40 protein-coding genes, 1 tRNA gene and 1 pseudogene are annotated in these 43,749 nt (G+C 42.8%); 27 read left to right on the top strand and 15 right to left on the bottom strand.

Translation table 11 applies throughout. The features are described 5' to 3' along the window. Positions 1 to 285 (bottom strand): annotated as a pseudogene (locus tag O9323_RS00380) (flagellar assembly protein H); the annotation flags it as partial. A gap of 384 nt (positions 286 to 669) precedes the next feature. Between O9323_RS00380 and hoxE the strand changes: the two are divergent. The 8 genes from hoxE to O9323_RS00340 all read left to right on the top strand — a co-directional run bounded on the left by hoxE (position 670) and on the right by O9323_RS00340 (position 8,219). Further along, positions 670 to 1,179, top strand: coding sequence for a bidirectional hydrogenase complex protein HoxE (gene hoxE, locus O9323_RS00375; RefSeq protein WP_004158282.1), 510 nt, complete (start codon positions 670 to 672; stop codon positions 1,177 to 1,179). Between the two features lie 28 nt (positions 1,180 to 1,207). Then, positions 1,208 to 2,815: an NADH-quinone oxidoreductase subunit NuoF gene (gene nuoF, locus O9323_RS00370; RefSeq protein ID WP_004158281.1), complete on the top strand. Its 1,608-nt coding sequence runs from the start codon at positions 1,208 to 1,210 to the stop codon at positions 2,813 to 2,815. A 122-nt stretch (positions 2,816 to 2,937) separates the two neighbouring features. Further along, positions 2,938 to 3,420 carry a Tic20 family protein gene (locus O9323_RS00365; protein ID WP_288124518.1) on the top strand — a complete coding sequence of 161 codons (483 nt, stop codon included), beginning with the start codon at positions 2,938 to 2,940 and terminating at the stop codon, positions 3,418 to 3,420. A gap of 73 nt (positions 3,421 to 3,493) precedes the next feature. Next, entirely contained in the window at positions 3,494 to 4,867 is a 1,374-nt protein-coding gene (locus O9323_RS00360) for a gluconeogenesis factor YvcK family protein (protein WP_004158276.1), read from the top strand. A 173-nt stretch (positions 4,868 to 5,040) separates the two neighbouring features. Further along, positions 5,041 to 5,349: a photosystem II assembly protein Psb34 gene (gene psb34 / locus O9323_RS00355; protein ID WP_288124517.1), complete on the top strand. Its 309-nt coding sequence runs from the start codon at positions 5,041 to 5,043 to the stop codon at positions 5,347 to 5,349. A 252-nt stretch (positions 5,350 to 5,601) separates the two neighbouring features. After that, on the top strand, positions 5,602 to 5,826 hold the full coding sequence (locus O9323_RS00350; RefSeq protein ID WP_069475198.1) for a DUF3134 family protein: 225 nt from the start codon (positions 5,602 to 5,604) through the stop codon (positions 5,824 to 5,826). A 142-nt stretch (positions 5,827 to 5,968) separates the two neighbouring features. Next, a complete protein-coding gene (locus tag O9323_RS00345) occupies positions 5,969 to 7,129 on the top strand; it encodes an N-acetyltransferase DgcN family protein (protein WP_004158270.1) in 1,161 nt (386 codons plus the stop codon). 4 nt (positions 7,130 to 7,133) lie between these two features. Then, a complete protein-coding gene (locus O9323_RS00340; RefSeq protein ID WP_288124516.1) occupies positions 7,134 to 8,219 on the top strand; it encodes an alanine/ornithine racemase family PLP-dependent enzyme in 1,086 nt (361 codons plus the stop codon). A 144-nt stretch (positions 8,220 to 8,363) separates the two neighbouring features. Here the strand turns inward: O9323_RS00340 and O9323_RS00335 are convergent, their stop codons facing one another. The 3 genes from O9323_RS00335 to O9323_RS00325 form a co-directional block, all read right to left on the bottom strand. Continuing rightward, a complete protein-coding gene (locus tag O9323_RS00335) occupies positions 8,364 to 9,101 on the bottom strand; it encodes an ABC transporter ATP-binding protein (protein ID WP_069475200.1) in 738 nt (245 codons plus the stop codon). Between the two features lie 122 nt (positions 9,102 to 9,223). Continuing rightward, positions 9,224 to 9,448 carry a ferredoxin family protein gene (locus tag O9323_RS00330; RefSeq protein WP_016516721.1) on the bottom strand — a complete coding sequence of 75 codons (225 nt, stop codon included), beginning with the start codon at positions 9,446 to 9,448 and terminating at the stop codon, positions 9,224 to 9,226. Positions 9,449 to 9,543: 95 nt separating this feature from the next. Next, on the bottom strand, positions 9,544 to 11,229 hold the full coding sequence (locus O9323_RS00325) for a glycosyltransferase (protein ID WP_288124515.1): 1,686 nt from the start codon (positions 11,227 to 11,229) through the stop codon (positions 9,544 to 9,546). A 196-nt stretch (positions 11,230 to 11,425) separates the two neighbouring features. On the opposite strand from O9323_RS00325, the gene tyrS reads away from it, so the two are divergent. Beyond that, entirely contained in the window at positions 11,426 to 12,643 is a 1,218-nt protein-coding gene (tyrS, locus tag O9323_RS00320) for a tyrosine--tRNA ligase (protein ID WP_004158255.1), read from the top strand. 16 nt (positions 12,644 to 12,659) lie between these two features. Here the strand turns inward: tyrS and O9323_RS00315 are convergent, their stop codons facing one another. After that, a complete protein-coding gene (locus O9323_RS00315; RefSeq protein WP_002732972.1) occupies positions 12,660 to 12,896 on the bottom strand; it encodes a ferredoxin-thioredoxin reductase variable chain in 237 nt (78 codons plus the stop codon). A 315-nt stretch (positions 12,897 to 13,211) separates the two neighbouring features. On the opposite strand from O9323_RS00315, the gene O9323_RS00310 reads away from it, so the two are divergent. The 7 genes from O9323_RS00310 (at position 13,212) to O9323_RS00280 (ending at position 25,227) form a co-directional block, all read left to right on the top strand. After that, on the top strand, positions 13,212 to 14,465 hold the full coding sequence (locus O9323_RS00310; protein ID WP_288124514.1) for an alpha/beta hydrolase family protein: 1,254 nt from the start codon (positions 13,212 to 13,214) through the stop codon (positions 14,463 to 14,465). Next, on the top strand, positions 14,462 to 15,628 hold the full coding sequence (locus O9323_RS00305; protein WP_288124513.1) for an effector-associated domain 2-containing protein: 1,167 nt from the start codon (positions 14,462 to 14,464) through the stop codon (positions 15,626 to 15,628). The genes O9323_RS00310 and O9323_RS00305 overlap by 4 nt, the downstream gene beginning before the upstream one ends. Before the next feature lie 44 nt (positions 15,629 to 15,672). Next, entirely contained in the window at positions 15,673 to 16,488 is an 816-nt protein-coding gene (locus tag O9323_RS00300) for an effector-associated domain 2-containing protein (RefSeq protein ID WP_288124512.1), read from the top strand. Continuing rightward, positions 16,485 to 19,694, top strand: a complete 3,210-nt coding sequence (gene fxsT / locus O9323_RS00295) for an FxSxx-COOH system tetratricopeptide repeat protein (RefSeq protein ID WP_288124511.1) — start codon at positions 16,485 to 16,487, stop codon at positions 19,692 to 19,694. The genes O9323_RS00300 and fxsT overlap by 4 nt, the downstream gene beginning before the upstream one ends. A 350-nt stretch (positions 19,695 to 20,044) precedes the next feature. Further along, complete coding sequence (locus O9323_RS00290; protein ID WP_155119073.1) at positions 20,045 to 20,359, top strand: hypothetical protein; 315 nt, start codon at positions 20,045 to 20,047, stop codon at positions 20,357 to 20,359. A 68-nt stretch (positions 20,360 to 20,427) separates the two neighbouring features. Then, positions 20,428 to 23,673 (top strand): carbamoyl-phosphate synthase large subunit, encoded by a 3,246-nt coding sequence (gene carB / locus O9323_RS00285; RefSeq protein ID WP_004158244.1) that lies wholly within the window; start codon positions 20,428 to 20,430, stop codon positions 23,671 to 23,673. 153 nt (positions 23,674 to 23,826) lie between these two features. After that, positions 23,827 to 25,227: a TldD/PmbA family protein gene (locus O9323_RS00280; protein ID WP_130757871.1), complete on the top strand. Its 1,401-nt coding sequence runs from the start codon at positions 23,827 to 23,829 to the stop codon at positions 25,225 to 25,227. Between the two features lie 228 nt (positions 25,228 to 25,455). Here O9323_RS00280 and tatA read toward each other — a convergent pair whose 3' ends face one another. From tatA to O9323_RS00265, 3 genes are all read right to left on the bottom strand, one after another. Further along, positions 25,456 to 25,632 (bottom strand): twin-arginine translocase TatA/TatE family subunit, encoded by a 177-nt coding sequence (tatA, locus tag O9323_RS00275; protein ID WP_002791490.1) that lies wholly within the window; start codon positions 25,630 to 25,632, stop codon positions 25,456 to 25,458. A 98-nt stretch (positions 25,633 to 25,730) separates the two neighbouring features. Then, positions 25,731 to 27,161, bottom strand: a complete 1,431-nt coding sequence (lpdA, locus tag O9323_RS00270) for a dihydrolipoyl dehydrogenase (RefSeq protein WP_002744419.1) — start codon at positions 27,159 to 27,161, stop codon at positions 25,731 to 25,733. Positions 27,162 to 27,583: 422 nt separating this feature from the next. Then, entirely contained in the window at positions 27,584 to 28,249 is a 666-nt protein-coding gene (locus tag O9323_RS00265; RefSeq protein ID WP_012267483.1) for a DUF3782 domain-containing protein, read from the bottom strand. A 347-nt stretch (positions 28,250 to 28,596) separates the two neighbouring features. On the opposite strand from O9323_RS00265, the gene queG reads away from it, so the two are divergent. Further along, positions 28,597 to 29,544: a tRNA epoxyqueuosine(34) reductase QueG gene (gene queG, locus O9323_RS00260; protein ID WP_193977136.1), complete on the top strand. Its 948-nt coding sequence runs from the start codon at positions 28,597 to 28,599 to the stop codon at positions 29,542 to 29,544. Further along, positions 29,534 to 30,172: an HAD-IA family hydrolase gene (locus tag O9323_RS00255; RefSeq protein WP_288124510.1), complete on the top strand. Its 639-nt coding sequence runs from the start codon at positions 29,534 to 29,536 to the stop codon at positions 30,170 to 30,172. Before queG ends, O9323_RS00255 begins: the two co-directional genes overlap by 11 nt. A 74-nt stretch (positions 30,173 to 30,246) precedes the next feature. On the opposite strand, the gene O9323_RS00250 is transcribed toward O9323_RS00255, so the two are convergent. Next, a tRNA-Leu gene (locus tag O9323_RS00250) sits at positions 30,247 to 30,332 on the bottom strand. 172 nt (positions 30,333 to 30,504) lie between these two features. On the opposite strand from O9323_RS00250, the gene ndhL reads away from it, so the two are divergent. The 6 genes from ndhL to O9323_RS00220 all read left to right on the top strand — a co-directional run bounded on the left by ndhL (position 30,505) and on the right by O9323_RS00220 (position 34,438). Then, positions 30,505 to 30,744 carry an NAD(P)H-quinone oxidoreductase subunit L gene (ndhL, locus tag O9323_RS00245; protein WP_002732218.1) on the top strand — a complete coding sequence of 80 codons (240 nt, stop codon included), beginning with the start codon at positions 30,505 to 30,507 and terminating at the stop codon, positions 30,742 to 30,744. A 21-nt stretch (positions 30,745 to 30,765) separates the two neighbouring features. Next, positions 30,766 to 31,071 (top strand): DUF3007 family protein, encoded by a 306-nt coding sequence (locus O9323_RS00240; protein ID WP_002751981.1) that lies wholly within the window; start codon positions 30,766 to 30,768, stop codon positions 31,069 to 31,071. 4 nt (positions 31,072 to 31,075) lie between these two features. Next, complete coding sequence (locus O9323_RS00235) at positions 31,076 to 31,504, top strand: ATP-dependent zinc protease family protein (RefSeq protein WP_002751980.1); 429 nt, start codon at positions 31,076 to 31,078, stop codon at positions 31,502 to 31,504. Between the two features lie 251 nt (positions 31,505 to 31,755). Next, positions 31,756 to 32,679, top strand: a complete 924-nt coding sequence (locus O9323_RS00230; protein WP_288124509.1) for a restriction endonuclease — start codon at positions 31,756 to 31,758, stop codon at positions 32,677 to 32,679. Positions 32,680 to 32,894: 215 nt separating this feature from the next. Continuing rightward, complete coding sequence (locus O9323_RS00225) at positions 32,895 to 33,476, top strand: phycobiliprotein lyase (RefSeq protein ID WP_024969812.1); 582 nt, start codon at positions 32,895 to 32,897, stop codon at positions 33,474 to 33,476. 209 nt (positions 33,477 to 33,685) lie between these two features. Further along, positions 33,686 to 34,438 (top strand): phycobilisome rod-core linker polypeptide, encoded by a 753-nt coding sequence (locus O9323_RS00220; RefSeq protein WP_002744197.1) that lies wholly within the window; start codon positions 33,686 to 33,688, stop codon positions 34,436 to 34,438. 89 nt (positions 34,439 to 34,527) lie between these two features. Here the strand turns inward: O9323_RS00220 and mnmA are convergent, their stop codons facing one another. Next, positions 34,528 to 35,586, bottom strand: a complete 1,059-nt coding sequence (gene mnmA, locus O9323_RS00215; protein ID WP_002751977.1) for a tRNA 2-thiouridine(34) synthase MnmA — start codon at positions 35,584 to 35,586, stop codon at positions 34,528 to 34,530. Between the two features lie 102 nt (positions 35,587 to 35,688). On the opposite strand from mnmA, the gene O9323_RS00210 reads away from it, so the two are divergent. Continuing rightward, positions 35,689 to 36,327, top strand: coding sequence for a hypothetical protein (locus tag O9323_RS00210; RefSeq protein WP_288124508.1), 639 nt, complete (start codon positions 35,689 to 35,691; stop codon positions 36,325 to 36,327). A gap of 384 nt (positions 36,328 to 36,711) precedes the next feature. Here the strand turns inward: O9323_RS00210 and O9323_RS00205 are convergent, their stop codons facing one another. Beyond that, on the bottom strand, positions 36,712 to 37,689 hold the full coding sequence (locus tag O9323_RS00205) for an alpha/beta fold hydrolase (RefSeq protein WP_288124507.1): 978 nt from the start codon (positions 37,687 to 37,689) through the stop codon (positions 36,712 to 36,714). A gap of 326 nt (positions 37,690 to 38,015) precedes the next feature. Here O9323_RS00205 and O9323_RS00200 point away from each other — a divergent pair, with 326 nt between their 5' ends. After that, positions 38,016 to 38,870, top strand: coding sequence for a universal stress protein (locus O9323_RS00200; RefSeq protein WP_288124506.1), 855 nt, complete (start codon positions 38,016 to 38,018; stop codon positions 38,868 to 38,870). A gap of 3 nt (positions 38,871 to 38,873) precedes the next feature. Here O9323_RS00200 and O9323_RS00195 read toward each other — a convergent pair whose 3' ends face one another. Beyond that, on the bottom strand, positions 38,874 to 39,047 hold the full coding sequence (locus O9323_RS00195) for a hypothetical protein (protein WP_002760464.1): 174 nt from the start codon (positions 39,045 to 39,047) through the stop codon (positions 38,874 to 38,876). Between the two features lie 481 nt (positions 39,048 to 39,528). Beyond that, the gene (locus O9323_RS00190) at positions 39,529 to 40,497 is read right to left on the bottom strand and encodes an integron integrase (protein ID WP_288124505.1); all 969 of its coding nucleotides are present in this window, start codon (positions 40,495 to 40,497) and stop codon (positions 39,529 to 39,531) included. A 265-nt stretch (positions 40,498 to 40,762) separates the two neighbouring features. Between O9323_RS00190 and O9323_RS00185 the strand changes: the two genes are divergently transcribed. Beyond that, positions 40,763 to 42,325, top strand: a complete 1,563-nt coding sequence (locus O9323_RS00185; RefSeq protein WP_288124504.1) for a hypothetical protein — start codon at positions 40,763 to 40,765, stop codon at positions 42,323 to 42,325. A gap of 549 nt (positions 42,326 to 42,874) precedes the next feature. On the opposite strand, the gene O9323_RS00180 is transcribed toward O9323_RS00185, so the two are convergent. Both O9323_RS00180 and O9323_RS00175 read right to left on the bottom strand, forming a co-directional pair. Then, a complete protein-coding gene (locus tag O9323_RS00180; RefSeq protein WP_002753443.1) occupies positions 42,875 to 43,267 on the bottom strand; it encodes a pepsin/retropepsin-like aspartic protease family protein in 393 nt (130 codons plus the stop codon). Next, positions 43,260 to 43,478 carry a hypothetical protein gene (locus O9323_RS00175; RefSeq protein WP_002753442.1) on the bottom strand — a complete coding sequence of 73 codons (219 nt, stop codon included), beginning with the start codon at positions 43,476 to 43,478 and terminating at the stop codon, positions 43,260 to 43,262. The genes O9323_RS00180 and O9323_RS00175 overlap by 8 nt, the downstream gene beginning before the upstream one ends. Positions 43,479 to 43,749: the final 271 nt, after the last annotated feature.

Genomic DNA, 43,749 nt, shown 5'->3' with positions numbered 1-43,749 from the left:
AAAATAAGTAAACATTCGCCGATTAAACCACTTGCGGGAACTTTCCTGCGCCTCCAGATGAATCAGAAAAAAAGATTCTTTTCCTCTAAACTTAACTTGTGCGACTAAATCGCTTTCATACCTTTCTCCTTCCGTGACATCAGTAAATACTTCTTTGTCTAAAAAAGTAATCGAGTCCCTATCTAAATAATCCATTACTTGAGGAAAAAATAACTCGATAAATTCGAGAAAAAAGGTGGAGATTAACTCCTTAAATAAGCGATCATGGTCAATATTATTAGTCATGTAATGTCATCTTAACTAATCTGAGCGATGAATGACTACTCTTCTCTATTGTATTCTGAAAAGTCGCCTTTGGCAACATATTGTTATGACCTCATCCCCTTAACCTACGATGAGAGGGGGATGCTTCCCGCAAAAAAACCATTGCTTCAGGGTGTTATAGTGTTGAGACAAGTGCAGCTTTTTACCCCATCTCCTAATCCCTGACTGATAACTGATAACTGGTCACTGATAACTGAATATCCCCCAATAACTAAAGGAAAGATAAAGTTATCGATCGCCCTCCGGAGCCAGTGTCAGAATAAAAGCAGGGAGATGACCAAGGAAAACCGACAACTCTCCATCTTTTTCCCGTCATCGCCCCTAAAATTTATTTGGTTAAGATTTATGCAAACTGCCAATCCTCGTCAAACGGAGAAAAAAGAGCATCCCAGTGGCGATAAACGCTTCAAAGTCCTCGACATCACCATGAAGCGAGCAGGATATAATCAATCAGCCCTGATTGAAGTCCTGCACAAAGCCCAAGAGGCCTTCGGATTCCTAGAAGAAGATGTTCTCCTCTACGTTGCCCGGGCGCTAAAACTGCCCCTCAGTCGCGTCTATGGGGTAGCAACCTTCTATCATCTCTTTTCCCTGAAACCGGCGGGAAAACACACCTGTATCGTCTGTATGGGGACTGCTTGTTATGTCAAAGGCAGTGGCAAAATCCTCGAAGACATCGAAAACAGCTTTGATGTCAAAGTGGGAGAAACCACCGCCGATGGAGAAATTTCCCTAGTGTCGGCCCGTTGTATCGGGGCCTGTGGGATTGCACCGGCCGTGGTCTTCGATGGAGTCGTGGCCCCGAAACAAGATTCGGAAACTGTCTTGGCGAAACTACAGAGTTTCTCCCAGTAATTTTTCACTTTAGTGGATTGAGAAAAATATGGACTTACAAGAATTATTGGCAGTGGCCGCAAAAGAAAAAGCTAGACAAAAAAGCATCCGGGTGCATTGTTGCACTTCCACCGGTTGTCAAGCTGCTAACTCCCTCCAAATCGAAAAAAACCTCGCCACTGCCGTCAAAGAGGCACACCTAGAGGATACAGTCGAAGTGGTGGGGGTCGGTTGTATGGGTTTTTGTGGTCGCGGTCCGTTAGTGGAAGTGGATCCCCAGGATCTCCTATACGAAGAAGTCACCCCGGAAAGTGCGGCCAGCATTATTGCGGCCTTAAACGGCGGCAAAACCGAGGTGCAATTAGGGGACTCAAAACATCCCTTTTTCTCCCATCAGGTCAAAATTGTCCGGGAAAATAGCGGTAAAATCGATCCCGATCGCATTGAGGAATATATCGCCGTCGGGGGTTATCAATCTCTCTACAAGGCCCTCTACGAGATGACTCCGGCCCAGGTGGTGGAGGAAATCACCAAAAGCGGTTTGCGCGGCCGAGGCGGTGCCGGTTATCCCACCGGTTTAAAATGGGCGACGGTGGCTAAACAACCGGGTAAACAAAAATACGTTATCTGTAATGCTGATGAAGGCGACCCCGGGGCGTTTATGGACCGTAGTGTCTTGGAAAGTGACCCCCATTTAGTCCTAGAAGGAATGGCGATCGCTGCCTATGCCGTGGGGGCTGATCATGGTTATATCTATGTTAGAGCCGAATATCCCCTAGCGATCGATCGTCTGCAAAAAGCGATTAATCAGTCCAAAAAATTCGGTTTAATGGGTTCCCAAGTATTCGAGTCCACTTTCGATTTTAAGGTGGATATCCGCATCGGGGCGGGAGCTTTTGTCTGTGGAGAGGAAACCGCTCTCATCCATTCCATTGAAGGCGGCCGCGGCACTCCCCGCACCCGTCCCCCCTATCCGGCCCAATCGGGTCTCGATGGTTGTCCCACCCTGATTAATAACGTGGAGTCCTACGCTAATATCTCCGCTATTATCCGCGAGGGAGCCGCTTGGTATGCCAATATCGGTACTGCCAGCAGTAAAGGCACAAAAATCTTCGCTTTAACGGGAAAAATCCGCAATAATGGGCTGATTGAAGTGCCGATGGGTATTAGTCTCCGGGAAATTGTCGAGGAGATGGGGGGGGGTGTTCCCGATGGTCAGGTGAAAGCGGTACAAACCGGCGGCCCCTCTGGGGGTTGTATTCCCGCTAATTTACTCGATACTCCCGTGGATTACGAATCCTTAGCCAAACTCGGTTCGATGATGGGATCCGGGGGTATGGTGGTTATGGATGATAGCACCAGCATGGTGGAAGTGGCGAAATTCTATATGGAATTCTGTCGCGAGGAGTCCTGTGGTAAATGTATCCCCTGTCGCACGGGAACAGTACAAATGTTTGAATTATTGGCCAAAATTATCGCTCGAAAGGCCGATATTCACGACCTCGAAAACCTAGAACATCTCTGTCAGATGGTCAAAGAAACCAGTCTTTGTGGTCTTGGTCAAAGCGCCCCCAATCCGATTTTAAGTACCCTAAAGTATTTTAAGGAGGAATATCTGGCTCTGTTACAGGAAATCAAGCACCCCGTCTCTGTTTGAGAATAACTCGATCGAGGCCCAACAGTGTTCGGCCTCAATCAATTTCTTTGGTTATGGGAAGTCTGGTGGGCTGCCGGGTTATCTTGAAGAGAGTTAGCAGTAGTCTCAGGAGACAATAGATTATGACTTGGCGCGGCTCAACCGATACAAAAGATCGCATTTTTGCAGCTTTAGTATATCTTTTACCCTTATATTCCGCTTTTGCCTTCGGTATCTTTATCTTCCAGCAAATTCCTTTTTTAGGAGCGGCCTTAGCAATAGCCTTATATCCCCTAGCTTTTCTCTATAGTTCTCTGGGAAGCTTTGGCAGTTTAATTATCTTTTTCGTCCTCTTTTTCGCCGTGGTACGCAATCCCCGCATCAGTCATTTTATCCGGTTTAACACCATGCAGGCGATTTTAATCGATATTTTGGTGTCTTTATTGCGATTGGTCTTAGATTTCGTCGCTAGGGGTGGGGCGAATTTAGTGGTAGAAACTCTTTTTAACGTCGTCTTTTTGGGAGCATTTGCCGCCTGTGTTTACAGCATTATACAGTCGGTTATCGGCAAATACGCCGATATTCCCACAATTTCTGAGGCAGCCTATTCCCAAGTGGGAGGTTAGGTCAGCTTGAGTTTGTCCCCTTTTTCGGCTACAGTCTCTCCAGAATCAATGCGTTCGCTGCCAGGCCACATCTATGAGTCCATTTAAACAGACGCTACGGGAACTCAACGCTCAGAAGGGGAAAATAGCCGCTTCTGTGGGCAGAAAAACGCCTAAACGGGTTAATCGTTGGTTTAAATGGCTTTCTCCCGGTCTTTTTGTCAAACGCTGGCTTTTAATCAGTTTAGCCGGCGTTTTTCTCACCTCCTTCGGTTTGGCTATTTGGGTAAAATTAACCCCAGTTAATCGCTTTTTAGAGTTTGTTTCCCAAGCATTAGAAACGACCGCACGTTTAGTCCCCAATTCTGTTTCCGGGCCGCTGGCGGTTTTGCTGGGTGTCTTTTTGTTATTCTGGGGTCAGAGTCGCACCGTCGAAACGATTACAGAAGCACTACAACCAGACGCATCGGAGGAATTAGTCGATCGCCTACGGGCCCATCGTCGTCTCCATCGCGGCCCAAAAATTGTGGCGATCGGTGGCGGTACGGGTTTATCGACGCTTTTACGCGGTTTAAAACAGTATAGTTCCAATATCACCGCTATTGTCACCGTAGCTGATGATGGCGGTTCTTCGGGCCGATTACGTCGGGAAATGGGCATTTTACCCCCGGGGGATATTCGCAATTGTATCGCCGCTTTAGCCGATGAGGAAAAGTTATTAACGGAATTGTTTCAATATCGCTTTCATACCGGGGATGGTTTATCGGGCCACAGTTTTGGTAATTTATTTATCAGCGCTATGACCGAGATTACCGGCGATCTGGAACAGGCGATCGATGCTAGTGCCAAAGTTTTGGCCATTCGCGGTAAAGTGCTACCTGCTACCCTTACCGATGTTAGTCTTTGGGCTAAGTTAGCCGATGGGCGCACTATTGAGGGAGAATCAAAGATAACCGAAGCTATGGGGCAAATTCGTCAGATTGGCTGTCATCCTGCCGATCCAGTCGCTTTACCGGCTGCTTTAGCGGCAATTAAGGAAGCAGATTATATTATCATCGGGCCGGGTAGTCTTTATACCAGTATTATCCCTAATTTGTTGGTTCCCGCAATTCGTCAGGCCCTGGCACAGGTGACAGTCCCCCGCGTCTATGTTTGTAATATTATGACCCAGCCGGGGGAAACGGATAATTATTCGGTGGCAGATCATTTGCGAGCGATCGAAGGAGTCTGCGAAGAACGCGTCTTTGATGCGGTTTTAGCCCAAAGAACTGCACCATCGCCCCAATCTCTACAATTATACGCCCAAGAGCATAGTCATCCTGTCTTTTTAGATCGCGAGGAGGTGGGAAAAATGGGTTATCGCATTGTTTTAGCGAATGTAATGGCAGAAGATGAAGTTACTGCCAAAGTTCGTCACGATCCCCAACGTTTAGCCCGAGTTTTATGGCGCTGGTATGCTAAAAAGTGAATAGCGAGATGACTAAATGTTTTTATCTAGCTTTGTCAAGTTATAAAATCATATTTTTTGCTTTAATTTGCCGACATTAGCCAAATTTGCTGATTAAAGCCCTAGGAAAAAATTAGCCTAAAAACCATTTCGCCTTATTCTGTGTTATACTCAGATTTTGAAGAGAGATGATCATGCACTACTCTACTAAATCTAATCAAGAGACAGGTGCGACAGTCTATTCCCCAAGCGATGGAAGTGAATTAATTCCTGCTGAGGTTAAACTAGATATAAACGGGCAAAACTATCAATCACTTAATATACCTCTCCCAGAGGGCTATACAGTAGATGATGAAGGAATCATCAATAACTATGGTAGCGGACCCAAGATTTATCTATCAAAATCCCCATCTTTAGAACAGCAAAAATGGTATATTTTGCAAGGAGTAGGGGCGGTTTTGTTGGTTGCTTTGGTGTTATTAATCACCTTTTCCGTTAGCTAGATAAAAACCGTAGGATTGACATTTAAGTTGAGCGAGACAGGAAAACTTTAATTTACACCATAGAGTCTGCATCCCAAGTATCGGGAGCATATATTGGAACCGACTCTATCTATCTGTCCAAATAGTAAATCTGACAGCTGAACTTTTTTACTTTGCTAAACTTGACAATTTTTTTCAGTTTTTTGTGGGTTGCTTCGTGATCAACAATAGAACCACCAATAGAGATAACTTCTCAAAGGAAATTCAACAGGTATGAAATTTAATCCTTCTCTTAGTCAAGAACCTCGCTATCAGGCAATTCCTGTTATGCAGATAACTTCCAAAGAAACCCTTCTCTATTGGTTAGAACGGACAGGAAGATTAAAATTACGTCAATCTGATGCTCATCCCGATTCGCAAATGTTAGAAGAATTAGACGATATTATCGATCCAGATAATTATGCTATAGAAGAAGAAGAAGAAGAAGAAGAAGAATAAATAGTCTTAAGTAGGTGGGTGGAATTAAATATAAGATGAACGTAGGTTGGGTTGAAGCATGAAAACCAACGCCCGCTCATGTTACGCTACCGCTAAACCATCCTACAAATAATTGTGCCTCCCTACTTACTGGGAGTTAGGAGTGAAATTTCAATTATCTAATATTCAGGAGATTAAGAAAGTGGTATCAACGAAAAAAACGGCTTTAATTTACTGTGAAAATCAGTTTGGACGTGTGGATGGAAAAACGGCAGCTGGCTTGATCCGACAATCAGAAATATATACAATTGTTGGTGTGCTGGATAGTTCCTTAACAGGAAAAGATGCGGGAGAAGCATTAGGAGACAAAAAAAATCATATTCCCATTTTTGCCAATTTACAAACAGCCTTAGAAAAACTTAGAGATGTTCCCAATTGTTATATCTACGGCAAAGCACCCTTAGAAGCGTTTATTCCCCCCCTAGAAAGGCTGCTAATTTTAGAAGCAATGGCAGCAGGAATGGATATTATTAATGGTTTGCATCAATTCTTCTCCGAAGATTTAGAATTTAGGGAGCAAGCTAGTCAGTATGGTGTACAAATTACAGACATTCGTAAACCACCACAATTAGCTGATCTTCATGTATTTACTGGGCAAATTTCCCAAGTCAATATCCCCGTTATTGCCTTTTTAGGAACCGATTGTGCTTGCGGAAAAATGACCACTGCGGTGGCAGTTAATCAAACTCTCCAAGGCTTGGGTATTAAGTCTGTCTTAGTCGCTACTGGACAAACTAGCTTGATGCAGGGAGCAAGATATGGGGTTTCGATCGATGCTTTGGTTTCTCAATTTGTCATCGGTGAAATTGAAAATGCTGTGGTTCAAGCTTTTGAGCAAGAAAAACCCGATATTATTTTAGTGGAAGGACAAAGTTCTCTGAGTCATCCTGCTTTTATGAGTTCCGTGGGAATTTTGAAAGGAAGTAGGCCCGATGGGATTATTTTACAACATCCCCCAGCCCGAAAATTTCGCTGTGATTTTCCTCATTTAGCCATGCCAAAATTACAGGAAGAAATTTCACTAATTGAGGCAATTTCTCCCACTAAAGTTATCGCTATTGCGATTAATCACGAAAATCTCACCGCAGCAGCCACTGAGCGTATTATTGCCAAATATGAGCGAGATTTTCAGTTACCGACTACTGATGTTTTGTTACACGGATGTGAGAAATTAGTCCAAGCTTTATGCGATCGCTTTCCGAAATTAAACCGGAAAATCAAAGGGGAAATTTTAGCTGCAATTCCCGCAATTGGGAGCAAATAGGCTGATGAAAGACCTTTTACCCAGAATCGAGATTTCTCTCCCGAAAATACGCCATAATACTCGTTTACTCTGCCAATTCTACGGCAGCAAGGGACTTTCTGTGATGGGAGTTTCCAAAGCGATTTTGGGTGATCCCTCGATCGCCTTGGCGATGATTCAAGGTGGAGTCAACTTTATCGCTGACTCTCGAATCGAAAATATTCTCAAAATGAAACAAGCAGGAATAGTGACAACTTTTGTTCTGTTGCGTACTGCCTTGAGTCAAGCAGAATCAGTGGTTAACATTGCAGATATCAGCTTAAATACCGAATTAGCAACAATTCAGGAACTTTCCTATTATGCTCAAGAAAAGCAAAAAATACACCGCATTATTATCATGACGGAGTTAGGGGATTTACGCGAAGGTGTACTGCCGAAAGATCTCGTCAAGTTCATCAAAAAAACCCTCGCTTTTCCCTTTATCAAAATTGTCGGACTGGGTTGTAATTTGGCTTGTTATGGAGGGATTAAACCTGATAGCCATAATATGAGCAAATTATCTGTGTTAACAGATACAATTGAGCAGGAGTTTTTAATAAAATTACCGATTATTTCAGGAGGAAATTCTGCTAACTATCAATGGTATCAAAAAAGTAGCGAAGTTGGTCGGATTAATAATCTGCGTTTAGGAGAATCAATTTTATTAGGTTGTGAAACAGTTAATCGACAAGTGATACCTGGTTTATATACCGATGCTTTTCGGTTAATTGCTGAAGTAATCGAATCCAAAGATAAACCATCTCTACCCTCTGGAGAAATTGGTCGAGATGCTTTTGGTAATGTTCCCAGCTTTATCGACCAAGGCATTCACCGTCGAGTTATTATTGCATTAGGAAGACAGGATATTCTTATCTCTGGATTACAAACAAGTCAGGAGATAAAAATATTAGGTTCTAGTAGCGATCATCTAGTTGTTGATAGTCATAACAAGAGGTTAAAAGTAGGAAGCGAAGTCAGTTTTAATCTTGATTACGGAGGACTTTTAACAGCCATGACTTCTCCTTTTATTACTAAAAGTTATGCTCTCAATGCAGTAGCACAACTGTCTTGATCGATGAATAAATATCCACAGATATATTTAGGGGTTGCTGGCTTATCACCTTGACATCAGGGCCGTAGAGATTTGTACTCAATTACTATCCTATCGCTAAATTCTGGGAAGAAATCAAAATCCCCCTCAATCCTTAACAAATTCCTAATCATCTCGTTTGGCACCATGATAAGCCGCCCCGAGGTATAATTCCCCTACTTTCGGGTTATTGAGTAAATCTTGACCCGATCCCTGAAAACGATCTTGACCACTTTCTAAAACATAACCTCGATCGGACATCATTAGGGCTTTTTTGGCATTCTGTTCCACTAAAATAATTGCAGTTCCCGTCTGATTAATCGCTTTTATCTGTTCAAAAACACTGGTTACTAAGATAGGAGATAAAGCTGCCGAAGGTTCATCGAGAATTAATAAATCCGGTTGCAACATCAGCGCTCTTCCCATGGCTAACATCTGTCTTTCTCCTCCGGATAAAGTGCCAGCTTTCTGACGACGGCGCTCGTCCAAACGCGGAAACATGGCATAAATGCGCTCTTTTAGGGGTTTAATCGCTTTTTTACTGGTAAAAGCCCCCATTTCTAGATTTTCCTCGATGCTCAGGGATGGAAAAACATTAGCAATTTGGGGAACATAACCCATACCGAGGGGAACGATTTGATTAGATTTCCAACCAGTGATATTTTTTCCCTTAAAAGTGATAGTTCCAGCACTGGGTTTTAATAAACCAAAAATTGCCTTAGCGAGGGTGGATTTTCCCGCACCATTGGGACCGATAACCGTGACTAATTCCCCCGGTGCAATGCGAAAGTTAACCCCTTGCAATATGTATAAATCCTGCACATAACCAGCATAAACTTGTTCAACTTCTAAAAGATAATCCATGGTAAGGTAAAAAGGAGATAGGAGAGAGTAATATGAATTATGAATGGGGAAGTGGGAAGCATTTTCAGTAAACAGTAAACTGAAAACTTACATCTGATAACTGATAACTGATAACTGATAAATTAGGGAGTTTTTTGTAAATCGGGACGTTCTTCTGGCAGAATTGCACCTTCGACGGGACATACTTGTAAACAGATACCACAGTCGATACAAGTGGCAAAATCAATCCAATACCAATCGGTTCCTTTAACATTTTTACCCGGTCCTGGATGGATACAAGCAACAGGACAAGCGGAAACGCAATCAGCAACCCCTTCACAAATTCCAGTGACGATCGAATGTGGCACAGTGTTTTCTCCTCTAATTCTTAACATTACTTTACCACTTTTAGGCACTGCCGTGCCAGGATCGGATCATTGTTAGGAAACTTTCTCTTAATTCCCTAAAATATTGGGAGTTTTTTCTTAATCTTAGCAAGAAGTAAAATAGAAGTTTTCGCTAGGGTTTTTACTATTCCCTTACGGGAGGAAAAATAGTTAATTTCTTCCTGTAATTTATGATTATTTGTTTGAAGATTATTATGATTATTTTCTAATTCTCTTAGTGATATTTCCATCTCTTGCATAGTATGATAATCTTGCTGTTGTTTCAGATACATTGTCTGTTGTGCTTCCTGTAATTTTCTTAACTCTAACCAGACTTGATTCTGACTTGATTCCTTAGTTTCACTGAGCGCATACCAGAGAAAATTACTGATTTCTTCCGCCAGTTTTTGATTAACTTCAAAAAACTCGATAATATCAATTTTTTCGGGGGTAATTTTCGGATATAACCTTCTTAAATTTTGGGCGATATCAGAGGAAAAAGCGATGATTCTAGAAGCGGATAAAATGGCATAGTGTTTTTCTAAATCTACTGGTAAATTGCCGTTTTCTTCTGGGAAATCAGAAGCAAGCAAAAGTAGAGAAGGAGTGCTTAGGGGACTGGTATAAAAAGTGGAAATAAATAAATTAGCCTGTAGGCGATCGCAAATAGTTTGGATTTTTCTGGCATCCTTTCCCGTACAATTATAATCGTAGGATTCTGCGGGCCAATATTTAAATTCTTCCCATCGTGGTGCGGTGTTATTTCTATCTAAAATAACAATGTGTTGACTCAATTCTAATTGACTCCAATGCTCTAGAATTGAAGACCAAACCCTGGCTAATTTTCCTTGATCGATTTGAAAAATTACGCCATCAATAACAATAATTGGAGTTTTATTCTGGGAGATAGCTTGAATTGTTTGTAATTTTTCTCGCTCATCCTTATTTAAAATTTTCCCTAAATCTTCCATCTTAACTGGATTGGGTTTAATTTCTAGCTCCTTAATTTCTGGGTGAGGAATTTCGTAGATTTTACACACTTGATAATGTTCCTCTAATGCTTGACCATTGCTGCCATGTTCTAAACCTTGGAGATTTAAATAATATAACCCTAAAATCTCAGGAATCAAAGCCATTTTTTCCCCTTGACTGCCGATTCTTAACCAAAATTCGTAATCACCAGCACAGCGAAAATTTTCCTGAAAATAACCATATTTATCGTGCAGCATTTTTCGCCACATTGGTTGAGAACCCACACAACAACCTTGACGCATCTGTTGATAGGAGTAATTTGGCCAATTCCAATGTTTTAAAGCTGGGGTGGTGGCAAAAGTATCATTTTTGATGGTGGTAATTAATTGATCGGCATAAACTAAACTAATCTCTCTATTGTTATCTAGATAATTAGCCATAATTTCCAGAGCATTAAAACAGCGACGATCATCAGTATTCCCATTGGTGATATAGGAACCCCTAGCTAGTTTAATAGCGCGATTCCAAGCTTGATAAAGGGTTTCTCGTTCTTGAGTTCTCTGGTAAATAATATTAGGATAATTTTCTTGAGACTCTTGGATAATCTCCACTTCATTCTCCGGAGAAGCACTATCGATAATAATAATTTCTACTTCTCCCTTTTCATAAAGAGTTTGAGTAACTAAATCCTCTAGACAACCCCAGATAAACTCCGCTGATTTATAGGTAGAGACAATTACGGAAACTTTGATCCTCTGCACGGGGATAGAGTTATTAAAACTAGGATTCATTGGCTTATCTGATCGCAATTCAAGACAGAAAAATTTTTGATAATTCTGAAAAAGAAGATTTTAAGACTCTATATTCGATCGGGAGAATTGTCAAGGTGTTATCGACTTTTACTGAAGATGCCGGTTTATTTACCTTTTGCTTGTTACTTGACATAATAAAAAACTATAATGGGAAGGCTGTGGAAAATGAGCAACAATGACCGTATCTTCCTCCCTAGACTGGTTAACCCGTGGAACCAGTGACCTATTCCCCCATCAACCCGACTCCCCAGATCCTAGGGAAAATTTAACCCAACTACTGCAAACTACCGATCGCCCTTTAAGAATTAAACTAGGTATTGACCCCACCGGCAGCGATATTCACCTAGGTCATAGTATCCCTTTTCGGAAACTGCGTGCTTTCCAGGATGCCGGTCATGTAGCAGTGGTGATTATTGGTGATTTTACCGCTAGAATTGGCGATCCGACGGGAAAATCGGAAGTTAGAAAACAATTGACGAGCGAAGAAGTGAGAACTAATGCCGAGAATTATCTGGCACAATTACGCCCAATTTTAGATTTTAACACCCCTAATCGCCTAGAAATTCGCTATAACTCGGAATGGTTGGGGAAATTAGACCTCTCGCAAATTCTCGAACTTCTCTCCACCATGACTGTGGGGCAAATGTTGGCAAAAGAAGGCTTTTCCGAACGCTACGACAAGGAAAACCCGATTTTTCTCCATGAATTTCTCTATCCCTTAATGCAGGGTTATGATTCCGTAGCTGTTGAGGCCGATGTCGAATTGGGAGGAACCGATCAAAAATTTAATATTGCCGTCGGTCGCGATTTACAGAAATATTTCGGCAAAAAACCGCAATTCGGGTTACTTTTACCGATTTTAATCGGAACCGATGGCAGTCAAAAAATGTCCAAATCCCTGAATAATTATGTGGGATTGCGGGAATCGGCCCTGTCCATGTACTCGAAACTGGAAAAAACCCCCGACGCTTTGTTAAAAGATTATTACGAACTATTGACAAATTTGCCTTTAGATGCTACCCCAAGCAATCCGCGGGAGGCACAAAAACAACTGGCGATCGAGGTAGTTGCCCAGTTTCACGGGACAGAGGAGGCATTAAAGGCACAAAAAACGGCGCAGGAGATAGTTCTACAGGGAAATACGGCAGCTGCGGCCTCTGTCCCCGAATTTTCCCTAGCAGCGGTCACTTTTCCCCTAAAACTATTCTATCTTCTCTCGGCCACCGGCTTATGTAAAAGTAGCGGCGAAGGGAGAAGACAGATTCAGGGGGGTGCAGTCAGAATCGATAGCGAGAAAATCACCGATGTGGACAAAAGTTTTGAGACAGCCGAAGCTTTAGCCGGAAAAGTCCTACAGGTGGGCAAAAATAAATTTATTCGCTTTGTAGCTTAAATAAGCGAAAAAGTCCCTATTCGGCGGCTTTTTCCACGATTTCTAACTCAAAATCTCGAAAATGGGCTTTAAACTTTTTACTGAACTCAACGAGGACAGGTAGATTGGCGCTAACCGGTCTGCCACGCCATTCGGTGACAAAAGCTTTCACCCCTCCCTCTAATCCTTTCACGTCAAAAGGATCCGATTTGTGTTCAGGATGATGATAAACCACCACGGACTCAATTACACGAACTCGATCGCCAACTTTCATAAACTCTCTAGCGAAGACAAAGGCCTATTGTATCTTTGAAAACAATCTTATCATTGTACGCGATATCAATGATCAGTAAACAGTGATCAATTATCAGGGAAATGGGGAGAAAAAAGCTGCCTGCTGCCTGCTCAAGCAAACAAGGTCATTAAACCTAAATAAAGCTTTGCGGGATCGAGGGTGACAACATATACAATGATTGGGGTTTATCGTCAAGCAACCCTAAGCCTATGCCACGCCGTGACGGATAAAGTGTACTCAGTGATACATTTTACGCAACTAAACCAAGAGAGTCTGAAAATCTTAGGAAAAAACATGAATGCAAACTTCATTTTTGTACATGGAACCGGGGTGCGCCAACCAGCTTATCGCATAGCTCTTAAGAAAATCCGCAAGCACTTGAAGAAAGAAGATAAGTCTTTTCCAGTCTATGAATGTTATTGGGGTGACAAGTTTGGCTCCAAGCTCAATGAAGGGGGAAAATCTATCCCGACGTTCGATACGAATCGTTCTGTTGGGGGATCTTTGTCTGAGGAGGACTACAAAATGGGACTCTGGAACTTACTCTATCAAGATCCTTTCTTCGAGCTAGAAATTCTCTCCTTACGCGAGTCAGAAAACAACTATCCTCCCCCAAATCAGCAATTACCAGGGCAAGGTTTAGATAAAAGCATCAGAAATTTTACGCCATCGCCAGCACTGCTCGAACAATTAGCCCAGGCAGGTATCAAAGAAGAAATCTTTCAGCAAGCTAAAAAGAAAATTATTGAAGATGACAATTATCGAAACGCTATCAATCAAGCTCAACTATCGACGATGGGCGATTATCGGTGGGCGATCGCCAAAGCCCTTGTTGCTCAAAGTGCCATTCTCGTTTCCGAAACCTACGGAGTGCAAGCACTCTGTCTTACGGGTGATAGCCGCGACCAAATTGTCACCGAGACCGTGAGTGCGATTGGGGGATCGGAAAGGGGAGTCGTCGATTGGGTTAAAAATTTGGTTCAAGAAAAGCTACCGAAGCTACTAGATTCAGCAGTAGTTACTACTACTAATGGCATCTTGCAAATTCCCACCGGTTGGGCATTGAGAAAACGTGGTTCCCTCTCCCAATCTATTGCGGCTACCGCGGGCGACGTAATCATGTATCAGTCCCGAGGGCAAAAAATTCGGGACTTTATTCGAGATAAGATTAAGAGAATCCAGGGCCTTCCCGTAATCTTGATCGCCCATAGTTTAGGTGGGATCGCGGCTGTCGATCTGTTACTGGAACCCGATCCACCCAAAGTCGATCTGTTAGTTACGATCGGCTCACAGGCTCCATTACTCTACGAGTGGAACGCGCTGACGAACATGGAATATCAAACAGGAGCTAGGCTCCCAGATACCTTCCCTAAATGGCTTAATATTTATGATGAGCGTGATTTTTTAAGCTATATTGGGTCTGGTATATTTCCCGATCAGGTTGAAGATATTAAAGTCTCTAACGGTCAGCCATTCCCCACATCCCACGGAGCTTATTGGAATAACCCCAAGGTCTGGAGTGCTATTTTCGAGAGGATACCTACATGAGTGAGCCTACTACCACTAAAGCCCTTTTGGTGGGCATCGAAAAATACGAAGCGGGCGAGAACTGGAATCTCAACGGCCCCGCCCATGATGTGATTCGGATGGCAAAATGGTTAAGGGATCAGAATGTTCCTTCTGAAAACTTAACCATATTTCTATCCCCCTTAGATAACAACCAAGAAACCTTAGAACAGGCGAAAAGTCTTACCGGTTCTGAACCCGCTCCTGCTACTAAATCAAGTATTCAAGATGAGTTGAGTAGGCTTCAGAGGGAGTCCGCCAGCCTGTTTTTGTTTTATTGGGGAGGTCATGGCTGGGTTACTCTAGAGGGAAAGCGACGGTTATTTTATGCCGACACTCAAGAAGGCGACGAGAGAAATTTAGACTTCAACGACTTTTTGGTAACTGCGCGTAGCGATTATTACAGAGCAATGCGGCAACAGCTATTTATTGTGGATACTTGTGCGAACTATATGCCGCATATTAAAAACCCCCCTAGTGACCAGCTTGGCAAAAAAGAGCCTAGGTTCTTCCCTGAACAGTTTGTCTTATTTGCTGGAAAGTTAGGAGACCGGGCTAAAAATTTAGATTCGGAGGGAACTGGACTTTATACTAGGGAGTTACTGGCTGAGTTCGATCGCTTATCACCCAACGAGAGTTGGCCTCCAGACATGGAAGCGATATCCGCTCGTCTTCAACGTAAGTTTATAGACTTACGCAACCAAAAGTTAACCGAGCAAACGCCAACCTATTTATGGAATCGTGACTGGAGTGGCAACGAGCGTAATTTTGGACAGATGCCAGTTGCCCCAGTTCTTGAAATTACAACACCGCCTTTCACTGTAAAGATGCCAAGACGCTTAAGCGTACAAGAACTAAGCCAGTTACTAAATTTATTGACAGAAATTGATGCACTTAAAAATCGTCAACAGAGGGATAGAATTATCGATATGTTACGTCCAGAAATTCGTAATAGTATTAGCAGAGCAGATGACATTAGAACTGATATTTTAAATATGTTTCAAACTTCACGTAATTACGGAGGAGGATTGAAGGAACTTCTCGATTCTATCGAGCTTTTTGCGTCAGGCTCGATTCAATTTCAGGCTCTTATACAAACTATAAATCATATTTTACCAGAAGAACATCAGTATAAAATTATGTAAATCAAGGTTTTTAAAAGAAGATGCCACACTACTCGGATATAAAAATGGATACAACAGAAATGGTTAAATTACAACAAGCTTTATCAGAATGTTCGTGTATTAAAGACCCTACTAAACGGAATTTTATTTTACAGGAGTTAAGTAATATATATCCAGCGATTCAGGTGGAAAATTGTGATCCTATAACTCAAATTGGAATATTAATCAGAACCTGTCAAAACTATCAAGGTGCCTTGGAACGATTGATTTTAATAATCGATGAAATCTATGAACAAGGTTCAATACCAATGAATAACGTAAAACAAGTTATCTGGGAGATATTTAGTCCATCTCCTATTCAACCACGTTTAAGAAAAGACGGTGATAGGTTTGTAATTTATATTCCTGAAAGTGGACAGAGCCATGATATTCCCTTAACATTCTCTCCCTCACTAGACAGAGATGAACTTTCTAGAGCGACTCAAATATCGTACACATGGAAACAAGTTCATACTCTTTGTGAGTTATGGGTTACGGACTTTATGCCTGTTTATAAATATATAAATAATGGACAAGTAGAATTGGCAAAGACAAACATTAAAAATTTTCGTGAAAGATGTAAGATTTTTTCCGGAAACTTAGAAAGCCTAGACAAAGAAATATTTTCTTTCGGTATTATTAGTTATCTTAGAATAATACCTTATTGTATTGACCCAATACTCGAAACTATGAATTTTCCTCCAAAAACACCTTACTTTATTTTAGGTCAAGAGCTTGCCGATCTTATTACTACTATGCTGCTAGGATCACTAAGCCTAGCGGATCGTATTCTCGACGAACATTTATACTCACAAACAAAAGAAGGAACACAAATACTATGAATTGTTTAGAAGATGTCTTAACTGACTGGGCAAAAATCAAAAAAGATTTACCGCCTCTTTTAAAGTTACGTTCTTACAATAATGTTTCTGAAGAGCATAAGAAATGCCTTCAGGGTAAACTAGGTGAGTGTATTCACATGGGGCTGAACACTCAAGACCCCACTGAACGCACCCAACTTCAATGGATGGCGCGTGAAATTGGCGATTATATTTTTGGACTTTATGGAATATACTCGGCCACGACGATTTTACCATTGGCAGAACAAGACCAGAATTTTTATGTTCCATACCCTCGAAATCCCTATTTTACGGGTCAAGATGGGGAATTAGATGACATTTATAGTTTCTTTTTTAGTTCAAAAAATTCTTCTAATGTTCGCTCACTTGCTCTGGTGGGTATGGGGGGAAGTGGCAAAACCCAACTCGCGATAGAATACGCCTATCGATACAGCAAACAATATTCAGCTATTTATTGGCTACAGGCAGATGATATCGGCCTGTTTTTCCTTAGTGTTTCTGAGCTTGCTGAAAAACTGATCCCTGATGAGTGTAAAGATATCCACCCTGAAGTTATTGCGAACAAACTTAAAAGTCACCTAGAGGAACAACAATCAGGATGGTTGTTGATTGTTGATAATGCTGATGATTTCTCTATTGTGAAAAAATATTTACCGAGGTCGGGCAAAGGAGATATTTTGATAACAACCCGATCATCTCAAATAGATCCTGCCATACATCAAATTCTCATATCTACTTTTCTACCCAATGAAAGTAAGTTGCTTTTACTGCGTAGGGCAAAACAGCTAAAAGAGATAACTGATTTCACACAACTTGATCCATCAGAGAATGAGGCGACTGAAAAACTTACTCTTCAACTAGGAGGGCTTCCTTTAGCCATTGACCAAGCGGGAGCTTATATAGGGAAAGAAAATATCACTCTAGAAAAGTATTTAACTCTCTATCAGCAGACAGAACGAGGAAAGGAACTTCGTCAAACACGAGGTGAACTATCGGGGGAACATACTTCCTCGTCCACAACCTATACTTTGGCTCTCGAACAGGTAGCTTTCAGAGATGAAGAAGCGGCAGAGTTGATTCGTATCTGTGCGTTTTTAGCCCCAGAATCCATACCCAAAAGAATCTTTACTGAAAATCCCGATATTTGGGAAGGCTCATTAGCAACTCGGTTACATAAACCATCAGGGTTTGATGAACTTCGCAAAGAAGCAACTCGTTATTCTTTGATTCAATGGGATTCTAAAAAGGAATTGCTTAGTATTCACGCAGTTGTTCAACAAGTTATTCGCGATGAGCTAAGTCAAGAGGAGAAACAATCCTATATAAAAAAAGTAATACTAGCAGTAAACGCTATTTTTCCAAAAGAGATCGAGATTCGTTTTGCTTCACGAGAAGTCCTACGAAGTTGCGACCGCCTTTCATCTCAAGCGAGAACAGTTTTGGCGTGGACTAAAGATTACTCTATTACAAGTTTAGCGATCGGTAATTTAATGAATAAATATGGCTATTACTTGATCGCACGATCTAGCTACAAGGATGCTAAAGATTTCTGTGAGTGTGCCGTAAAGTTCTGGAGAGACCTATCAACTTCTCAGGACTTATCGACTGAAAACATAACAGAGATAGATTTGGGTCTTGCTACTAGCTTGAATAATCATGCGGAACTTCTCCACGCTCAGGGGAATTACCGTGACGCGCGGCTGTTATTTGAGGAAGCTTTAAAGATTAGAAAGGATAAATTGTCTTTAGATGATCCAGACTATTTTTGGGTCGGACAAAGCCTACACAACTTAGCAAGACTCGAAGGAGATTTTGGAAATTATTTAACAGCCGAAGAACTATTTGACAAAGCTTTGAAGATAAACAAGACTACTCAAAGAGATGATTTGCGCTTTCTGCTTGCCAGAAGCTATAATGACTTGGCTAAATTATACCGATTGAAAGCTAACTTCTCTGAGGCTAATCTTAATTGCAAAAAGGCATTGACAATCAACCGAGAAATCTTTGGAAAAGATCATCCTTACATAGCTAGTAATCTAGATAATTTGGGAGATATTTATAAAGATCAAAGTCGTTATCAGGAAGCAGAAACGAAATATTTACAAGCACTTGAATTAAGAAGGAATTACTTCAGAGGAGAATATTATCCCGCGATCGCTGATAGCTATACTAGCTTGGCACGATTATATCAAGCGTTGGGAGATTATGAACGCGAGCGCGAAGATCATGACAAAGCAGAATCTCATTATAATAAAGCAAAAACTTACTACGATGATGCGTTAAAGATACTAAAAAAATTATTTAATGATGCTCATCCTGACATTGGATCAAGCTATAGTAATTTAGCACTCTTGTATCGAAGACTAGGTTTCGATGATGAATCTAGTCGCTCTTATGAAAAGGCACGAGAATCCCTGAGCGTATTGAGTGAAGATCATCCTGCATTAGCAACTATTTATAATAATTCTGCAATTTTCCATTACGAGCAAAAACAATACGAAAAATCAGAGGATTTCTATAAAAAAGCTTTAACTTTATATAAAAATACTCTAAGTCCAGATCATCCTTTGGTGGCTATTTGTTACGGGAATTTAGCTTCTTTATATCAGGAACAAGGAAGATACGAGAAAATCGACCGCAATATAGCACGCAACCTCGAAAATTTAGCCATATTCTATCAAGAAGGGGGAAGGTACGAACAAGCCGAACCTCTTTTCAAACAATCCTTGGAATTGAGTAAGCGACGATTAGGGGAAGACGACCCCGATATCGCCTACAGTCTCGACAATCTAGCCCTGCTCTATCAGGATTGGGAACGGTACGAAGAAGCCGAACCTCTTTTTCAACAAGCCTTAGCTTTGCGGGAGCGACGGTTAGGAGAAGACGACCTTGATATTGCCCACAGTCTCGACAATTTAGCCTCGCTCTATCAGGATTGGGAACGGTACGAAGAAGCCGAGCCTCTTTTCAAACAATCCTTAGCTTTACGGGAGCAACTATTAGGGGAAGACGACCTCGATATCGCCTATAGCCTCGACAATCTAGCCTCGCTCTATCAAAACTTGGAACGTTACGAGGAAGCAACAGAATCGTTAACTCGGTTATTGAGCATCCTAGAGCGATCTTTTGGTTCGGAAGAGCCATATATCATCAGCCTTAAAGATCGGTTGAACAAAGTCAGGAAATAGAGATATCATCCTTATCTGTCAGTATTGTGCGAGTTATTACTAAGAAAAAGGCTGGAATCGTTGATCGGGAAAGAGTAGAGAGAACTTGCTCTTCTCGACCCCGATCGAGGGAAAGTTCCCGTAACTTCAGTCTGAAATCCTTGTCAGCAGAGGAGTTCAATCTCTTGTAACCTCTCTCGAAGAGTGAGCCGAAAAATCAAGGTTTGCCTCGATCGATCAAGAAACATTATTAATAATATTTATCGATCCAACGTCGAATTTTCATTAAATTATGCTTCCGATAAAAGATAATGTAAGTTATAATGTCGGTTACGCGCTTATTGGGAACGTACTTAATTAAACTTAATTCTATGAGCAAAATCTCCATTAGTAGTGCTTCCATCACTGCGCCGATGGGAATGGTTGTCGGCACTGCTAAAGTTAGTCCGGATATTCAAGAGCCATCCCTGGCAAGGTTGGCCTATCGTCGTGCTAACCGAGGCATGACCACTTTGGAGACGGTAAAACCGTCCTTGGGTACGGATAGCTTGAGACCTTCTCGGAAGAGACGGACTAAGCGTCGGAAGCGCAGTACTTGCCCTGAGCTTAGAAGAAATCGCTCGAAAAGCCAAGAAGGAGAAGTACCCTCAAACCCATTCATGCCTCAAGTCCTTAAACAGACATAAAGGTTCGGTTGATCGAGGGTGACAACATATACAATGATTGGGGTTTATCGTCAAGCAACCCTAAGCCTATGCCACGCCGTGATGACTTAAAGAAAATCCTAATCTTGGGCGCTGGCCCGATTGTCATCGGACAAGCCTGTGAATTCGACTATTCGGGAACTCAAGCCTGTAAAGCTCTGCGAGAAGAAGGTTATGAGGTAATTTTAGTCAATTCTAACCCCGCCTCGATCATGACCGATCCAGAAATGGCCGATCGCACCTACATTGAACCAATTCTGCCGGAAATTGTCGAGAAAATTATCGCTAAAGAACGTCCTGATGCGATTCTACCGACTATGGGTGGTCAAACTGCCCTCAATACTGCGGTAGCTTTGGCCAAAAGCGGCGTTTTAGAAAAATATAACGTGGAATTGATCGGGGCAAAACTTCCCGCTATTGAAAAAGCCGAAGATAGGGAACTATTCAAAAAAGCAATGGAGAAAATCGGTGTTCCCGTTTGTCCTTCGGGGATTGCCAACAATTTAGAGGAGGCAAAAGCGATCGGTCATCAGATCGGTTCCTATCCTCTCATTATCCGGCCGGCCTTCACTTTAGGCGGAACGGGGGGCGGTATTGCCTATAACCAAGAAGAATTTGAACCGATGGCCCAGTATGGGCTAGATTGTTCGCCTACATCGCAAATTCTCGTCGAAAAATCCCTAATTGGCTGGAAAGAATACGAATTAGAGGTTATGCGCGATCTAGCCGATAACGTGGTGATCATCTGTTCGATCGAAAACTTTGACCCGATGGGGGTCCATACCGGCGACTCGATTACGGTTGCGCCCGCCCAAACCCTAACCGATAAAGAATACCAACGCCTCCGGGACTATTCTAAGGCAATTATTCGGGAAATTGGCGTAGAAACCGGCGGATCGAACATCCAATTCTCCGTTAATCCCACTAACGGCGACGTAATCGTGATTGAGATGAATCCCCGGGTATCCCGTTCTTCGGCCCTGGCATCAAAAGCCACGGGATTCCCGATCGCTAAATTTGCCGCTAAACTAGCCGTAGGCTACACTTTAGACGAAATTCCCAACGATATCACCAAAAAAACCCCGGCTTCCTTTGAACCGACTATCGATTATGTCGTCACCAAAATTCCTCGCTTTGCCTTCGAGAAATTCCCCGGCTCCCAACCGATTCTAACCACCCAGATGAAATCCGTCGGGGAAGCTATGGCTATCGGTCGAACTTTCCAAGAATCCTTCCAAAAAGCTCTTCGCTCCCTAGAAACGGGACGTTTTGGCTTTGGTTGCGATAAAGTCGAAACTCTCCCCCCTCTCTCGGAAGTCCGGGCCGGTTTGCGAACACCTAACCCCGAACGAGTTTATAGTATCTATCATGCTTTTAAATTGGGCATGAATGGGGAGGAAATCCACGAACTAACCGGGATTGATCCCTGGTTCCTCGATAAATTGGCTGATTTGATGGAAACCGAGAAGTTTCTCAAACGAACTCCCCTGAAAAGTCTCGGCAAAGAGGACCTATTCGCTATTAAACAACAGGGTTTTAGCGATCGCCAAATCGCCTTCGCCACCAACACCAGCGAGGACGAAGTAAGAAGTTATCGCAAGGGTTTAGGTATTGTTCCAGTCTATAAAATGGTGGATACCTGCGCGGCAGAATTTGAAGCCCTAACACCCTACTATTATTCCACCTACGAACGGGTAGAATCGGAAGTTTTACCCTCCGATAAACGCAAAGTGATGATCCTCGGTGGTGGTCCCAATCGCATCGGCCAGGGGATAGAATTTGACTACTGTTGTTGTCATGCCGCTTTTTCCCTCAGCAAAGCCGGTTTTGAGACGATTATGGTCAACTCTAACCCGGAAACTGTCTCCACCGATTACGATACCAGCGATCGCCTTTACTTTGAACCCCTGACTAAAGAAGATGTCTTAAATATCATCGAAGCGGAACAACCAGAGGGTTTAATTATTCAATTCGGTGGGCAAACTCCCTTAAAACTGGCAGTTCCCCTGCAAAAATATTTAGAATCGCCTAATTGTCCGGTAAATACCAAAATTTGGGGAACTTCACCCGATTCGATCGATGCCGCCGAAGATCGGGAACGTTTTGAACAAATCCTCCGACAATTAGATATCCGACAACCCCTCAACGGTATTGCCCGCAATTTCCAAGAATCCCAAGCAGTGGCTCAACGCATCGGTTATCCTGTAGTAGTACGTCCGTCCTACGTTTTGGGCGGTCGGGCAATGGAAATCGTCTATTCCGATAGCGAATTGGAACGCTATATGAAGTATGCGGTACAGATAGAACCGGATCACCCGATTTTAATCGATAAATTCCTCGAAAATGCCATCGAAGTGGATGTGGATGCCCTCTCAGATGCCACGGGAACAGTCGTTATCGGGGGATTAATGGAACATATCGAACAAGCGGGCGTACATTCGGGCGATTCTGCCTGTTCTATCCCCCATACGTCCCTGAGCGCCTCGGTTTTAACCACAATTCGACAATGGACGGTGGAACTAGCGAAAGCGTTAAAAGTAATCGGTTTGATGAATATCCAGTATGCGGTACAGGGAGAGACAGTTTATATCTTAGAAGCGAATCCCCGCGCTAGTCGTACTGTTCCCTACGTTTCCAAAGCGACGGGAGTTCCTTTAGCAAAAGTTGCCTCCCTCGTCATGTCGGGCAAAACCCTGACGGAATTGGGTATCATCAGCGAAGCAATTCCCCGTCATATTGCCGTGAAAGAAGCGGTTTTACCCTTCCAGAAGTTCCCCGGTGCTGATACTCTCCTGGGACCAGAAATGCGTTCTACAGGCGAAGTAATGGGGATTGACAGCGATTTTGGCAAAGCTTTCGCTAAAGCGGAAATGGCCGCCGGCGTGATTTTAGCCACCAGTGGGACGGTTTTCGTCTCGATGAGCGATCGCGATAAAACCCCCATGGTTCCCGTGGTTAAGGATCTGCAATCCCTCGGTTTTCGCGTCGTCGCCACTTCCGGAACTCGTAAAGTTTTGTTAGAAAACGGTTGCGAAAATATCGATTTAGTGCTGAAGATTCACGAAGGCCGTCCCGACGTTGTCGATTGGATCAAAAATGACTGGATTCAGTTTATTGTCAATACTCCCAGTGGTGAAGAATCCCAAAACGATGGCCGAAAAATTCGCCGTACTGCCCTCGATTATAAGTTACCAATTATCACCACTATCGCCGGGGCAAAAGCGACGGTAGCGGCCTTAAAATCCCTGCAATCTCAACCTTTAGAGGTGAAAGCTTTACAGGATTATCTCGCCTAATTTCAGTTATCAGTTATCAGTTATCAGTTATCAGTTATCAGTTATCAGTTATCAGTGAGCAGTTATCAGTTCACTCTTTACTGTTTACTGTTTACTGATCACAGCAAAAAATCTCCCATCACCCCACACCCCACACCCCACTTCCTAATTCCCATGACCGATACTCTAAACGATTATAAAAACCTAATTAGCGAACTGATTAACCGTTATAAAAACCGCGTCGATTTCCTGACAATTCGTCTGGAAGAAGCGCGGGGGACGAATATTCTACTGCGTTCCGAACGAGTGGAAACCCTCAGCGAAGGTATTGCTATCGGTGGTCAGGTACGCGCCTGTTATAAAGGAGGTTGGGGATTTGCCAGCTTTAATCAATTATCCAGTTTACAGGAACGATTAGAAGATGCGATCGCTGCTGCCCGTTTAATTGGGGAAGAAGAAACCCTGATTGCTCCGGTAGAACCTGTAATTATCTCCTGTGAATTGCCTTTAACGGGAACGGATCCCCGTTTAGTGCCATTAGCCGATAAAAAAGCCCTCTGCGATCGCTATAATAACCTATTGCGTCAGCACCATGCCAGTATTGCCACCACTTCCGTCCGTTACAGCGATAGCAGTCAACATATTCTTTTAGGCACTTCTGACGGGACTTTAATCGAACAAAAATGGTCAGACTTAGAAATGCGTTTTTCGGCCACCGCTAGGGATGGGGACAGCGTACAAACGGGCCGGGAAACCACAGGATCCCGAAAAGCTTTCGAGGATCTGGTCAATTTAGAAGAACAGGTGCAAGGGTCGGCTAAACGGGCCGTACAAGCCCTAGTTTTGCCCCCTGTCAAGGGCGATACCTACACCGTCGTCATCGATCCCATTTTAACCGGTCTGTTCGTCCATGAGGCTTTTGGCCACCTTTCCGAGGCAGATATGTTATACGAAAATCCTGACCTTTTGGAAGTGATGAGTATGGGCAAACGTTTCGGACCGGATAACCTGCAAATCTTTGACGGGGCCCATCCGGAAGGTCATCGGGGCAGTTATTTTTATGACGATGAGGGAACCCCTGCGACGACGACTCAGTTAATTAAAGATGGGGTTTTGGTGGGAAGACTGCATTCGCGGGAAACGGCGGGCAAATTAGGCGAAAAACCGACCGGTAACGCCCGTTGTCTCAATTATCATTATCCGCCCATTGTCCGCATGACCAACACTTGGATTGAACGGGGAACCACTCCCGTTCCAGAGTTATTTTCGGGGATAAAAACGGGAGTTTATGCCCAAAATTGGCAGGGAGGCATGACTAACGGCGAAATGTTCACTTTTAGCGCCGGGGAAGCTTGGATGATTCGCGATGGAGAAATTGCTGAACCGGTTAAAGATGTGACTCTCTCCGGTAATGTCTTTAAAACCCTAGCCAATATTGAGGCAATTGCTGATGATTTCCACTGGGATGAGTCGGGAGGCTGCGGAAAAGGGGGTCAAAGTGGTTTACCCGTCGGCTGCGGTGGCCCCAGTCTCCGTATCCGCGATGTGGTGGTGGGGGGAGAAGCAGATATTTAGTGAACAGTGATCAGTAAACAGTAATCAGCTTCTGAGGGCAAGAGGCTCCAAGAAAGAATCTGGCAATTCTCCTACCTAAAAAGAAGGTTAGAAACTAAGTACATCAAAACCTTTAGCTTAACAAATTAGGGGGGGCATCTCAATTTTTGGGCGCACGCGGTGCGCCCCTACCATTGGCGCAATAATATTATTGTAGGGGCGAATTGCATTCGCCCTGAGAGCCGAAATCTATCTCATTTTCTCGTCACTGTCTTCAATTTCTTGCTCATCTTGATTGATTTCTTCCTTAAATCCCCGTAAAGTTTTCCCCAAAGCTGCCCCAAATTCGGGTATTTTTTTCGGTCCAAATATCAGGACAATAACCACAGCAATAATTACTATTTCTGGCCAACCTAATCCAAACATAATCTTTAAAGTAAAAAGTAAAAAAAGAGAAAGGAGTCAGAATTCAGGAGTCGGAAACTTAACGGTGATAACTGATAACTGATAACTGATAACTGACTCTATGCTGCTACTTCTGCTCGTTTATAAGCTTCGTCGAGGACTTCTGAGAGAGTTGGATGGGTGTGGATGCGGAAAGCGAGTTCATGGACAGATTTACGTTCAGCGATCGCATTGGCCGCTTCTTGAATTAAATCCGATGCGTGGATACCGATAATATGAACACCGAGTAATTCCCCCGTATCCTGACGATAAACGACTTTAGCGATGCCTTCCGTTTCTCCTTCCGCTAAAGCTTTAGAATTTCCCTTAAAATAGGTCTTGACAGAAGCAACCTTATACCCTTCTTGCTGTGCCAAAACTTCTGCTTGCGGTTCCGTTAAACCCACATAACTAATTTCGGGGTGGGTAAAAGCGGCGGCGGGAATACTGCGATAATCGATGGTTTTTGGGCGATTACAGATATTTTCAATGGCTATTACCCCTTGACCCGAAGCAGCGTGAGCTAACATCATTTTACCCGTAGCATCGCCCACAGCCCAGAGATGGGGAATCGGTTCACCGTCCTGAATTACCTGCATTTTGTCATTAACCGCAATAAAACCGCGTTTATCCAGTTCTACCCCGACAAATTCCAGTCCGAGATTCTTGGTCGCTGGGATTCTCCCTGTAGCGACTAAACAAGCATCTACTTCTAAAATTTCGATCGCTTCTTTACTTTTTGCGTCCACCAGTTCAATGGCCACAGGATTCCCCGGTTTAATACTTTTTGCCAAAACTCCCACATAAGTCTCGATGTCTCTAGGTTTAATCAGAACTCTTTCCGCGATTTTCGAGATTTCTGGGTCAAATCCAGGCATGAGACTGTCTAAAGCTTCGATCATCGTCACTTCACAACCCAAAGCGGTGTATATATCCGAAAATTCCAGACCGATATAACCACTACCGATAATTGCGATCCACTTGGGTAAAGTTTCTAATCTAACGGCCTCATCACTGGTAAAAACCGTTTTATGATCGATCTCGATCCCCGGTGGGACAAAGGGAACCGACCCCGGACAGAGCATAATATCCTTAGCGGTGTAGATTTTTTCGCCACTATCCCCGATGACGCTAACTTTTTGCGGGCCGGCGATTTTTCCCCAACCGTGGATAGTATCAACCTTGAGACGTTTAAGACTATTAGTGAGATCGCCTCTAATTTTACTGACAAGGTTGTTAGCATGATCGGCAATTGTCGGACGGTCAAAATTCACGCCACCGATGGCAATACCTAAACTTTTCAGATGGTCACTATCGGCCAATTCGCGCACTCGTCCCGAGGCTGCCAGTAAAGCTTTAGAGGGAATACAACCTCGATTAACACAGGTTCCTCCCATATCTTTGGCTTCGATAATAGCCGTTTTTAGCCCACATTTGACCGCGTGTAGGGCTGCTCCGTGGCCACCAACTCCAGCACCGATAATAATTAAATCGTAGTCGAATTCACTCATAGTCTCTCTGACTCTCAAAGTTAGCATTATCTCATTTTACGATCCACTGCGATCAAGCTGTGCTATCCCGGTCAAAAACTGGAGCCAGTTTTTAGCTATCAGACTCTTGTGCATTGAAACTGGCTATTGGCAATTTTAGGACAAGACGTTACTAGACCTCTGGTAAAAATCAAAAATTGTTGTTGGGGTTAGGAGCCGGTCGTCAGTAGTCAGGAGAATTTTAAATGCTCTATTCACAGATTTTAGGTGATTTAGTCCTTATTTTTGCGGTTTTTGAATCCTCAAAAATTAATTATGCAAGGTGTTACTTAACCAAGATATGAATACTAATCCTGCATCGTATCCATAAGTTAGTTTAGTGCTAGATTGGAAAAATTAGACCTCCCGCCAATACTTTGCCAGATGAAAGACCCATCTTTCTCCTACCATAATTTAGGCTCGAAACCAGAATCATTAATGATTTCTACCGTTTCTCCCGATGGTTTAATTACAAATAAACCTTGTTTATAGGCATAACGATCTACTCCTTCGTCTATTTCTATTCCCGCCACTGCACCATAAGCCTGATAGTTTCTATAATGGGGAAATGCCTGTTTAAATCGACTTAATTTTTCTAAAAAATCGTTGACATCATCTTTCGATAAACGAGACTTACATTCTACTAAAACTACCTCGGTTTCATCGACGGCTAAAATGTCAATCTCCATGGCTATTCCTTGCCGTTTTACCCTGGCACGACTGTAGGTTTCTTTAACATCGATACCTTTGCTACGAAATAGGCCAATAACAGCAGGTTCGACTAATTCCTCGACAAATCTTCCCCAGCGAGTGGTTAAACTATCCACCGCACGACTGGTATTAGCCACTGTTTTCTCTAGCTTGGCTAAACGGCGATCGGCTTCGGCCTTGGCTTCAGCAGCCCGGCGATCGTATTCAGCGGCCCGGCGATCGGCTTCGGCAGCCCGGCGATCGGCTTCGTCCTTGGCTTCGGCAGCCCGGCGATCGTATTCTTGGCGTGATTGTTCAAACTTTTCGTTAGTTTTCTCAAAAAGTTTATAGATATCTTCGATGGTAATCGGTTGAGACATGGTTATTTGTTTTAATCTTTCTTGTTTTACTATAATTGTACTAGCAAAGTGCAAGTCATTTTAGGGACGGGTGTTAATTGAGCAAGTCAATAGTTATACTAAATCCGTTGAGTAACGCACAGAAAACGGGTTTCTCCGAGAAACCCGTTTTCTACTCATGCACTCATGCAAAACCGAGAATAAATAATCAGTTTTTAATAACTGGATTTAGTATGAGGACGATATAGCGGGGACGGGAACCACAGTTTCTTCGTTAATCATGGTTTCTAATTGTTCAGCCTGGGATTTGGCTCGATAAATCGATCATTGTAAATAATTGTTACAAATACTTGACTTAAGATATTTCTATGGTGACAGAAACACAAATCAAAGAAAAAGCACTAGAGTTAGGTTTCCATGGGGTCGGTATTGCCTCTGTGGATAGTCAAGACTCGGCGGTATCCCATCTAAAAAGCTGGTTAGAGCGGGGTTATCAAGCTGATATGGATTGGATGACTAACCCGAAACGACAGGATATCAAAACTCTTTGGCCAGAAGTGCGATCGCTAATTTGTCTCGCCCTTAACTACTACACCCCCCAGCAACACAGTCAAGATCAAAACCATGGCAAAATTTCCCGTTATGCTTGGGGAAGGGATTATCACAAAGTATTAAGTAAAAAATTAAAAGCCCTCAGTCAATGGTTAGAAAGTCAGGGGGAGCAAATTCAAACCCGTTACTATGTGGACACTGGACCAGTACAGGATAAGGTTTGGGCGCAAAGAGCAGGGATCGGCTGGATTGCCAAGAATGGTAACTTAATTACCCGTAATTACGGCAGTTGGGTGTTTTTGGGCGAAATATTAACTAATTTACCTTTAGAACCCGATCGACCCCATAGCGCCCATTGTGGCACCTGTAGCCGTTGTTTAAGCGCCTGTCCCACCCAAGCAATAGTTAGTCCCTATGTGGTGGATGCTAATCGCTGTATTGCCTACCATACCATCGAAAATCGTGCTGTAACTTTGCCTACAGAAATTGCCAAGAATTTACAAGGTTGGGTAGCTGGCTGCGATATCTGTCAAGATGTCTGTCCTTGGAATCAACGTTTTGCCCAAGTTACCGACGTGGAGGATTTTCAACCTCGTCCGGAAAACCTCTCGCCAAAGTTGGAGGAATTAGCTAATCTAACTATAGAGGAGTGGGATCGTCGTTTTATCTCGTCAGCCCTACGTCGAATTAAACCCCAGCAGTGGCGACGTAATGCCCAAGCTAATTTAGCCCATTCCCCTCACCCCCCACAAGATGACAATTAAAGTAGTCGTGTTCGATTTTGATGGTACTATCGCCGATACCCACGATACTTTCGTGGAGATTGTCAATCGTTTGGCTAAAAATTTTGGTTATCAACCCGTCAATGAGGAAGATTTGGCCAGACTAAAAAACCTTAGTTCCCAAGAAATTATTAAACAATCCCAAGTTTCTCCCGTTAAAATCCCTTTTTTACTCTATCGAGTTAAACGAGAATTAAATAAACAAATTGACTGCCTGAAACCCTTTCATGGCTGGCATCCCTGCCTCGCTACTCTTAAAGAAAGAGGCTATAGATTAGGAATAATCACTTCTAATACCAAAGAAAATGTCACCATATTTTTAGCAAATAATCAACTCTTAAATTTATTTGATTTTATCTGTTCGGGAACGCCTTTATTCGGCAAACACAAAATTCTTGATCGCCTGATCCGACAAAATAAATTCTGTCCCGATGAAATGATTTATGTCGGCGATGAAACCAGAGATATTACTGCTGCCAAAAAAAGTCAAGTGCAAGTGGTGGCCGTCGCTTGGGGCTTTAATTCCCCTCAAATTCTCACCCAATTTAACCCCGATCATCTCATTCACCATCCCCTAGAATTATTGGATATTTTAGATAGGGCTGGCTGAAAAAGTTTTTCCTAGGTGACAGGGCATTTGTACTAAAATACCCAATACTCAGTTGAAATATAGACTTCGATCGATGGGGGCGGAGAGACTCGAACTCTCACGAGCTTATAAGGCTCAACGGATTTTAAGTCCGTAGCGTCTACCATTCCGCCACGCCCCCGTTATTTAACCGACAATTTTTTATCATATCATAAATAATTTAATTAGCAAGAGTATTTTCAGTAAATTATTTTAGCCCGCCAATTCGATCGCCACAAAGGGGGAAAGACAGGGTAAAATAATCAGCAGGTGAATTGCCGTTCACCGACAGCCATTGAGAAAAATCAATCCTTATGCAATCAATTCTGACGCAAGAAACCATTATCATCGCCCTGATCTACCTATCTCTCAGTGTCTTGTATTTGCTCGTCATTCCCGCCGTTATCTACTACTACCTCAATACGCGCTGGTATGTGGCATCTTCTTGGGAAAGAGGGTTTATGTACTTTCTGATGAGCTTTTTCTTTCCCGGGATGCTGTTGTTAAGTCCTTTCCTTAACTTCCGTCCCCAACGTCGTACCCTCAAAGCTTAAGTTATCAACCCAAAAAAACCCATGAGACGCATTGATGTCATCGGGATCGGTATAGGGATGTTTGCTATGGGCGGCATCCTCTACATTATCCTGCAAAAAACTGGTTTAGATAGTGCTTCGGCGGGAATTTGGAGTCAAGCGGTGTTGGTGGGTGGTGTCATCGGTTGGATTTTTACCTATCTGTTTCGAGTCGCCACCGATAATATGACCTACGGCCAACAGCGCAAGGATTACGAAGATGCCGTCTTTAAAAAACGTCTGGAAGCGATGACTCCCGAAGAAATCGCCCAAATGCAGCGGGAGATTGAAGAAGAAAAAACTAAATAGACGGATGAAACCCGATAAAATCATCATCGGTTGGCGAGAATGGCTCGATTTACCTGATTTAGGCATTACCAAAATAAAGGCCAAGATTGATACAGGCGCTCGCTCCTCGGCCTTACACGCTTTTGATCTGCATCCTTTTCGAGATGGCGATCGCAATTGGCTGCGCTTTCAAGTTCATCCCTACCAAAAAGATAGTCGCCACACTGTCACCACTACCGCAGAAATCCTCGAATGGCGACGGGTAAAAAATTCCGGGGGTCAAAGTCAACTACGTCCCGTTATTAGAACAAGTGTATCACTTGGCGGTCGTCAATGGCCGATCGAATTAACCTTGACTAATCGCGATGTCATGGGTTTTCGGATGTTGTTAGGACGAGAAGCACTGAAAAAAGGCTTTCTTGTCCATCCGAATAGGTCTTTTTTACTGAGTTAAGTTATATTTAGTTATCAGTTATCAATTATCAGTTATCAGATGTGAGTTTTCAGTTCACTGTTTACTGTTTACTGATCACTGAAAAGGCTTTTCTGGGAAGTGGGTAATTAGGGAAGTAGGGAGTGGGTTTTTAAAGTTCGATTGGGATTTAATCGCACTATTAAAAACAGATTTGTTATTATTATCTATCTAAATTCTTGGAGATTGTTGCTGTATAATTGTGATGACTGCCCCCGCTTTTCAGCCGAACTATGCCTATTCCCGATTTTCAATCGATTATGTTGCCTCTATTAAAAATACTTGCAGATGGCAAAGTTTATAAATATCGAGAAATTTTTGAAGCCTTGGTCAGAGAGTTTCTAGTCACGGAAGCGGAAAGAAAAGAAATGCTTCCCAGTGGACAACAAGAAATTTTTTCTAATCGAGTCGGTTGGGCAAAAACCTATTTAAAGAAAGCGGGATTAATTGAGTCACCCCAAAGGGCAACTTTTGTAATTTCTGAGAAAGGAAAAGAAATCTTATCTCAAAATCCTGCTCGAATTGATGCCAAATTTCTCAGACAGTTTCCCGAATTTCAAGAATTCAATCGAGTCAATAAGCAAAATGAAACTATTACTCTTGAAAGCAATTTATCAACTTCTGATCAAGAACAAAATCCCGAGGAATTACTAGAAAACTCCTATCAAGAAATTCGTCAAGCATTAGCAACAGACTTACTTTTTATTCTGCGAAAATTATCCCCAGATGCTTTTGAAAAATTAGTAGTAGAATTACTGGTAAAAATGGGTTATGGTGGCTCGATTAGAGATGCAGGTAAAGCAGTGGGTAAGAGCGGGGATCAAGGGATTGATGGGATAATAAAAGAAGATAGACTCGGTTTAGATATAATCTATATTCAAGCCAAAAGATGGGCTGATAATAATGCCGTTGGTCGTCCAGAAATCCAGAAATTTGTCGGAGCATTAGCGGGACAAGGAGCCAAAAAAGGTATTTTTATCACCACTTCCTATTTTACCCAAGAGGCTTTAGAATATGCCCCCAGAAATGAGATAAAAATAGTGCTGATTGATGGGGAAGAATTAAGTCAATTGATGATTGATTATAACTTAGGTGTATCGACCCAAAAAATCTATGAAATCAAGAGAATTGATCATGATTATTTTGGGGATGAATGAGAGAGAGAGGGGGACAAGGGGCTCTTCTGGTTTCTGTGTGGAAACGAGGTCTATACTGATAGTTTATTTAACAAAATAGTCCTAAAAGTCTTTCCCAGTAAACATTTCACGATTTCATAAGCAAAAATTATCACACAAAGTCGAGAAGAGCCGACAAGGGTTACAGAAAACGGCCATGGCGTTAAAATAGATGGGAAAAATAGAGCATAAAAACTATGGACGGGATGACCTTTTTTCAGAAAAGTGCGGGACAGTGGAAATCTCAGCGCACCACCCATCATTTACCCTTTCGACGCGCAGAAACTGGCGATTCCGAGATTTATGTGGAAGCTTTAAGCGCCGATAACCCGAAAATTATCGCTATCTGTGAAATGCACGAAGTCGATCCCGCTAAGACTGTGGGGGGTGCCTTTGTCAGTTGGGATGGTTCGATGCAGTGGGACAAAGAAGACGAAAATCATCAAGGAACCACCGTTTTTGCGCTAATTCCCGATGAAGATAATCCCCAAGCTGGTGTTCTCCTGCGGGAGCGAGGTTATGCGGAAATCATTCCCGTGGCGGGCCGTTATCACATTGATGAACAGGAAGGTTTAGTCTTAATTACAGAATACGAAACTATGACCTCGATCGAGCGTTTTTGGTTTGCCGATGCCGATTTACGTCTCCGCACTAGCACAGTTCAACGTTTTGGCGGTTTTAATACGGCCACTTTTTGTGCTGAATCCCGCAATCAGTCATCGGAGTCAGTCTCTAGTGATTCCCCCGAACCATCATCCTATTCGATTAGTGGCTGGTAAATTCAGTTATCAGTTATCAGTTATCAGTTATCAGTCGAACGCTTTTTTCTCCCCTCTCCCTGCTCCGGCGCTCCCCAACACCCTGGATGGTAAGCAAGTTTTCTTAACAATTGTAAGAATTTTTAATATTTCTTTTCTAGTTGGCACCTACTCCCTTATCATTAGGAGGAAAGTTTTTTAAGCATTTCTAAGGATACGGAGGTTTACCCTTGGCCATTCCTCTTTTAAATTACGCCCCCAAGTCCCAAAACGTGCGGGTAGCTGGTTATGATGTCGGTGGAGACGAAAAACCGAAAGTTTACACGACAGAAAATGTCCTCTCCCCTACCGACCTGGACGATTTAATCGAAGCCGCTTACCGTCAGATTTTCTTCCATGCCTTCAAATGGGATCGGGAACCTTTCCTCGAATCCCAATTACGCAATGGACAATTATCCGTGCGGGATTTCATTCGTGGTTTACTGTTATCGAAAACCTTCTATAACAGCTTCTACGAGAAAAACAGCAACTATCGCTTTGTCGAACAGGTAGTACAAAGAGTCCTCGGTCGCGATGTCTATAGCGAAAGAGAAAAAATTGCTTGGTCGATTGTCGTTGCCACCAAAGGGATTCAAGGTTTTGTCGATCAACTTCTCAACAGTGACGAGTATCTGCAAAGCTTTGGTTATGATACCGTTCCCTACCAACGTCGTCGCACCCTAGCCAGCCGCGAAATCGGTGAACGTCCATTCAACATCACCTCGCCTCGCTACGATGGCTACTATCGTGGTATTTTGGGCTTCCCCCAAATCGTTTGGCAGAATGCTGTCCGTCGCTATGTTCCCCAAGAGCAAAAACCCAAAGCTGGCGATCCTTCCAGCTTCTTGGCTATGGCCCGGGGTCTCGGTAGCGCCAAAGGCAATCCTGTACCAAGAGTCTCCGCTATGAATATTAACATCGAGGCTTCTGTACCCCGTCGTTAATTTTTAGCTAAATCTGCTGGGGAGAGTCCCTAATTGGCAGAATGACCCCCGAACCATAATCAGGTTATTTTGTGAATTGGTGGCTCTCCCTATGGGGTGGCTCCTGAGATAATCCCCCCACCGAGAACGATTTCCCCTTCATAAATCACGGCTGCCTGGCCCGGAGTGATACTAAATTGTGGTTCATCAAAAACCAGTTTCACTTGATTATTTTCTAGGGGAATAACATTGACGGGAACGGCCGGAGAACGATAACGGACCTGTACTTGCGCGCGGATAGGGGTGGTGGGTTCAGCAATAGAAACCCAGTTCATCCGTCCGACAAGACAAGCGGCACTAACGGCACTTTCGCGATTACCGACGATAACCCGATTCATGACGGGATCGAGTTTTACCACGTAGAGGGGTTCGGCGGCGGCGATGCCGATGCCTTTGCGTTGTCCGATCGTATAATGATGGATACCGCTATGTTTACCCAAAACTTTGCCATCGAGATCTACTATATCGCCCTCACTAACGGCGATATACTTATCCAAGAATGATCGCATAGTTCCGTGAGCTTCAATCAAGCACAAATCCTGACTATCGGGTTTATCTGCCGTTTTTAAGCCAAATTCCTGGGCAATCCTGCGGGTTTCTGCCTTGGTTTGTTCGCCCAAGGGAAATAAAGTCCCACGCAGTACATCTTGAGTTAGATCATAGAGAAAATAGGATTGATCTTTATTTTTATCGACGGCGCGCAGCAGTTGATAACGGTTATTTTCAGGAGAAAAACGAATTCTAGCGTAGTGACCGGTGGCAATAGTGTCCGTTTCTAGGGTTTCCCTAGCATAATGCAGCATCGGGCTAAATTTTACCGCTTTATTGCACTGAGAACAGGGCAGCGGTGTGATTCCCGCTTCGTAACCGGAAACTAGATAATCAATAATTTCTTTTTGGAAAAGCTCGCGACTATCGACGATATGATGGGGAACCCCCAACTGCTCACAAATAAAGGCCGCATCTACCATACCCTCGGAGCAGCATTGACCTTTACCCTTCATTAACCACAGGGTCAAGCCGATAACATCATAACCTTGAGCGTGTAAGGCGGCAGCGGCAACAGAGCTATCTACTCCCCCTGATAGACCGACAACAACTTTTCCCATAAATCTTGTAATGATTTTTAACCAATATACTTTCTAGACTAGCATCTCCTACTTTAAAATTTGGACATGGTGTACCCAAATTTCGTGTGAGGACAAACCAGCATGATGAGAACAAACCTACTGTTTTTCTCGGCTTTATTTTGGTTAAAAGTCGGGATAATCGCTCAAGGAACGCTGCTGCTAAAAGCAAACTTATCTTTTGCCCAGAATCTTTATCCCGGTCGTCGTTTGCCCCCACCGCCGGCGGTGAGACAACCAACTAAACGTTCAGACAGTCCCAGTGCTGTTAATTGTTCCCAATGTTCACCCTTAAATTTACCCCTCGTTAATTCTCGATCAGTTCGCCCCCCGGTGGCTGCCCCAGTTTCTGGTAATCAACCCCTGAGAGAATACGTTTTTCAAGCTCCCGCTACCGTGCGGCCCGCCGATGCTACGGTGGTTAATAATCATAATCGTCAAACTGTCAATCCACCAGCACCCAGACCTCAAAATCGCGCCAATAAACCCCCCGCACCACAGCAGCGGGTTATTGCCGCTAATCAACTCTTTCGCGTGGAAGTTAGTAGTAATAGTGCGGAAGCGTTGGCAAAAATTCAAGAAATTGAACCCCTCGCATTTATCCGCGCGGGAGAAAATGTTATTCAAGTGGGGTTATTTCAGCAACAATACCAAGCTAAACAACGGGTACAAGATTTAACTAAACAGGGTTTTAGCGCTCAGATTATTACCCTCAATAATTAGGGTATGCTGAAAAAGTCTGTTGGTGGGGTGTAGGGTGTGGGGTGTAGGGTGTGGGGTTTTATTCCCCCCCGTTCACTCCAATGGCTGACACTTTTTGATATCAAAAAAGTCTAAAATTTTTATCCAACAAGGTTTTTAGATTTATTCAGCAAACCTTAATTATGCAATAATTCTCTAGAATTTCAGCTAATCTCGATCGAATCTCTTGCCTCTTGCCTATCCTAACCAAAAAGTTAATTTTACCCTATTAAGTAGTCGGACATAAATTCTGTTGTCTATCTTAAGAAATGTAAATTGCCGCAATTCTTACTGACGACCGGCTCCTGACAACCGGCTACTGACTCCTTACCCCACAGTTAACTTTACTTTTGTCCAACTACTTACCTAGCACATAGAGTTAATTTTGTCAAGCAAAATTCTGACCGCATCGATGATCACATCTGGTTGATCCATCCAGACAAAATGACTACTTTTATCCGCTTGTATTTGCAGAAAATCTCTGGATAACTTGCCTAATTCTAGGTGCATCTCCTCCCGGAGTTGGTTGGCACTTTTGAGGGGAATAAAGCGAGTCCAAAGGGAAGGTTTAAAAAAAGAATTAGCTTTAATACTAACTATCGGTAAATTACCGAAATTGTTAGCCTCACTCACCTGACGAGCGCTTTGGTCGAGATTAAACATTTCTCTACTCATCGTCATCCAGTGTTTAACGCGACAGAAAGAACGCTTAACTCGATCACAAGAATCTGGGGAAAAGCGACGCAATTCTGGTTTTAATAATTCAAAAACTCCCAAAACTCTCAGAACTCGGATAATGCCTAAAATTGAGCCGATAATCGACATCAAAAATCCAGAGATGAAAAATAATTTTAATGCCTTTAATGCTGGCGACATTTTCAGCATTCCTTTGTCGTGTAAACCATCGGTGAGTACCAAACCTAATACTTTTTCTGGGAACAGATGAGCGTACAGTCGAACATTATAACTGCCAAAAGAATCACCAACTAAAATATAAGGTTGTTCTATTTTTGCTTGGGTTAGTAATTGATCTAATTCCTGAACAATTTGGTAGCTAGTTCGCGGATATGGACTAGAATCGCTCCAACCATAACCGGCTCGATCATAAATACAAACCCTAGCTAATTGTGACAATTCTTCTAGTAAAAAGTATCCCTCAATTCCCCCTAAACTATGGTCAATAATAATAGTGGGACTAGCCTCTCCCACTAGACAAAAATGTAGGCGATATTTACCCAGATTAATCAAATTACCCGGCGGTGCTTTTTGTTCTTCTAACCAAACAGATAGCGTCTGATAAACTGTCGTCGCTACTAGGATAATTACCCGAATTGATAAAGACATAACTAGACCTCTTGTAAAAATCAAAAATTCTCGTGGTTGCTGGAGAATTAACCATGAATAATCATCAATTAAATGGTCAATTTAGCTGTGATTAAAAGATATCTCCAGCATTGCAACCAAAATACAATACAAATGAACGCTTGACACGATGATTTTGGGCAAAGTATTTCTAGTCAATTAAGCATAAATACTTAACACACCCTCAAATGCGGCATCGCATGAAGCTAAGAAAAAGCGCTTAATAAGTTGTTAAATTTCGGGAACAACATTAGCAGTATGCTGAAAATTAGCGAAAACCATTAAGATCATAGACCGAGTTTAATCTTATGCTAGAGAAAATACTATACGCTGATTCCGGCGCAGGTCAAACCCAAGAAATGCTACAAGCATTGATGGATCTCCCGGCTATCCGGAAAGCGTCGATTACCATTCTCCGGGTTGTTCCCCCTCAGATTACCACCGAAGCTCTGGCCAGTAAATGGGAAGAGGGAACCCAAATGCTGACTAAAATCCTGCAAGAAGTCAAAATTGAACCGAGCAAAGTCTCCACGATTCTGCGTCAAGGAGATCCCAAAGATACCGTCTGTCAAGTTGCCGACGAAATCGGGGCCGATTTGATCCTGATGGGTTCCCGAGGACTAAAGCGACTGGAGGCAATTCTAGAAAATTCCGTCAGTCAATACGTCTTTCAACTGACTAATCACCCGATGTTATTGGTAAAAGACGATATTTACGTCAAAAAAATCAAAAAGGTGATGGTAGCTCTCGATAAGTCTAGCTCGGCTGATTTAGCTCTCGATCTGGCTATTCATCTCCTGCGAGACTATCCTTCAGCAGAGTTAATTTTGGCCCGCGTCAACCCCGACTTAAAACCAGAATTTGCCCCCACTTCCCCCAAAGAAATGGAAGAAAACCCGATTTTAGGGCCGGCAGTGGCAAAAGTAAAACGGATGAATATACCCTATCGCTGCGTGGTGACGGGGGGTAAACCGGGAGAACAACTCTGCAAACTCGTCGATGATTATAATGTGGATCTCTTACTGTTGGGTTCGCCCGATCGCCGTCCTTCCGTGGCTAAGAGTTTACCGGATCTCGATCGCCTTCTCGGTACTTCCCTCTCGGATTATGTGCGGGTTAATGTCAACTGTCCCGTCCTTTTAGCTAGAAAAGAAGGGATTTAGCCCCTATTGGGTGTAGGCAGGTAAGTCTTGACTCATTTGATTTAAGTTGCTGGCAATGGCTTTCATCGTCATAAAAGCCGAGCTAAAGGCGATTAGCTCATTTAAGGGATAACTTCGACTCTCAACCCCCAAGCTCAGTAATTGCTTCTCAAGAGATTCAATTTCTTCGATGAGCAATCCTAACTTTGGTGGGTTGAGAATGACCTAGTCAGCGATCGCAGTTTGTTGTGCGGTCTCGCGTAGCGAGCGCGTTGCGACCGCTGGTAATTCATTTGGTTGCTAAAACTGTGAAAATTTGTTCGAGACCGGCAATCTTAACCGAGGCTCGCTCGACCCCGTGTCGGTTGAATGACAGTGACCACTGCACCTACTATCTAACAAAAATAGCATTTTCTGAATTAGAAATTATTTGTCTTGCTGACTTACTCAGAGTTTTATTATTATCTAACCACCAAAGCAAAATATGAGTATCTAGTAAATATTTTAAAATTACTCTCTTTCAAAACTGTTAATAATATCATCGGGTAAAACATCAAAATCATCAGCCATTTTTAGCTACTAATAATTAAGGTTCCAATATCGATAACGGTAGCAGTCATAATTTAATAATTCCCTGGTTTATTATGTAAATTATAGACTATCTGTCATTACCAATCAGTCAATCATCAAGGGGACTTCTCACACCTCTGCCGCCTCTGGCTAAAACGTGGGTATAAATCATTGTCGTTCTGACATCTTTATGGCCTAGCAATTCCTGAACGGTGCGTATATCATAACCATTTTGCAGGAGATGGGTGGCAAAACTATGGCGAAAAGTATGGCAACTGACTCGCTTAGGTACGCCAGATAGCTGAACGGCTTGTTTGAGAGCTTTTTGGATGGTGCTTTCGTGGAGATGATGGCGGCGGGTTGCGCCGGATCGCGGGTCTTGGGATAGGGTGTAGGACGGAAAAATATATTGCCAAATCCATTCACGGTCAGCTGTTGGATATTTTTGCGCCAGGGCGTAGGGCAAATAAACAGAACCGTAACCTCTTTCCAAGTCTTGTCGATGTAGGCGTTGTACAGTTTGGAGATGTTCTTTGAGAGAGGTTTGAAGGCGTTGGGGTAGGGGGGTTACGCGGTCTTCCTTGCCTTTGGTATCGCGGATAATCAGTTGATTTTGGGCAAAATCTACATCCTTGACGCGCAAATTGAGGGCTTCAGCCAATCTCAACCCGCTACCATAAAGCAGTTGAACGATAATATGCTCTACACCACTGAGGTGCTTCATGACGTTTTGCACTTCTTCTTTAGTGAGGACGGTGGGCAGACGTTTGTGACCTTTTGCCCGTAAATATGTACCGATATTTTCCAGTTCAATTTTAAGAACTTCTCGATAAAGGAAAAGGATGGCGTTGAGGGCTTGGTTTTGGGTGGCGGCGGCAACGTTTTTATCAACGGCAAGATGGGTCAAAAAGGCTCTAATTTCTTCACCCCCCATTTCACGGGGATGTTTTTTCTGATGGAAGAGCAGATAACGCTTAATCCAGTCCAGATATGTTTGTTCGGTGCGGTAGGAGTAGTGTTTGAGGCGAATGGTTTCACGCACTACGTCTAGGAGTTTTCGGGGTGGGGGAGGGTTCATCACAGAGTACGCTAATCGGCATAACACGCTTATTGTAATATTATACGGAAAACTTCTCGCGATCACTCTATTTGAGCGTAATATACGGAAAGATTCTTTAAAAAGTGCGTATTTAGCGTGATATACGGAAAATTTCCGCATAATATATAGTTATACGGCATCATCTGGGGTGAGGACATAAACGAAAGCCTGTTTGTGGCTAATCACTCCAAAGTTTAGATTCAAGCTATATTTGACTTCACAAAGAAACACTCGAGGATTTAGTATGCTTGATTTCGACGAGATTTTAGTTAGCGTTAAAAACCCACAGATACAGAAGTATCTGGAAGAGTCTATTAAAAGTTATCAAATTGGTAATTATCGCAGCGCTATCCTTGCGGTTTGGATTGCGACAATGTTTGATCTTGTGAAGAAATTCGAGGTTCTGGTAGAGCAACGTGAACCTACCGCCATCGAAAAGTGGAAAAGTCTAGAACCTAAAATAGCAGATCATCAAAATTGGGAGCAGGCACTCATTCATGCAGCCAAGGCAGTTGCTATGATTAGTCGCTATGAGGCAGATACCCTAGAATCCCTCAGTAAAACTAGAAGTCGCTATGCACATCCTTCGTTCGATGAAGGCGGAACTCTATTTGACCCAACTCCTGAAGAAGTCCGTTACTTCATCAGAACGCTGTACGATATTGTTCTGTCTCAACCTGCTCAATTAGGTACATTTTATGTTAATCAGCTACTTGAGTCATTAAAAGATCCTACCTTCTTTTCAAACCAATTATTTGCGGATGAGTTAACAGAATTAAAAGATCATGTAGTTGAGAAAGTATCCCGAATAAATTCCAAGCAAGTTCCACGCCTTATCAAAGAACTATTTAAGGCTCTTAATTCACCTAGCAATAAAGAACACGAACTTAATGTTTATTGCTTTTTAGTCAATATTTGGGGCGCAAAATCTGAATTGCAAATTCCATCTGAGATCTCCTCATATTGGAATGACTACATTCTAGATAAAGAATTGAACCTCAGATCTTTAGAAGCGATTTTAAGTTATCCAGAATGTATTAATGAACTTTCTGAGCAAGCACAACAAAAAATAGATATAGCCTTTAAATCTCAGATTCTTAATCGAAGGAGATCATCTGAATCTGTCATTAAGTTTCTTGCTGCTGCGGATATTGTTCCTGTTGCCCAGTCTATATTGAACGAAGCATCAAGCTTGATTCCATTAGACAAGATACTTGAACAAGGTGGGCATTATACATATTTATTTGGCGATAAATTTGCACCGTTATTCGGCAAAGATATTCTCAATGAGACACAGCGGGCGCTAAAAACACGCAACTGGGATCAGATAAACCGTGCGCTTTCTCTTCTGCGTGAGTGTGGAATTTGGGAACTGGCAAATACCCTTTCACCATCGGAGCAAGAAACTTTTGCAAATGCACTGATTGTTTCACTTACCGATAATACCTGGGGAACCATGAACTTATTAGGTTTCACAAATTGCAATGAGATCCCTATTAGATGGGTTAAATTATTGCTTGATCAGTGGTCAATGCAATTAGATAGAGATGCTAGAGATAGGAATAGATTGCCTTATTATCTAGAGCATTATTTAAGTTTGGTTAAACGTTATATGGATGAGTTAGGAGATTACGCAAAATTAGGAGAATCCGTTCAGATTGTTGCCAAAATAATTTCTGAAGACTCTCATGCTTCTGAAAGTGTTTTAAAATTAGAATCTAATGAAACTCTGTGGATATTTTGGCAAGAATTATTTAAAAAACACTGCGCCGAACAGCCGTATAACAACCCGATTGGAGCGGACTGATAAAGGTAGTCGGTATTAGCAGAGGTTACTAGCAGCCGCTCAATCGGAACGTTAGACGGAAAACTTCTCGCGATAACTCCATTTGAGCGTAATATGCGAAAAGATTCTCAAAAAAGTGGTATACTCAACATCATATACGGAAAATTTCCGTATAATTTCTATATAAACATCTCAATTGTTTCGGAGAATAAACATGATCATCATTAAAGATTCCCAATCTAAGCTGATAAACGATACGATTCCAGTCATCCCTCAGCTAACCCCAGCTATGACTGAAGAATCATCACTAAAATTAGCCACTCAAGACCAAGAACACCAAGTGCGATCGCCGATCTTGTAGGGTGCGTTAATGCAATGTAACGCACCTTATCTAATGTTCAAAATCCGTGCGTTACGCTAACGCTAACACACGCTACATCATATTTGATCGCCAAGATTAAGTGCGATCGCCTCGCCCGTAGGTTGGGTTGACGGCAGGAAACCCAGCATTGCTTTTCTCTATCAACACTAACCAAAAGCACGATCCCACCCAAAACACATCGACCCTTATTAGAAGCGGATAATTTCGATCGTGCATCGCGATCGTTGAAAACAGACATCAAATTCTCGAAAAAAGTTCGTTTGCCCAAGAATTAAGGGTATCTGAGAGGTTTTTGCCCAAGCAAAGGCTAGACGAACAGGTTCCAAATTCCCAATTTGAACATACACAAATAACCCTCGTGCTTCAACCCTTGCAAGATTTCCGGCCAATGGCAAGCGGACAGTTTGTTCCTCCCAAATTGCACCCAATTGCGGCCCGATGTCGTAAGGTAATAGATTAACCGTAGATCCGGTATCCAGCAGGGCATTCGCAGAAACAGAAAGGCCTGCATGACTCAGAGTGATGGGAATCGTGGGTAATGCTTCATCGTCGGAAAGGGGAAATTCGACTGTACTAGGCATGGGTAGATGCCTCTCGGTCGTCCTGAATCATATGCATCAGAATATTGGCGGCTTCCGTGGCATCGTAGGGCGACCAAATCGGATACTCTGATGCGGAAAAGATAACCTGTAGTTCAGCATCCGGGATTTGTGCAGCTAGGAGTTTGAAGAGTGATAATTTGTCTGTCTGGCTCAGATTGTTGACCAGAAGAATTAACTCAGTGAGTGACATGGCTTAAACTTCTAGATATGCGAGAATAAATTGATCATAAGCGATCTGTGAGGTACGGTCTAACAATCCCGTTGCACACCGACCGTATCAGGTTGGTCGGTGCTGAGTAACAAGAACCACATCATGTCCAGCATCAATTAGAAATCTCGCAGTGATTGCGTAAACGTCTTGATCGAGAAGAAATTTCATTATTAAGCCGACACGAGTTTAATGTCTTCAGCCGCTACTAAAGCGATAGCATATTGCAGACAAGCACGAATGTCTTCAATTT

It is taken from the genome of Microcystis sp. LE19-131.1A, from assembly GCF_027532015.1.
Taxonomy (GTDB): domain Bacteria; phylum Cyanobacteriota; class Cyanobacteriia; order Cyanobacteriales; family Microcystaceae; genus Microcystis; species Microcystis ichthyoblabe_A.
The sequence above is the reverse complement of the archived record's forward strand: the minus strand, read 5'-3'. Positions and strand labels throughout refer to the sequence as shown.

Coding starts and splice junctions, on each gene's coding strand:
- hoxE (WP_004158282.1), top strand. CDS start 670: ATGCAAACTGCCAATCCTCGTCAAACGGAGAAAAAAGAGCATCCCAGT.
- nuoF (WP_004158281.1), top strand. CDS start 1,208: ATGGACTTACAAGAATTATTGGCAGTGGCCGCAAAAGAAAAAGCTAGA.
- O9323_RS00365 (WP_288124518.1), top strand. CDS start 2,938: ATGACTTGGCGCGGCTCAACCGATACAAAAGATCGCATTTTTGCAGCT.
- O9323_RS00360 (WP_004158276.1), top strand. CDS start 3,494: ATGAGTCCATTTAAACAGACGCTACGGGAACTCAACGCTCAGAAGGGG.
- psb34 (WP_288124517.1), top strand. CDS start 5,041: ATGCACTACTCTACTAAATCTAATCAAGAGACAGGTGCGACAGTCTAT.
- O9323_RS00350 (WP_069475198.1), top strand. CDS start 5,602: ATGAAATTTAATCCTTCTCTTAGTCAAGAACCTCGCTATCAGGCAATT.
- O9323_RS00340 (WP_288124516.1), top strand. CDS start 7,134: ATGAAAGACCTTTTACCCAGAATCGAGATTTCTCTCCCGAAAATACGC.
- O9323_RS00335 (WP_069475200.1), bottom strand. CDS start 9,101: ATGGATTATCTTTTAGAAGTTGAACAAGTTTATGCTGGTTATGTGCAG.
- O9323_RS00325 (WP_288124515.1), bottom strand. CDS start 11,229: ATGAATCCTAGTTTTAATAACTCTATCCCCGTGCAGAGGATCAAAGTT.
- tyrS (WP_004158255.1), top strand. CDS start 11,426: ATGACCGTATCTTCCTCCCTAGACTGGTTAACCCGTGGAACCAGTGAC.
- O9323_RS00315 (WP_002732972.1), bottom strand. CDS start 12,896: ATGAAAGTTGGCGATCGAGTTCGTGTAATTGAGTCCGTGGTGGTTTAT.
- O9323_RS00310 (WP_288124514.1), top strand. CDS start 13,212: ATGAATGCAAACTTCATTTTTGTACATGGAACCGGGGTGCGCCAACCA.
- O9323_RS00305 (WP_288124513.1), top strand. CDS start 14,462: ATGAGTGAGCCTACTACCACTAAAGCCCTTTTGGTGGGCATCGAAAAA.
- O9323_RS00300 (WP_288124512.1), top strand. CDS start 15,673: ATGGATACAACAGAAATGGTTAAATTACAACAAGCTTTATCAGAATGT.
- fxsT (WP_288124511.1), top strand. CDS start 16,485: ATGAATTGTTTAGAAGATGTCTTAACTGACTGGGCAAAAATCAAAAAA.
- O9323_RS00290 (WP_155119073.1), top strand. CDS start 20,045: ATGAGCAAAATCTCCATTAGTAGTGCTTCCATCACTGCGCCGATGGGA.
- carB (WP_004158244.1), top strand. CDS start 20,428: ATGCCACGCCGTGATGACTTAAAGAAAATCCTAATCTTGGGCGCTGGC.
- O9323_RS00280 (WP_130757871.1), top strand. CDS start 23,827: ATGACCGATACTCTAAACGATTATAAAAACCTAATTAGCGAACTGATT.
- tatA (WP_002791490.1), bottom strand. CDS start 25,632: ATGTTTGGATTAGGTTGGCCAGAAATAGTAATTATTGCTGTGGTTATT.
- lpdA (WP_002744419.1), bottom strand. CDS start 27,161: ATGAGTGAATTCGACTACGATTTAATTATTATCGGTGCTGGAGTTGGT.
- O9323_RS00265 (WP_012267483.1), bottom strand. CDS start 28,249: ATGTCTCAACCGATTACCATCGAAGATATCTATAAACTTTTTGAGAAA.
- queG (WP_193977136.1), top strand. CDS start 28,597: ATGGTGACAGAAACACAAATCAAAGAAAAAGCACTAGAGTTAGGTTTC.
- O9323_RS00255 (WP_288124510.1), top strand. CDS start 29,534: ATGACAATTAAAGTAGTCGTGTTCGATTTTGATGGTACTATCGCCGAT.
- ndhL (WP_002732218.1), top strand. CDS start 30,505: ATGCAATCAATTCTGACGCAAGAAACCATTATCATCGCCCTGATCTAC.
- O9323_RS00240 (WP_002751981.1), top strand. CDS start 30,766: ATGAGACGCATTGATGTCATCGGGATCGGTATAGGGATGTTTGCTATG.
- O9323_RS00235 (WP_002751980.1), top strand. CDS start 31,076: ATGAAACCCGATAAAATCATCATCGGTTGGCGAGAATGGCTCGATTTA.
- O9323_RS00230 (WP_288124509.1), top strand. CDS start 31,756: ATGCCTATTCCCGATTTTCAATCGATTATGTTGCCTCTATTAAAAATA.
- O9323_RS00225 (WP_024969812.1), top strand. CDS start 32,895: ATGGACGGGATGACCTTTTTTCAGAAAAGTGCGGGACAGTGGAAATCT.
- mnmA (WP_002751977.1), bottom strand. CDS start 35,586: ATGGGAAAAGTTGTTGTCGGTCTATCAGGGGGAGTAGATAGCTCTGTT.
- O9323_RS00210 (WP_288124508.1), top strand. CDS start 35,689: ATGATGAGAACAAACCTACTGTTTTTCTCGGCTTTATTTTGGTTAAAA.
- O9323_RS00205 (WP_288124507.1), bottom strand. CDS start 37,689: ATGTCTTTATCAATTCGGGTAATTATCCTAGTAGCGACGACAGTTTAT.
- O9323_RS00200 (WP_288124506.1), top strand. CDS start 38,016: ATGCTAGAGAAAATACTATACGCTGATTCCGGCGCAGGTCAAACCCAA.
- O9323_RS00190 (WP_288124505.1), bottom strand. CDS start 40,497: ATGAACCCTCCCCCACCCCGAAAACTCCTAGACGTAGTGCGTGAAACC.
- O9323_RS00185 (WP_288124504.1), top strand. CDS start 40,763: ATGCTTGATTTCGACGAGATTTTAGTTAGCGTTAAAAACCCACAGATA.
- O9323_RS00180 (WP_002753443.1), bottom strand. CDS start 43,267: ATGCCTAGTACAGTCGAATTTCCCCTTTCCGACGATGAAGCATTACCC.
- O9323_RS00175 (WP_002753442.1), bottom strand. CDS start 43,478: ATGTCACTCACTGAGTTAATTCTTCTGGTCAACAATCTGAGCCAGACA.